Raw genomic sequence first — 55,945 nt, 5'->3', positions numbered from 1 at the left:
GCCGCCGTCGCCGCCGCTCGGGCCGATGCCGCCGCGCAGCGTGGCGATCTGAGCGCGGCCCGGCACATTCTGGAAGACGCCCAGCGCAGCGCGCCCGACAACCCGTGGATTCGTCTGGAACTGGCGCGCTACGATCTCAAACAGGGGCATGCCGACGAAGCGAAGCAACTCGTCGACGGCCTGCTCGTCACGAACCCGGACAATCCCGAAGCGCTCTATGCGAGCGCGCTGCTGGCCATGCAGATGGGCGACTGGACGCGCGCGCAGGACACGATGACGCGCATCTCCACCGCCTCGCGCACGCCGAACATGGTTGCGACGGCGCAGCAGATCGATTTTCAGATGGTCGTGGCGCAAGCCTCGCAAACGGCGCTCGAAGGCAATCTGGAGGATGCGCGCAGTATGCTGGCGCGGCTCGAACCCGCGGCGGGTCAAGACCCGGCCAAGGTGGGCGCGTTGGCGCAGGCGTATGTCGACGCGGGCAATACGCCGCGCGCCATGAGCCTGATGCACGGGCTGATGCCTAACGGTCTGCAGGGCAGCGGACCGGATGTGGAACTGGCTTATCTGGGCCTGTTGCTCAAGACCGGCCAGTATGTCCAGGCCGGGCTCGCGATGCGCGAATTGCACGGCCAGACGCTGACCGCGGACCAGCGCCGGCAACTGGACGAGCTGAACTACCTCTACACGGTGCGACTGGCTGACCAGCAACGTCAGCAAGGTGACCTCGCGCAGGCCTACGACACGCTGGCGCCGATCCTCGCGAAGCGGCCCAACGACAGCCTCGCCACGGCCGCGCTCGCGCGCATGTACGCCGCCGATGACAAGTATGACCAGGCACTGTCGCTTTACCAGAAGGCGCTCGTCAACGACCCCAACAATCCGGGTTTGCAACTGGGCGTCGCGATGGCGGCAGTGCAGGCCGGCAAGAACAGCGTTGCCGATGCGGCATTGAAAGAGGCCGTTGCGAAGGCGCCCAACGATCCCGACGTGCTGGCCGGCGCCGCGCGCATTTACGTCATGCAGGGCAAGACCCGCGAAGCGCAGTCGCTGCTGGAATCCGCCATTGCCGCCAAGGAAAAGCGGCTCGGCGTGCAGGCGCAAGACGTCCACGTGGCGGGCAATCCCTTTGTCCACCACGACGACGCTCACCGTCGTCAGGTCCGCCACAGTCGCCAGCCCGCCGCCGAAACGTTCGCCCCTCAACCCGCGGCGCCGGCCAGCGTGCTGGCGAACCAGAAACCTGGTTTCGGGCCCGCTGCTGCTCCGGCTGCTACCGCGGCGAGCGCGACTGCCTCGACCGTGACATCCACGGCTGCGCGCGAGCGCTCGTCCTCTGCTCCATCCGCTCTGCCAACCGTGGCGGGCACGCCGGTCGGCGGCCTGGCGCCGCAAGACACGGTCGCGGTGAGCGAGCCTCAGGACGGTTCGCCGTCGCTCGAGGAAATGCGTAATGAACTCAGCGACCTCCGTGCGCAGCGTTCACCGGAAGTCAGGGGTGGGCTGTTCGTCTCGTCGAACAACGCAGCACCCGGTACGGGTCAGTTGACGAGCGTGCAGCAAGCTCTGGAAGGGGTGCTGCCGGTCGACAACGGCAAGCTTTCCATTCGCGTGACGCCGGTTGAACTCGAGGGCGGCACGTTGGCTACCGACGTCTTCAGCGCCAGTCAGTTCGGCGGCGGCCCGGCCGCCACCCGGGCGCAGCAGGCCGGCAAGGTCGCCGCACCGGGCAAACAGACCGCCTACGGCGTCGGTCTGGGTCTCGGTTACGAGACTGGGAACTGGATGGCCGACATCGGCACCACGCCTTTGGGTTTCAAGTACACCAATGTCGTTGGCGGCGTGATGTTCAGGAACTCCATCGATGCCGGGCAGGGCAGTTGGTTCAACGTGGGCGTATCGCGCCGCGCCGTGACGGACAGCATCACGTCTTTTGCTGGCTCGACCGATTCGCGATCCGGCTTGAGCTGGGGCGGCGTGACTGCCACCGGCGTGCATGGTGCGATCGGCCTCGACAATCAGGACTACGGCGTCTACGGCTACGGTTCCGCGAAATACCTGGACGGTCATAACGTCCAGTCCAACGTCGGTGCCGAGGTCGGCGCCGGGACGTACTGGTACCTGCTGCGCACGCAGAACAGCATGCTGAGCGCGGGCGTGAACCTGAGCGGCATGATCTACGACCACAACGAAAACAACTTCACCTACGGCAACGGCGGCTACTTCAGCCCGCAGCGGTTCTATGCGTTCAACCTGCCGCTCACGTGGGCGCAGCGTTCGGAGCGCTGGACCTACAAGCTGCAAGCGGCCGTCGGTGTGCAGTACTACCACCAGGCCGGCTCGGCGTATTTCCCGACCGACAGCGGGTTGCAGGCCGCAGCAGTCTCAGCGGCTTCGACGATTGGCCTCGCCGACGGCGCGATCCATCCCGACCAGTCCTCGACCGGCTTCGGCTACAACCTGCTGGCCACGGCCGAATACCGCTTCACCAATCATCTGACTGGCGGAGCCTCGGTGGGCGCCAACAACGCGTCCAGCTACCGGCAGTGGGCGGCGGGCCTGTATCTGCGCTATACCCTTGCGCCGCAGACGAAGGCGCTGGATATGCCGGTCATCCCTTACCAGTCGCATTACAGCGATCAGTAGCCCGCCATACTGATCGATCGGACATTGATTATTTTTCAGGAGTCGAAGAGTCATGCTTGCTTCCGTACTTGCTGGTCTCAGCATTCTCATAGTCGGCGATAGCCATCTGAGCGAACCCGGTTATCTCATCGATACGTTGCAGGATCAGTTGATCGCCGCTGGCGCGCAGGTGCATACCTACAGCGTCTGCGGCAGTATTCCCGGCGATTGGGTGAAGTCCGTGCCCGGCACATGCGGTGGCGCCGAGCGTAACGGCAAGGCGCCCCTGGTCATCGACCACAACGCGAAGACCCAACCCGTCGATCAATTGATCGCCGCGAACAAGGCCAAGCTCGTCATCATCGTCCAGGGCGACACGATCGGCGGATACGGCAAGGACGATTTCCCGAAGGCCTGGGCCTGGCAGCAGGTCACGGCGCTGACGCAAGACCTGGCCGCCAACAAGACGGCTTGCGTCTGGGTAGGGCCGGTCTGGGGCACCGAGGGCGGCAAGTACCAGAAGAGCTTCGCCCGTGTGAAGCAGCTGTCGTCTTTCCTCGCCGCCAATGTCGCGCCGTGTCAGTACATCGACTCGCTCACGTTTTCCAGGCCGGGCGAATGGGCGACGGTCGATGGTCAGCATTTGACGACGACCGGCTACAAGTACTGGGGCACGGACATCATGAAGGCACTGGTCAAGCTGCCTGTCGTTCCGCAGAAATGACGCGCCGGGCTTCGAGCTGCGCCTGTCCAGGTTTCCCGTTTGAGAAAAGAATGAAAAATTTCCTCTCCTCCCTGTTGTTGTCCGGCTTCGCTCTGTCCGGTCTCGGTTTGTCCGTGCAGCCGGCGATGGCCGCAGAAATTCCGCTATACCCGACCGGTCCCGCAGAGGACTCGTCGTTCGTGCGTTTTGTCGATGGCGGTTCGGGTCCGGTCGACGTGAGCGCGGTGGGGTCGAAAGCGCGTCTGACGCTCGACGCCGCGAACCCGGCCACTCACTTCCTTCCGATCGCCGCCGGCAAACCGGTGGCCGGCACACTGAGAGCCGGTAGCGCGCACCAGGACGTATCGGCGACGGTGCAGCCTGGCGAGTTCGTCAGCATCGTTGCGCTCGATGGCGCGGATAAAGCGGGTGGCCTGCATACGGTGACGGTCCGCGAAAAACCCGACGACTTCAATGCGCTCAAAGCTTCGGTGGCTTTCTACAACCTCGACGCTGGCTGCGCGACACCCACGCTGAAAGTGCCGGGTCGCGACATCGTGCTGCTCGACGGCGTGGCTGTGGGACAAGCCAGGCGGCGCCAGGTCAACCCGGTCGCCCTCTCGGTGCAGCTGGTCTGCGGCGGCCAGCCTGTGGGGCAGCCGCTCAGCCTGGGTACGCTCGCGGCGGGGCAGCGTTATACGGTGTTGCTCGTGCCGGGCGGGGCGCATTCGCGCATCTTCATGGCGAACGACGCGATGAGCCACTGATCGCATTTGCGGCTCCTCCTTGAAAGCGACGCCGCTCATCGCCGATTTCCGGCTGTTCCCCGTTTGTCATCTGGTTACGACGGGCAGAGCGGGGTTCGGTGTGTTTCGCGATGGCGCGTCGGTCCAGATATCTTTTTCGATTGAGAACGATGCATGGTTTTCGCGTCCCTCGAATTCCTGACGCTGTTTCTGCCGGCCTTTCTGGCGATCTACGTCGCGTTGCCCGCGCGATGGCGCAATGGCGTGCTGCTGTTTTGCAGCTGGCTTTTCTACGGCTGGTGGAGCCCGGTCTTTCTGCTGCTGTTCATCGCGCTCACCTTCTGGGGCTGGTTCGGCGGCATGGTCATAGACAGGGCGCCGAGCCAGCGTGCACGCGGCGGCTGGCTGGCCGTGTTCATCGTCGTCAACGTCCTGATATTGGGCTGGTACAAGTACGCCAACATCGTGGTCGATAGTCTCGACAGTGTGCTGGGGGCAGGCCATGCAGGGTCCATCCCCTGGCGACACGTCGTGCTGCCCATCGGGCTTTCGTTCATCGTGCTGCAATCCATCTCCTATCTGATCGACGTGCAGCGCGGCACGGTGGCGGCCGATCGCAGCATGATCCGTTACGGCGCCTATCAGGGGATGTTCGTGCATCTGATCGCGGGGCCGATCATTCGCTATGCGTGGGTGAGGCGCGAGCTGGTGTCGCGCGAGATCGACTGGGACGGTTTTGCAGCCGGCGCAAGGCGGCTCATGGTGGGCATGAGCATGAAGGTGCTGGTGGCCGACACACTCTCGCCGATGGTCGACGCGATCTTCTCGTTGCACGCGCCCACGCTGGCCGACGCCTGGCTGGGCTGCGGTTTCTACACGCTGCAGCTGTTCTTCGATTTCGCGGGCTACAGCGCCATGGCAATCGGGTTGGGGCAGATGCTGGGCTTTCGCTTTCCCGAGAACTTCAAGCATCCGTACCTTGCCAGCAGCATTCAGGATTTCTGGCGCCGTTGGCACCTGTCGTTGTCGAGCTGGATACGCGATTACCTGTACATCCCGCTAGGCGGCAACCGCCACGGTGAGTGGCAAGCCTGCCGCAATCTGTTGCTGACCATGGCGATCGCCGGCCTGTGGCACGGCGGCGATAGCTGGAACTTCCTGCTGTGGGGCCTCGTTCATGGCATCGCCCTGATGGTCGCGCGCCTCTGGCGCCGGTTCGACATGCCGACCATGCCGTCCTGGTTATCGCACGTGCTGACGCTGGTTTTCGTCATGCTCGCGTGGACACTGTTTCGCGCGGCGGGTTTCCCTGCCGCGCTCGCCATGTATCGCGGCCAGTTCGGTTTGAATGGCATCGGCCTGAGCGACGCGACGCTCGTGCCGCTGCGGCCCGTGCACGCTCTGGCTGCCGGGTTGGGCATCGTGTGCGTGCTGCTGCCGCTCTGGCAACAGCGTTGGGATAGCCTTCCCGACACGGCGCTGCGGCAGCTATGGCAGGCGGGGTGGCCGCTAGCGGGTTTTCTGTTGTCGTTCGGTCTGATCGTCGCGCGCGGCGCGGTGCCTTTCCTCTACTTCCAGTTCTGACGCCATGGAAGATCCCAAGCCGCTACCTCAATTACCCGCCTCGCGCGCCAGCAAGATCGCTGCCGTCATCCTGATGGTCTTCCTGTTCGCGGGCCTGCTTTCCAATCTCAGGTTCGCGTCGACGACCGAATCGGTGTTGCCTCATGCCGTGACCCGCGCCGGCATTCTGGACGGTGCGGTATCGAAAGAACTCGCCAATCGCATGGCCGATACGCCGATCGCCGCCGACGCGGCGCGCGCGCAGCGTGCGCTGGGCTGGCTGACGCTGCACGATCTGGGGCCGCGCGTGCGGCAGGGCTGCCCGGGCTGGTTGTTCCTGCGCGACGAACTCAGCGTGTACGCCGATAGCGACAGTCATCTCGCCACGCGCGCGGACACGGTGGCCGCCGTGCAGCGCGAGCTGGCGAGGCACGGTATCGCGTTGCTGATCGTCGTGGTGCCCGACAAGTCGCGTATCGAGCCGCAACATCTGTGCAGTCTGTATCGTCCGGTTTCGTTGGGTGCGCGTCTCGCCGACTGGACCTCGCGTCTGACCGCTGACGGCGTGCAGGTGCTGGATCTCAGTGCGGCGCTGCGTGGCGCGCCGGGCGGCGCTTTTTTTCGGACTGACACGCACTGGACCGAGGACGGCGCGGGTGCCGCGGCGCAGGCCGTGGCGCAGCGCATCCGTGCGATGGGGGGCCCGCTGGGTTCGAGTAAGCCCGACTATCGCGTCACGGACAAGCCTCCCGGCCGGCGGCCCGGCGATCTTGTGCGTCTGGCCGGCCTGGATGATTTGCCGCCGTCCTGGCAGCCGAGGCCTGAGATTGCGGCCAGCCGTGACTACATTCCTCAGGCTCAGGCGGCCGCGTCAGCCGACGATCTGTTCGGCGATGCCGATCTGCCTGGCATCGCCGTGATCGGCACTTCTTATTCGACGACGTCCGATTTCGTGCCTCAGCTCGCTTTGGCACTCGGAACAGGCGTGGGTAATTTCGCACGCGAGGGCGGCAAGTTCGGCGGCTCGGCGCGCGCCTATTTCGCGAGTCCGGCTTATGCTCAGACACCGCCCAGGCTCGTCGTTTGGGAATTGGACGAACGGGATCTGCAGTCGCCGCTCGAAGCGGAAGATACGGTCGTCGTGCCGAAATCCAGCGCCATAGACTCACGGACTCCGCATGTCGAAGCCAGCACACTTTAACTGCCATAGCTTGATGGCGATGATGCTAGGGGCGGGCGCGCTGCTATACGCCGATCTGCCCATGGCTGCGCCGCTGCCGGTGATCATTACGGTAGATGCCGCGGCCAACCGGCATCCAATCAGCCCGCTCATCTATGGCTTGAACTTCGGGACGGCGGAAATCCTGCGGGATCTGCGCGTGCCGATCAACCGCTCTGGCGGCAACGCCGCTTCGGCTTACAACTGGCGGGTCGACGCACACAACACGGGCCAGGACTGGTTTTTCGAAAGCCTGCCGACCGATCCAAAAGACATCTACCAATATAACGACCGTTTCGCGGCGCTTACCCGTGACGGACACGCTTTACCGATGCTGACCATCCCGATGATCGGCAGGGTAGCGCGACTCGATAAGGACGGTAAGCCGCTGGTCAGTTTTTCGGTCAACAGGTACGGCAAGCAGCAGAGTGTCGACGCTCACGGTTTGTCTGACGCGGGCAACGGCATCGCACCCGACGGCACCCCTATCAGGAACGACCCGGACGATGCTTCGTTGCTGGACGATCCGCAGAGCCAGCAGGAGCGCGTCAGGCAACTCATGCGTGGATCCGGTAGTGCCGGCTCGGACGGTGTGCATTACTACCTGATGGACAATGAGCCGAGTCTGTGGCAACTCAACCATCGCGACATGCATCCCATCGGCGCCCATGCCAGCGAGGTAGCGAACAAGGTGATCGCCTATTCGCACGCCGTGAAGGCGGCAGACCCGCGCGCGCGGGTCGTGGCACCGGAAGAGTGGGGTTGGACCGGGTATCGCTTTAGCGGCTTCGATCAGCAGTACTTCGCCGCGCACGGTCAGGGCAATCCGCCGGACAGGGAAAACGAAACGCGCGGCATGGATTACGTCCCATGGCTGCTCACGCAATGGAAGCAGGCCGGCCGCCCTGTCGACGTTTTCAGCCTGCACTTTTACCCACAAGGCGGAGAATTCAAGGAAAACCAGAATGCGGCCACGGCTGAAACGCCTGCCATTGAACTCGCCCGTAACCGCTCCACGCGCGACCTGTGGGATACGAGCTACAAGGATCCGACCTGGATCAATAGCGTGGTGGCCCTGATTCCGTTGATGCGGCGGTGGGTCGACAGCTATTACTACGCGGGTACGCCGATCGCGCTGACGGAATACAGTTGGGGCGGCGATACGACCATGAACGGCGCCACGGCCCAGGCCGACGTGCTGGGCATCTTTGGCCGGGAAGGGTTGGACATTGCCACGCGCTGGGGCACATTGAATCGGGACATGCCGGTCTACAAGGCGATCAAGCTCTATCGCAACTACGATGGCCAGGGCTCGGGCTTCGGCACCACCAGCATCGCCGACACGCAGCCCGACCCGGATCGGGTCTCGTCCTTTGCCGCCGTGCGTGATCACGACCGCGTCATGACCATCGTGGTGATCAACAAGCAGCTTGATCAACCGGCTGACGCCACCATTGCGATCAACAACTTTGATGTGACTCAAGGCAAAGCCCAGACCTGGCAACTCATGGACAATGCCTTATCCCGTCTGCACGACACCGACTATGCGAGCGGCCAATTGCACCTTACTCTGCCGCCGAAAACCGTAACCTTGCTGGTTTTGCACGGCGCGGGCCGGCAATGACTCCGTTACTCGCATGCTGGTGCGGGCCAATTCTGCGTGTTCGGCAAACGCTCAATGATCGTCCGCGACGCGGCACGCGTGATCGAGCAGCCCTTCGGCCGTGCCGCTGCCGCCTTCGATGTCGATGCCGCTGTTGACGATCAGCCAGCCATCCCGAGCCGCGGACGGGCCCGCGCCGGTAACCAGGATGGTTTGCGTGGCCATCGTCGCCGGATCAGGATTGTCGCGGGCGACGATCCGGAACGGGTTGTCGGCGCCGCTCAGCGAGTTCACCCGCATGATCCTGTAGCGCTCGCCATCGAGCGTCTGCCAACGCCACTCGCCGGGCGTGTCGTGAGCGTGATCGGCGAGCGCGGCGCTGACTTCACGCCGCATGCAATCGATGTGGATATGCAGCTGGTTTTGCGAGCGACGAGATTCGGAGTTGATTTCGAGGCCGAGCTGATCGTCGGGCAACTCGCGTTTGACCGCTTGCTGCACGTAATGACGCGAATCCCACGCGTCACGCCAGTAGTCCTTCGCATCGGGCGCGACGATCAGCGGACTTTCGATGCCGGTGATGCGATCGGTCGGCATCAGCAGAAACTGCGAGCGGCCGAGAATGTCCTTCAGGACGACGTAGCGTTTGTCGAGATCGACGACCGTGCATTGACCCGGTGTGCCCGTTGCCTGCTGCGACGGCACGCAGCGGATGTCGACGATCTTCCACAGCGCGTTGGAATCGACCGTCGCGAGGCGCGCGCAGGCGCTGGCGGCGAAAGCGACCGCGAGCACGGCGCTCAAGTGAACGACGCGGCGTACGAGGCCGTGAGATGAGAGGGCGGTGGCGGGGTTCGTCATCGTCGCTTAGGGGGAGGTTCGGGCGGGCAAAGCGTCGGAATGCGGGCTGCAACGCGCAGGCATTAAAGCACAAACCTGATAGCGCGCACGTGAAACACGGGCTTCAAAGCACCGGCGCGGGCAACGTTCCCAGTACCTGTTCGAACGCGACACCGATGGCCAGCAGGCGCCTGTCCGAGCCGAGCGGTCCATCGAGTTCGAGGCCGACCGGCAGCCCGCTCGCGCTGATACCCGCCGGCAGCGACAGCCCCGGAATGCCGGATGTGCTGGCCGGGTCGGTATTACGCAGGAACGCTTCCATCGTATCGATTGGTGGACCGCCGTCGATCGTGACCGTCGACGAACCGTTCAGATCGTCGATCGGTACCGCGACGAGCCGCGTCGTCGGAAACAGCAACGCGTCGAGACCGGCATTCGCGAACGTCGCGGCGACGTAGTTCCGCAGCCGCGGTCGCCAGTAGTTGAGCGCCGCCGAGTAGTGCGAGCCGAGCACGTCGGCGAGCACGTCGTCGTAGATCGCGCGCACATCCGGGCTCGCGATGCGCACGGCCAGTGCGGCGACGGTTTGCACCGGCGCCCGATTCGCGACCAACCACGCGAGCACGTCGTCGCGCGCTTCGTGAATGGCGAGCGGAGCGCCGACCATCCCGTTCAGATACTCCAACTCATTCATCGCGACCGGCACGAACGTGACGCCCGCCGCTTCGAGCTTTTGCAGTGCGGCGCGCGCGACGTCCTCGACCTGTCGCTCGAGAGCATCCCACAGCGGCGCGGGCAAGCCGATGCGCAAGCCATCGAGCGCAATCGCAGGCAACGCGCCGTCGCCGGTGATCACGCCGTCGAGCAGCGCCAGGTCGGCGACGCTGCGTGCCATCGGCCCGACGGTGTCGCGCGTATGGCTGATCGGCACCACCGCGTTGGGGTCGTGATAGCGCCGCTCGGCACCGCCATTGCCGACTGATGGACGCAAGCCCGCGGTGCCGGTCAGCGCGGCCGGGATGCGGGTCGAGCCGCCGGTGTCGGTGCCGAGTCCGGCGGGCGCGATGCGCGCGGCGATCGCCACCGCGGTGCCGCCCGACGAGCCGCCCGGTATCAGCGACGGATCGTACGGATTGCGCACCGGCCCCGCGTGCGCGGACAGGTTGGTACTCGTGATGCCGAACGCGAGTTCGTGCATGTTGGCCTTGCCGAGCACGATCGCGCCCGCGTCGAGGAGGCGTTGCACCGATGGGGCGTTGGTGTTCGGCACGAAGCCCGCGAGCGCGGGCGTGCCGGCCGTCGTCGGCAGACCTGCGGTGTTGATGTTGTCCTTGACGACGATCGGCAAACCGGCGAGCGGCAGACGTGCCCGCTCAGTCGGCGGCAATGCGTCGATGCGCTGCGCCGCGGCGAGCGCGCCGTGGAAGTCGAGCGTGGTGAGCGCATTCAGGTGCGTGAGCGCGGCGGCGCGCGCGAGCAGGGTGGCGACGTAGTCGGCGGCTTTGAGGCGGCCCGATTGCAGCGCCTCGACCGCTTGTGTCGCGCTGAGCGCGAGCTGTGCGTCGACGGTCCATGTCATGACCGGCGTCTCCGTATCGATGGGTGCGTCGCGGGCGGCGCGAGTTTCGACTGCATCCGTCGAAGTAGCGGACAGGTCACGCGGGCAGACAGCGAACGCAAGGGTTCACCTATTCTGGCACATCCGCCTGAAACCCGATGCCGGGCGATGCGCAACGCTTGTCGTGCTCGCTGTCATCGACATCGATGCGCTCCGGGATCGCCTTATTGGTGATTATCGATCCACATACGCCCCCAGTCCGACGCGTAGGCGAGCGCATGCTCTTCGTCGAAGAAGTAGTCGAGCGCGTCGAACGAATAAGCCTTGCGCGTATTCTCGTCGCGCTGCTCGATCGTCAGATTGGCGGCGAATAATCCGTTGGGGAGCAGTTGCGTTGCCGCTTCGACCTCGTAGCCCTTGTAGCGGATGTGTGAGTTCATGATCTTGACTTGTCTGTGTGCCCGCGAATGTCGTGCGGAATACCAATGCGTGCGGCGCGGCCCTGTCGTTGCCATAGGTGAGTGAAGCGGCGGGCAGGTCAAGCGTAGGGCGCGCTCTGCAGCGGTTGAACCAATCTTTCGTCGAAAGCAAACCAGCGCGGGGCCGCAGTGGTAATCAGAAGCCCGGATTGGATCGAAGTCGCTGTGTCCGGTGACTCTATTCGCGTGGAGGCGCGGTGTCTGTTATGTGGCGCACGGTCGCTCGGCGCAAAGCGTGGCGCCGCGCGCGATTGCGGCGGCGTCACGGTGCCCGGGGAGTATTCAGACCGCGTGCAGGACGCGCGCGGGACGACCGTCAGCGGCGATGGAGGTGGCGGGGCTCGGTGCGCCGGCCAGGCTCGCAGTCGCATGGCTCGACGCGGCGGGCGTGCCGTGCGCACGCTGTGCGTTGAACGCGAGCGCGAACTGCGCGGCCTGCTGGCCGACGGTCGCGAGTTGCTCGATCACCTTCGGATCGGAGCAGCTGTCCGCGCTATCGAAGCGCGTCTCCAGCGTGTTGATGCCGGCACCGAATGGCGTCGGCCAGCCACGCAGTGCATGCACGATCGAGCGAAGCGACGTCAGCACGGACCCCGCCGCCTGCCAGCCGTAGGCGGTGACGATGCAGCCCACCGCGCGGCCATCCAGATACGGGCGCTCATCGGCGCGCAATTCCTCGAGCGTGTCGAGTGCGTTTTTCACGAGCCCGGACACGCCGCCGTGATAGCCGGGTGTCGCGATGATCACCGCGTCCGCTCGACGCACCGCCTCGATCAGCTCGAGTTGTTCGTCGGTGCGGGCCGGCTGTTCTGGCGCATAGTGTGGCAGGCTATGCAGAAAGGTGCCGCCGAACAGGCGGGTATGGGCGCCCGCGGCTTCGGCGCCGCGCAACGCGAAGGCGAGCGCGCGCTCGGTCGACGAGGCCGCGCGCGTCGTACCGCCAATACCGACGACGAGCGGCGGGCGGAAATGATCGGATCTGCTCAACGAAATGCTCCTTCGATTGCGGTTCACGGTGCGGTTTATGCGGAACTCATGCAGCGCTAGCAACGCACGTGCATGGCCGCGAACGGACCGGCCGGAGCGAACCGGACTTTGAAGCGTCATCTTAATGAGCGGCCGCCGCGCGGCTAAGGACTTTTTGTTCTAACGATATAACCATGCATGAGCAGGTCGCCGAGCCGCTTTGCAATGCACGTGAGCGCGCGGCCGATAAGCATATGGCGAACCGTTGGTTGGGCGCGTGCGGGTCTGACGATAAGATGGGCTCGTCTCCTCCATGACGTCTCCTTAGACATGGGACTCGGTCTCGCTACGCAAGTGGTGGGGCCTTTTTTTCGTGGGCCGTTGGAGAACGATCTGCCGCCGTGCCATCGCGGCAATGCCGGCATGCGCGTGCTTGCGTCGAGGCCGGGTCACGATGACGCCGCTTTTAGCATGCTACGATGCCCGCAGTGATTTTTCGCGAGATCGAGTCCAGCATGGCAACCCTGTATGAGACGCTCGGCGTGCCCGCGCACGCCACCGACGACGAAATCAAGCGGGCCTACCGGAAAGCCGCGATGAAGTGGCATCCGGACCGCAACCACGGTGCCGAGGACGTGGCGCGCGCGGCGTTCCAGGAAATCAAGGACGCGTACGCGATCCTGTCCGATGCCGAGCAGCGCAACGTCTACGACGCGGTCTACACCGAGCAGATGCGCGAGTGGGAGGCGCAGCACACGCGTCGGCAACGCGCGCAGGCGAAGCGCGAGGCAGCGGCGCGCGCGGCCGACGAAGCCGCGTATGCCGAGATGGTGTCGATCGCGATCCGCTTCGCCGACCAGGGCCACAATCGCGACGTGCTGTTCGGCGTGCTGCTCGGGCGGCAATGCGAACCGCAGCGCGCCGCGCAGATCGCCGACAGCGTCGCGGCGTTGCAGGCCGCGCGCCGCGACGAGGCGGACGCCGCGCAAAACGCCCAGCGCGCGGGAAAGACCGCGAAGAGCGCGCAAGCGGCGCAAGCCGAGGCGTCCGAGCCCGAACTGGCGGACCGCGCGCAAGACACCGGCGCGGCCTCGCAAACCGCCCCTCACGACACGCAGCCTTCCAGACGCGAGAACCATGCGAAGCGCGACGAAACCGTCAGCGACATGCATCCGGCCGGCGCGCTCGGCAACCTGTGGTTTCAGTTCCTCAACAGCCTGAAGTTCTGACCCGCCGCCGACGGCGACCGGGCCAGGCCCATCGTGCCGGACCGGCGGGCCGGCGGCAGCGTCGGTTGATCTGGCAAATATTGACAGGGTGCTGAAACAGTGGGCCGGACACTGGTACACTGCCGATCGTTCGCAAAGTTGTGCTCTGTGCCCGTGAGTCGAGATACCTGGTGCGAATCCCGAGGCGCAAATAATAAAGACGCCGTTGTGTCACGGGGGCGCAAGACTGGAGCGGCACAATTCCGCCCAGAGGCCAATAAAAAACATCGGTACGGGGTAAGCGTGTCCAGAAAATATAAGGTGTTGTTTCTCTGCCGCGATAATTCGATCCGCAGCATCATTGCCGAAGCTTTACTGCGCGAACTGGCGGGGCACCGGTTCGACGCGTTCAGCGCGGGCCCTGAACCGGCCGCGCGCCTTCATCCACTCGCGGTCGCGCAATTGCGGCCCGGCATTTCCGGGCGCGCGGTGCTGAGCCCTAAAAGCTGGCTCGAATTCACCGGCGAATGGGCGCCGCGCATGGACATCGTGATCGCGCTCGACGAATTCGTCGGCGGACTGCACGCGCCGGTATTTCCCGGCGCACCGGCGTTCGTCTATTGGACCATTACCGATCCGCTCGTGGGCGGCCACGGGTCCGCTGACGAGCAGGCCTGTCTTTTCGACAAGACCTTCTGGCAGATCGTCCGGCAGGTCAGCGCGCTTATCGAGCTGCCGCAATATGCGCAGCCTGCCTCGAATCACGCGAATCTCGTCGATGCGGCGAATGCCGCCAATGCGGGGAATACGGTGAATGCCGTCAATGTGGCAAGCGGTGGCGCAAAACCGGTGCGTGGCACGGCGGTTCGTTTCGAAGCCGCAGCCATTGTGCCCGCGCCTTCGAGCGCGGCGGCCTGCACCTAGCGGTTATTCGGGCGCCCGAGCCGCGTGCCGGCGAACGGGTCATTCGACCAGTCCACCTGTTTTTTCGGTTGGGGCGCGGGCGCCGGTTTTGTGGCCAATTCGAAATGCTCAATGCTCTGGCCGGCACTAATAGCCTGCTTCAACCATTGCGGCATTTCGCCATTGCCGTCCCAGCTGTCTCCGGTCGCATTGCGATAGCGCTCAGCCTTTTTGGCCAATGACTCGGTCGCCAGCGCTGCGGCAAGGTCTTCTGGTCTGATACCAAACTCTTCCATACGATGGCGGAGATAGGCAATCATGCTATCTCGCTTCCTTTCGTCCATAGGATATTCGTCCTTCTAAAACGTGCAGCGTGCTGTCGAAGACAGATTGCGGGGAAAAAGCTGCGAAGCGTCGAGCCCCACTGAATGGGGCCGCCCCGCGGTGGGGTTGTCGATTGACGGAAATGCCATGTGCCGGGTTAAAAAACGTTGCTCCCTGAATTGCAATACGGCCTCGGACAAAGACGGCCGCTGGAACAACCGACCCTCGAACCGAGAGTCTCGATCAGCAAATATTTCAGCATGTCGCAACGCGACGAACGAGGCCGGTAAGCCTGACGTTCGCTATGAAAAACTCTGTGTCTCGATGCAATGATTGCGAATGGATGGAGTCATTCCACGCTGTCCGTCTTTCACCGGACTTTCGTCGATGTGCGGGTTCGCTTTTTGTGCGTTGTAGCAACATGATAGCGCAATGCGCGAGCAAAGCACGCTTAGTTCACGTTGAATTTGTCGGTGAATGCGGTTTATCGAACGGTGTGGACGATTGGCGACACTGCTGGATGCTCCTGGATTGAATTCCGGGGTGCGCGAACTATAAAAGAAGGACGACAAGCTGCGAATGCAGACTTACAGCCGCCTTGTGCGCGCCGATTCCGCCGACGCTCGGGAACGCGTCGAGTATCGGTTGCAAGCGCGGTAATTCTTCATCTGTTTAGTTCGGTGACCCGTCGCAGCAGTAGCGCATTGGCATCGCTCCGTTCCTCGGCCCGATTGGGCAGGTTGGCTGTTCGCGGATCAATTCTTGTGGAGGACGAACACTGCTGCGCCGGATTCGAGGAGTCCGGAAATGAGAGTACGTATATTGATGATTGCCGCGACCGCCGTTCTGTTTCTCGCGCCGAGAACGGCCATCGCCGAGGAGTTGAGCGGCCAGGCGGAGCACGCCGTGTCGGGTCGCGCGATGATGGAGCACGATGCGGACGAATCGGCGCAGGCGACGACCGACATGTCGTTCGGTCAGAACTGGGACCCGCGTGAGCAGGGCATACGCAACGCGTCGTATGGTGGTGTTCCGGCGGGCGAGTCGCAAGCGGGAGGCCGGCGCAGCCAGTCATGCTCGTTCAGCACGGAGTGCAAGACTTATTTCGGTCAATGACCAGAGTTCGCGAGCGGCAGCGGGGCGCCAGGAACGACCCCGGATCGCGAGGCAACGAACAGGTGCCGAGCGCTGCCGCCGCCGCCTTTCACGCGCTTGATCGCAAGCGCATGCCATTTCACGCGGATGCCAATTCCCGCTGGGCATCAGCGCAGCGCTCGCCGAGGCGAGCGACGATATCGTCGACGCCGCGCGCCGCGTCGTTCTCCGCCGCTTCGTAGTAGCCGCGGAACTCCTCGAGCAGAGCGCGCCATGACCCATGCCAGCGCGTTTCTCTTAGACAGGCGCCGGACGAATCGGCAATACGCAACACGCCGTTGTCCGGATAGAACGTCAGCGTGACGAGGAGGCCGTCGATGACGCAGGCGGCGGTGCAGGGGCGAGTCGTGACCATGTGTGGTGTCCTTCGATAAACAATGTGTGTGCGTTAGACGGTGACGCGAACTTCAGCAAACGCTGTGCCTGTGATGCCCACATGACCGTGGCCATCGGCTCAAACGTCTTTTTCGTTGCCTTGACGGCAAAATTCGCTCGATCAATAACCCGTGTTCGCAGTATTCCAATGATTGACGACAATTTTTTGTATTGTCGCGCAGCGATGCGTAATCGCTTCAGTATCATCCATTAAGGGTTTGTGCGGAGTCGTTCGGCGATTGCCGATCTGCCGCGCGCCCACCGCTTTTCAATGCATATCGAATGCGCCGATTCGACGGTTGTCAGGCAACCGGACAGAGTCAGAGCGAGGACGGCGTCGCCGGGCATCTGAGCTCAGCGAATTGCAGCGATCATATTTTTATGGCAAATGAATCGCCCACCGTCATAAAAGATTTGACGCGGCAAACCCGATTAATCGGGAATGGCGATGCGCAGCCACTTGCCTTGCCATTCCTTTGCGCGTTTGCTAGCATCCCCGAAACCGTTTGAAATAGTCATAACGTTCGGCAATTTCCGGACCCGCTCACGTTGGGTCGCCCGGTAGTCCATCTCGTTGCGAGGAATATGTTATGGCTAGCTCTCTACCCCTGCGCTGACGCTCGTGGGAACGCATGTGCAAAGCCGCGCGGCTCCTTGCGCACGCTCATCCGCCACGACTCCGCATACCGATTGCATCGCATGGAGAAGCACGCGCTTTTCGCGATCAGCTCTCCGGGACAAATCGACGCATTAGAAAGGAACCGCCATTGGTTTCAGAAAGCGTAACCCCGTCCGATAAAAGCGATTAATAGTCCGTTTTTCTTTTTATTCGAAGCGACTGCACTGCCGGTGCTAAGCGTAGTACGCGATCTGCGACAAAACATTTGCCGTAACATCGACGCAATCAAAAGGAGCATTTCATGGCTTGTAATTCAACGGACTCCGGGCTCATGCAGGTGAAGGCGATCGCGGTTGCGTTGGTGGTTTGCGTCGCCGCGGCGGGTCCTGCGCTGGCACAGGACAACGCGGCCGCGTCCGCGCCGGAACAGCGGGCAATTGGCGCCGCCGCGCTGCTGCACGTTCAGGCGCGCGTCGTCGCGATCGATCCCGCGACGAACAGCGTGACGCTGCGCGGCCCGCAAGGCGGCGAGGAAACTTTCGACGTGAATCCGCAAGCCGCCGACGTCAGCAAGCTGCATGTCGGCGACGTCGTGACGATTGCGTACAAGAAGGCGGTGCTGGTCGGCGTCGACAAGCTCGCGCCGAACGGAATCCGCCAGCGCATCGATACCGAAGTCACGCAGCCCGCGGCCAACGGTGTCGTTGCATCGGCGCGGCGCATCGAGGTCGTCGCGACGGTGCGCAAGATCGATCGCAAGAAGCGCACGATCACGCTGCGCGGGCCGTCGCGCACGGAAACGCTCGACGTGGCGCCGGACATTGCGCTCGAGAAACTGAAGGTCGGCGATTCGGTGCGCGCGGTGTTCGTCTCGGCCATCGCGGCGTCGGTGTCGCGCAATGGCGCGGACGTCAAATAACGGCGATCGAGAAGGCTTAAATAAACTACGCTGAAGCGTATAGAGATTGCACGGCGTAGAACCGCAACTGGCGGTTCGATGTCGCGCGCCGGCCATTGCGGCTCAGGTTTCACGATGGTCATCGCGTCGCGCGCGAAGGAGCGGGGAATGGAACAGAGCGAAACGGAAACCACTGCCGAATCGGAGCGCAAACGGCTGGTCCGCAGCAAGATACACGTGGGCCTCGCGGCGCTCGGCACGTTATCGTCGGTGTTCGGGATCGGCATAGCGCTCATCGGCGGGATCAACTTCGACCAGACCAAGGTGCTGCTCGGCGTCGGCATCATCGTCGTGTCGACCATTCTGTATGTCTCGATGCTTTTCGTCGCTGCCGATGATTAGCCGCTTCGCTTCCCTTTAGCGCTCGCTCCCGCTGCCGATCCACTTTTGCTATCGCCCCCTCCAATAGTCGAATTGTTGGCGCATCGCACCGCCCGTATATTGACCGCAGCGATATACAACAACTCGATGGCACGCCGCACGGCGGCCTACAGGAGCACAGCAATGAATCGGATCGATCTGGAGGGGCGCACGGTCGTCATCACCGGCGGCGCGCGTGGCATCGGCTACGCGGTCGCGCAGCGGGCGTTGCGCTCGGGCGCGTCGGTCGCGTTGTGGGACGTCGATAGCGAACGGCTCGCGCGCAGCCAGCGCGAGCTGAGCGAACTCGGCAAGGTCAGCGCCATCACGGTCGAGCTGACCGACGACGCCGCGGTTCAGCAGGCCACCGCGCAAACGGTCGCCGGGCACGGCTCGATCGACGTGCTGATCAACTGCGCGGGCATCACCGGCGGCAACGGCACGACCTGGGAGCTTGCGCCCGACATGTGGCGCCGCGTGATCGACGTGAATCTGATCGGCCCGTACCTGACCTGCCGCGCGGTCGTGCCGCAGATGCTGAAGCAGGGCTACGGCCGCATCGTCAATATCGCGTCGGTGGCCGGAAAGGAGGGCAATCCGAATGCTTCGCACTACAGCGCATCGAAAGCGGGGTTGATCGGGCTCACCAAGTCGCTCGGCAAGGAACTCGCGACCAGAAACATCCTCGTCAATGCGGTCACGCCGGCCGCGGCCAAGACCGAAATCTTCGATTCGATGTCGCAGCAGCACATCGACTACATGCTGTCGAAGATTCCGATGAACCGTTTCCTGCTGCCGGAAGAAGCGGCGTCGCTGATCCTGTGGCTGTCTTCCGAAGACTGCGCGTTCAGCACCGGCTCGGTATTCGACCTGTCGGGCGGCCGCGCCACCTATTGAGCGTGCTGCTCGCGCATTGCTCACGCATTGCTCGCGCATTGCTCACGCAGTGCTCACGCAGTGCTCACGTCCGGCAGCGTATTGCACACGCGTCGAACGCGCGTTGTCGAGCCGCTTCCACGCCTCTCTCACGGAGCCCTTTCATGGCCATGCCTACCATCCGGCACGTGCGTGCCTTCATCGTTCGCGGCGGCGGCGCGGACTATCACGACCAGGCCGGCGGACACTGGATCGACGATCACATCGCGACGCCGATGGCGCGTTATCCCGAGTACCGCCAGAGCCGCCAGTCGTTCGGCATCAATGTGCTCGGCACGCTGGTCGTCGAGATCGAAGCGAGCGACGGCACCGTGGGCTTCGCGGTGACGACCGGCGGCGAGATCGGCGCGTTCATCGTCGAGAAGCATCTCGCGCGTTTTCTCGAAGGGCAACTGGTGACCGACATCGAGAAGATGTGGGATCAGATGTACTTCGCGACGCTGTACTACGGGCGCAAGGGCGTCGTGCTGAACACGATCTCCGGTGTCGATCTCGCGCTGTGGGATCTGCTCGCGAAGGTTCGCAAGGAGCCCGTGTATCAGCTATTGGGCGGCCCGGTGCGCGACGAGCTGGTGTTCTATGCGACCGGCGCGCGGCCCGATCTCGCGAAGGAGATGGGCTTCATCGGCGGCAAGCTGCCGTTGCAGCATGGTCCCGCGGAAGGCGAAGACGGACTCAGGCAAAACCTCGACAAGCTCGCCGACATGCGCTCGCGCGTCGGCGACGACTTCTGGCTGATGTACGACTGCTGGATGAGCCTCGACCTGCGCTACGCGACGCGGCTCGCGCAAGGCGCGCACGAATACGGCCTCAAATGGGTCGAGGAATGTCTTCCTCCCGACGATTACTGGGGTTACGCCGAACTGCGCCGCAACGTGCCACGCGGCATGATGGTGTCGACCGGCGAGCACGAGGCGACGCGCTGGGGCTTCCGGATGCTGCTGGAGATGCAGTGCTGCGATCTGATCCAGCCCGACGTCGGCTGGTGCGGCGGCATCACCGAGCTGATCAAGATTTCCGCGCTCGCCGATGCGCACAACGTGATGGTGGTGCCGCATGGGTCGTCGGTGTACAGCTATCACTTCGTCGTTACGCGCCATAACTCGCCGTTCTCCGAGTTTCTGATGATGGCGCCGAAAGCCGACGAAGTCGTGCCGATGTTCCACCCGCTGCTGCTCGACGAGCCGGTGCCGGTGAACGGGCGCATGAAGGTGCCGGACACGCCGGGCTTTGGCGTGCGGCTCAATCCGGAATGCGCGCTGGTGCGGCCCTATCAGCATTGAACGTGTCGAACGTTTTGAACCTGTGCCGATCGGCGGATCGCCGCAAAGGAGATTAGGGTGCTGCTCAAGGACAAAGTCGTGATCGTCACCGGCGGCTCGCGCGGCATCGGACGCGCGATCGCGGTGGCCTGCGCGCGCGAAGGCGCGGACGTGGCGATCAACTACTGGGGCGACAACGACGCATCGTATGGCCGGCGCTCGGCGGTCGAGGAAGTCGTCGGCGAAATCGAGGCGTTGGGGCGGCGCGTGATCGCGGTGGAAGGCAACGTCGCGGCGCGCGACACCGGCCAGGAGCTGGTGCGACGGACGCTCGACGCGTTCGGCAAGCTCGACGTGCTCGCGAGCAATGCCGGCATCTGCCCGTTTCACGCTTTTCTCGACATGCCGGCGGACGTGCTCGAATCGACGGTCGCGGTCAATCTGAACGGCGCGTTCTTCGTGACACAGGCTGCCGCGCAGCAGATGAAAAAGCAGGGCACCGGCGGCGCGATCGTCGCGACGAGTTCGATCAGCGCGTTGGTGGGCGGCGGCATGCAAACGCATTACACGCCGACCAAGGCCGGCGTGCATTCGCTGATGCAGTCGTGCGCGATCGCGTTGGGGCCGTTCGGCATCCGCTGCAACTCTGTCATGCCGGGCACGATCGCGACCGATCTGAACGCCGAAGATCTCGCCGACGAAGCGAAGAAGGCCTACTTCGAAAAGCGCATTCCGCTCGGCCGCCTCGGGCGTCCCGACGACGTCGCCGATTGCGTCGTGTTTCTCGCCTCGGACCGCGCGCGCTATGTGACGGGCGCCGCGCTGCTCGTCGACGGCGGGCTGTTCGTGAACCTGCAATAGGCGACGCGCGATGCGGGCGTCAATTGACCGTGACGGGCGTAGTCGGCGTGCCGGGTGCGGCGGCCGGATCGTCGCGCGCGAGGTCGCGCGAGAAGCCGCGCAGCAGTTCGATGAAGCGCAGCGCCGGCTCGGCGAGCTGCTCTTCCTTGCGCGTGAGAATGCCGAAACCGGCGAGACTCTTGCCGATTTCGAGTGGCAGCGCGACCAGCAGCCCGCCGCGCACATGATCGCGCACGACCGACTCCGGCAGCATCGCGACCGCATCGTAATTCTCGAGCAATTGCAGCGTCGCGAAGATCGACGCGCATTCGGTCAGATTGACTGGCGTGGCGAGCCCGGCACGCGCGAGTTCTTCCTCGAACAGCACGCGCGCCGGACTCGTGACGGGTTGCGCAACCCACGGCCATGCGACCAGTTCGCGCAACGTGATGCGCGTGCGCCGCGCGAGCGGATGCACGGCGCGCACGACGAGCAGCAGCGTTTCGCGCGCGAGCGGCTCGAAGCTGAAGTCGTTGTGCTGCAGAGGGTTGGTCAGGCGCCCCAGCGCGAGATCGACCTCGCGCCGATGCAGCAATTGCACGACCTGATCGCTTGTTTCACCGAGGATGCGCACGCTGAGCAGCGGGCTTTCGGTCTTCAGCGCGGCGACCGACATCGCCAGCAGATCGGGCGCGGCGCCCATGATCGCGCCGACGGTCAACTGGCCGTGACCGCCGCGGCGTTTGACATCGAGGTCTTCGGCGAAGCGTGTGAGTTCGGCGAGCGCGCGGCGCGCGTATGCGAGCGTGACGACGCCGAGCGGCGTCGGCGTCATGCCGCGCGCGTTGCGCTCGAACAGCAGGAAGCCGAACGCTTCCTCGATGTCGCCGAGCATGCGGCTCGCGCTCGGTTGCGCGACGTTGACGGTCTCGGCGGCCTGATGCAGGTTGCGGGTGTCGTCGAGTGCGACGAGCAGGGCGAGATGCTTGAACTTGAGACGATTGACGAGTGCGACGGCGGCTGAATGTTGGCTCATGGTGCCAGTAGGAGTGCCCGTGCGATTCGGTTTGTGGATCGACCAATCCCAACAACGGATTGAGAGGCTATCGATGCAGGAATTATAGTCGTCCGAAGAGGTCGACAGGAGACAGGCCGCCATGGAGACAATCGCTTTTCGGATGGTGCTGAACCCCGGCATGCGCGAAGAATACGAACGGCGTCATACGCAGATCTGGCCCGAGCTCGTTGACGCGCTGCACAACGCCGGCGTGCGCGACTACCGGATTTTCTTCGACCCCGACACGCATCATCTTTTCGCGGTGCTCTCGCGCACCAGCGATCACACGATGGACCAGTTGCCGCAACTCGACGTGATGCGCAAATGGTGGGATTACATGGCCGACATCATGCAGACCGCGCCCGATCACACGCCGCTGTCGCAGACGCTCGAACCGGTCTTTCGTCTCAGTCATTGAGTCGCGCTGAACCCAGTTGAACCCCGCAACGACGCACGAACCTCGAAACGCTTTTCACCGGACGAAGGTGCCGCATGCAGGTTGTCGATTCGCATATCCATCTGTGGGATCTGAAGACGCATCGCTATCCGTGGCTGGAGAACCCGGGCGTGTCGTTCGTCGGCGATGCGCGCGATCTGAAGCACGACTATCTGCTCGACGATCTGCTCGGTGAAGCGGGCGACGTCGACGTGCTGAAGCTCGTGCACGTCGAAGCGAATCACGATCCGGCCGATCCCGTCGAGGAAACGCGCTGGTTGCAGTCGATCGCGGATCGCGACGCCTCGCGCGGCATGCCGAATGCGATCGTCGCCGCCGTGGACCTGTCCGCGCAAAATGCGCCCGAGTTGCTCGAAGCGCATGCGTCGTTCGCGAATACGCGCGGCATCCGGCAGATTCTCAACGTGCACGACAACAAACTGTTCGATTACGTCGGCCGTCATTACATGCGCGAGCCGCGGTGGCGCGAGCATTTCGCGTTGCTGCGCCGTTACGACCTGTCGTTCGATCTGCAACTGTATCCGTCGCAAATGGAGGAGGCGGCCGCCTTGGCGCGTGCGCATGCGGACACGCTTCTGGTCGTCAATCATGCGGGCATGTTCGTCGATCGCAATAGCGTGGCCGGTTACCGCGCGTGGCGCGAAGGCATGCGCCTGCTGGCAGCGTGTCCGAACGTCGCGGTGAAGATCAGCGGGCTGGCGATGTTCGATCATCACTGGAGCGTCGAAAGCCTGCGGCCTTATGTGCTCGAAACGATCGATACGTTCGGCGTCGAACGTGCGATGTTCGCGTCGAATTTTCCCGTCGACCGGCTATTTGGTTCGTATACGGATTTGTGGCGCGCGTATGCGGCGATCGTTGGCGATGCGAGCGAGGCTGAGAAGGACGCGCTGTTTCGACGCAACGCGCAACGGTACTACCGGATTTGACGCGCGGCGCGTCGAAGAGAAGACAGCCGCAAAAAAGGAGACACGCAGTGCAGCCATCCCCTTCCACGGTGCCGCGACTCGAATTGCGGCACGCGAGCAAATCCTTCGGCCGGGTGCGCGCGCTGTCCGACGGCGACCTCGTGCTGTGGCCCGGCGAGGTGCATGCGCTGCTCGGCGAGAACGGCGCGGGCAAATCGACGCTCGTGAAAATTCTCGCCGGGGTGCATCAGCCCGACGCCGGCGAGCTTCTGGTGAACGGCGAGCCACGTCGCTTCGCGACGCCGGCCGAAGCGCGCGACGCCGGGCTCGCGGTCATCTATCAGGAGCCGACGCTGTTCTTCGATCTGTCGATCGCGGAGAACATCTTCATGGGCCGGCAGCCGGTCGACCGCTTCGGCCGCATCCAGTACGACGCGATGCATCGCGAAGTGGACGGACTGCTCGCGTCGCTCGGCGTCGAGTTGCGCGCGGATCAACTGGTGCGTGGTCTGTCGATCGCGGATCAGCAGGTGATCGAAATCGCGAAGGCGTTGTCGCTGAACGCGAGCGTGCTGATCATGGATGAACCGACGGCCGCATTGTCGCTGCCCGAAGTCGAGCGGCTCTTCGCGATCGTGCGCAAGCTGCGCGAACGCGACGTCGCGATTTTGTTCATCACGCACCGGCTCGACGAAGTATTCGCGCTGACGCAGCGCGTGACGATCATGCGCGACGGCGCGACAGTCTTCGACGCGCTGACCGCCGATCTGAGCACCGACGCGATCGTCGCCAAGATGGTCGGCCGCGATCTGCAAACGTTCTATCCGAAGGCCGATTGCACACCGGGCGACGTGCGTCTGTCGGTGCGCGGCTTGACGCGCATCGGCGTGTTCAAGGATGTCTCGTTCGACGTGCGCGCCGGCGAGATCGTCGCGCTCGCGGGCCTCGTCGGCGCGGGACGCAGCGAAGTCGCGCGGGCGATCTTCGGTATCGATCCGCTCGATTCGGGCGAAGTGTGGCTGACCGGTAAGCGGCTCGACACCGGCAAGCCCGCGGCCGCGGTGCGCGCCGGGCTCGCGCTGGTGCCGGAGGATCGCCGCCAGCAAGGGCTCGCGCTCGAACTGAGCATCGCGCGCAATGCGTCGATGACGGTGCTCGGACGGCTCGTCCGGCATGGGCTCATTTCGACGCGCAGCGAAACGCAGCTCGCCAACAAGTGGGGCACGCGTCTGCGCCTGAAGGCGAGCGACCCGGGGGCGCCGGTCGGTACGCTGTCGGGCGGCAACCAGCAGAAGGTGGTGCTCGGCAAGTGGCTCGCGACCGGCCCGAAAGTGCTGATCATCGACGAACCGACGCGCGGCATCGACGTTGGCGCGAAAGCCGAGGTGTATGGCGCGCTCGCCGAACTCGTGCGCGATGGCATGGCCGTGCTGATGATTTCGAGCGAGCTGCCCGAGGTGCTCGGTATGGCCGATCGTGTGCTCGTGATGCACGAAGGCCGCATCAGCGCGGAGCTCGCGCGCGCCGACGCGAACGAGGAGCGCATCATGGGCGCCGCGCTCGGTCAGGGACTTTCACCATTGGGACGTGCAGCATGATGCGCCATTCGACCCATCCCGCGCCGGTGCGGCAGTCGCTGCCGAAGCGTTCCGCCGCTTCATCGGGCAGCCTCGTCGCGAGCGTCGCGAAGAGCCGCGAAACCACGTTGTTCGTCGTGCTGATCCTGCTGATCGCGGGGACCGGGCTTGCGAAGCCGCAGTTCCTGAATCTGCAGAACCTGCGCGACGTGCTGCTGAACGTGTCGATCATCGGTCTGCTGACGGCCGGCATGACCGTCGTGATCCTGATGCGGCATATCGATCTGTCGGTCGGCTCGACGGTGGGTATCAGCGCGTACGCGGTGGGCAGCCTGTACGTTGCGTTCCCGCATATGCCGGTGCTCGTCGCGCTGGCCTCGGGGCTCGCGATCGGGCTCGTCGCGGGCGGCATCAATGCGCTGCTCGTCGCGGTGGGGCGCGTGCCTTCGCTCGTGGCGACGCTGTCGACGCTGTACATCTTTCGCGGCGCCGATTACGCATGGGTGCACGGCGGCCAGATCAACGCGACCAGTCTGCCCGACGCGTACTCGCGGCTCGCGACCGGCACGCTGCTCGGCATCCCGACGCTCGCGCTGATCGCGATCGTCGTACTCGCCGGCCTGTCGGTGTATCTGAAGCAGTTTCGCGGCGGTCGCGAGCACTATGCGATCGGCTCGAATCCGGAAGCCGCGCGGCTCGCGGGCGTGAACGTCGAGCGTCGCGTGATGTCGGGCTTTTTGTTGTCCGGTGCGATTGCGGGCTTTGCGGGCGCGTTGTGGCTCGCGCGCTTCGGCACCGTCGATGCCAGCACCGCGAAGGGCATCGAATTGCAGGTCGTCGCGGCGGCGGTGGTCGGCAGTGTCGCGATTACGGGCGGCGTCGGCACGATCCTCGGCGCGACGCTCGGTGCGCTCGTGCTCGGCGTGATCAGCATCGCGCTCGTCGTGCTGCACGTGTCGCCATTCTGGGAGCAGGCGATCCAGGGCGCGCTGATCGTCGCCGCGATCGCCGCCGATACGCTGCTGGCCCGCTCCGTCGCCAAACGCATGATGAGGAAACGCGATCATGGCTAAACCCGATTCCGCGCTGCTCACGCGCAAGCGCGAAACGCCGCTGCAATGGGAAGTGTTGCTGGTGATCGTGCTGATCGTGTCGCTGGTGTTGGGCCGCTGGCTGTCGCCGGTGTTTCTGACCGGCGCGAACCTGAGCAACGTATTCGCCGATCTGACCGAGATCGCGCTAATGGCGCTGCCGATGACGCTGATCATCGTCGCCGCCGAAATCGATCTGTCGGTCGCGTCGGTGCTGGGCGCGTCAAGCGCGCTGATGGGCGTGCTGTGGCACATGGGTCTGCCGATGCCGGTCGTGATCGTTGTGGTGCTGATCGGCGGCGCGCTGGCGGGCCTGCTGAACGGCCTCGTGATCGTCAAGCTGAACCTGCCGTCGCTCGCGGTCACGATCGGTACGCTCGCGCTGTTTCGCGGTCTCGCGTATGTGCTGCTCGGCGATCGGGCGGTCGCGGATTTTCCGGCCGCGTATACGGCGTTCGGCATGAACACGCTTGGCCCCACGTTCATTCCGTTGCCGTTCGTGATCGTGATCGCCGCCGCCGTGCTGTTCACGGTTCTGCTGCAAGCCACCGCGTTCGGCCGCAGTCTCTATGCGATCGGCGCGAATCCGACCGCCGCCGCGTTCTCCGGCATCGAGGTCGCGAAGATCCGCTTGCGCCTGTTCGTGTTGTCGGGTCTCGTCAGCGCGCTCGCGGGCATCGTCTATACGCTGCGCTTCACGAGCGCGCGCGGCGATAACGGCGAGGGCTTCGAGCTGTCGGTGATCGCCGCGGTGTTGTTCGGCGGCGTCAGCATTTTCGGCGGACGCGGCTCGATGGTCGGCGTGCTGCTGTCGCTGCTGATCATCGGCGTGCTCAAGAACGCGCTGACGCTCGACGACGTATCGAGCGAAACGCTGACCATCGTGACCGGCGTGCTGCTGCTCGCGTCGGTGCTGATTCCGAACCTCGTCGCGCGCTGGCGGGCGGCGCGCGACCGGCGTTTCATCGCGAAGTCCGCAGCCACGTCTTCTTCATCCGCAACCTAGCTTCCCCTCTCTGTCCAACAACAACGCAGGAGACACTTCATGTTCAAACCTCTACGTCACACCGGCATGGCCGCGCTCTGCGCCGCGTTGCTCGCGATCAGTTGCGGCGGCGCGTTCGCCGCGGAACTGAAAAGCGGGCTGAAGATCGCGTTCGTGCCGAAGCAGATCAACAACCCGTACGAAGTGATCGCCGACGACGGCGGCCTCGCCGCGATCAAGGAATTCGGCGGCGTGGGCAAGGCGGTCGGGCCGTCGGATGCGGGCGCGTCGTCGCAGGTGTCGTACATCAACACGCTGATCACGCAGCGCCAGGACGCGATCGTGATTGCCGCCAACGATGCGAACGCGGTCGTGCCGTATCTGAAGAAGGCGATGGGTCAGGGCATCAAGGTCGTCACGTTCGACTCCGATACCGCGCCCGAGGGCCGCCAGCTGTTCGTCAATCAGGCGAACGCCGAAGGCATCGGCCGCGGCCAGGTGCAACTGGTCGCGAAGCTGATGGGCGGCGAGGGCGAATTCGCGATTCTGTCGGCGACGCCGAACGCGACGAACCAGAACACCTGGATCAAGTGGATGCAGGAGGAACTGAAGAAACCGGAGTACTCGAAGATCAAGCTCGTCAAGATCGCGTACGGCAACGACGACGATCAGAAGTCCTTCGTCGAAACGCAGGGCTTGCTGCAGGCGTATCCGAACCTGAAGGCGATCGTCGCGCCGACGACGGTCGGCATCGCGGCGGCGGCGCGCTATATCTCGACGTCGTCGAGCAAGGGCAAGGTGGCGGTGACGGGCCTCGGCACGCCGAACCAGATGCGCGCGTTCGTGAAGAACGGCACCGTGACCGCGTTCCAGTTGTGGGATCCGAGCGAGCTTGGCTATCTGGCCGCGTACGCGGCGGCGTCGCTCGCGTCGGGCACGATCACGGGTAAGGAGGGCGAAACGTTCGACGCCGGCAAGCTCGGCAAGCGCACGATTGGCGCGCACGGCGAAATCATTCTTGGGCCGCCGACCACGTTCGATGCGAGCAACATCGACAAGTACAACTTCTGAGCTTCGGCAACGCCGCCTGTCCACCTGATCGCCGTTGGCGGTTCGTGGGCAGTCGGCGCAGCGGATCTCGGGGCTTTCGCGTGCGGTCCGCTCAGCGGCGGATCGCAAAACGCCGCGCATAAGCGGCGGATGGTGAGCCGCTTCCCCACACCGCGCCATCGATCAGTTCCCTTGTGACGTCCTCGCCGGGCACCGGCACGTTCACGCGTGCGGCGGCCTCGCGATACAACTGCGTCTGGTTGATGCGCGCGGCGACCGCGTCGTAGTCGTTGTGCGCATCGATGATCCCCCAGCGCTCGAACTGCGTGAGGAACCACGCGCCTTCGAATGGATGCGGATAGTTGACCGCGCCGTCGTCGAAGAAACGCATCGGCAGGCGGCGCGGGTTCGCCGTGTCGAGGTGGTCGCCGAGCCGCGCCGCGATCAGCGTCTCGTCGATACCGATGTAATCGGGCCGCGCGAGCCAGCGGGCGATCTCGTCGCGATGCCCGGCGCCGTCGAGCCAGCGGCACGCTTCGAGCACGGTCTGCACAAGCGCGCGGGTCGTGCGCGGATGCGCATCGACGAAATCGCGTCGGCAGGCGAGCACTTTCTCGGGATGCTCGGGCCACACCTCGCTCGAATAAGCGATCGTTTTGCCGACATCATGCGCCTCGGCCATTTCATTCCACGGCTCGCCGACGCACAGACCGTCGAGCCGGTCTTCGGCAAGCGCGGCGACCATTTGCGGCGGCGGAATCGCGACACTGTCGATGTCGCGCAACGGATCGACGCCTTGCGCCGCGAGCCAGTAGTACAGCCACATCGCGTGCGTGCCGGTCGGGAAGGTGTGCGCGAAGACCGGCTTGCGGCCGAGCGTGGCGAGCGCCTCGCGCAAGGTCCCATGCTTCGCGAGCGCATCGGCGAGCCGATTCGAGAGCGTGATCGCCTGGCCGTTGCGGTTCAGCACCATCAGCACGGCCATGTCGGTGCGCGGGCCGCCGAGGCCGAGCTGCACGCCATACACGAGCCCGTAAAGCGCGTGCGCGGCGTCGAGATCGCCGGCTAGCAGCTTGTCGCGCACGGCGGCCCACGACGGCTGGCGGCACAGTTCGAGCGTGAGCCCGTGCGCATGGCCGAACTCGAGCAGCTTCGCCGCGATCAGCGGCGCCGCGTCGGACAACGCGACGAAACCGAGCCGCAGATGGGTCTTTTCAGGCGGCTCCGCAAAGGCCGCGGCGGTGACGGAAGTGGCTGGATTCATGAGCGCATCATTTGAGCGAGCCGGCCGACGCGACGACCTCGCGCGCCACCTCGGCGAGTTTGACGCCCTGGTTCATCGCGCGTTTGCGCAGACTCGCGTAGGCGGCCGGTTCGGTGAGTTTCTGCTGATCCATGAGCAGGCGTTTCGCGCGATCGATCAGCTTGCGCTCGGCCAGTTCGTTTTCGGCCTGCGCGAGCCGCTCGCGCAATTGCGACTCCTGTGCGAAACGCGCGAGCGCGACTTCGAGAATCGGCGCGAGCCGCTCGGTCGCGAGGCCTTCGACCAGATACGCGGTGACGCCCGCGTTGACCGCTTGGCGGATCAGTTGCTGGTTCGCGTCGTGGCTGAACATCAGCACGGGGCGCGGGGCGGTCGCGTGCATCACGGCGAGCTGTTCGAGCGTATCGCGCGACGGCGACTCCGTATCGATGATGATGACGTCGGGCCGCTCGTCCTGAACCGCGCGATGCAGCGCCTGCGGCGTCGCGGTGCCGGAGAGCATTTCGCAGCCGAGACAGGCGAGCGCGTCGCGCAGATCGCCGATCGGTTTGTCGGTGTCGGTGACAAGGAGAACACGCAGCATGGAGTCGGGGGAAGGGACATCTGACTATCAGTAAAGCAATGGATATGCCAGTCTTCGCGCGACGGGGCTTGGCGAGGTGTGTGGAGCGCATTCGCGCGAATGGCGGGGATCGATTGGGGTTTTTGCGGGCGATCGCTGCGAATCGTCCGCGAAAGAGGTGACGCGGCCACGCCGGTCGCGCTGCACCGGCGAGGGGCATGCAGGACAGCGGACGCCCGATGCACCGAAGCGGCGCATCGCGTTCGTCGCGGCCACCGGCAGACTGGTCAGCAATGACGCGCCGTAGAAGCTCAAGCCGGTCGCGTCCGCGAATCGTCGTCATCAACGGGCTGATCGAGGTCAGCAGCGGGCGCAGATGGAGCTGGAGGAGCGGGTGGTCGAGCAGGTGCGCAAAAGCGCGGGTGGGGAGGATTTGGGGGCGGTGTTTGGAGTTTAGCGAGACGCGCTGCGACGTGCGTGGTCGCCGAAGCGGCGTGCCGCCAGATTCCAATCAAGACGCCGCGCGTGTTGCGGCGTACGACGTTCGCGCATGCGCTGGAGAGCACCCCGAATGTCAGGGAAGACGTCTATTTCACGCGCTTGGGCGGCGAGGCTGACGTAGCGCGTTCAAGCAGAACGCGGAGTCGGAAGGTATGGCGCGAGTCTGTCGGGCCTCGCGCTTTCGCATGGGTTCGGGCGGGCTGCCCGCATCGCCTGCACAACATCACAGGTACGCAGGGCGGCGCCGTGACCCCTGCTTACCTCCGCCGCGCCGCGTGCCGTGGCGCACCGCCGCCACTCGCACGCTCGTCCTTGTGGCGGAAATTGATCCGCCCCTTGGTCAGGTCGTAGACCGACAATTCGAGCGTCACGCGATCGCCCGCGAGAATACGGATATGGTTCTTGCGCATGCGCCCGGACGCATAGGCGCCGACCACGACGCCGTTGTCGAGCGTCACGCGGTAGCGGCTATCCGGAAGCACTTCGTCGACGATACCGTCAAGTTCAAGCAGTTCTTCTTTCGCCATGCATAACTCCTGGTCGATGGGATAAAGGGGAAATAGGGGAAACCGGCCGCAGGCATTGCGAGCGGCGCGACTGTGGATTCGTTTGAAAAGCAGCGGCGTCCGAAAGCACGCTGGGCGACATGAGTGACGCGCCGATGACGCCGCTCAAAGATCGGTGACCGACTGACCGCTCACCTGGCCGTCGATCAGCCGTTCCGCATGCGCCATGCACGCGATGCGCGCCTTGCCCATGCCGTCGAACGGAAACAGATACTGCAGGCGAAATACCCGGCCGTCGGCCGCCGCATTGGCGCCGACGCGGCAGATGCGCACCGAAGCGTCGTAACCGGCGCCCGGATTGCGGGTCGCTTGCGCGCCCGCGGGGCGGCGCGGATAAACGAGCGGGTGGATTTCGTAACCCTTGTAGGTCCTGACAGCTGAATTCATGAGAAACATGTCCTGTATTGCGTGGTCCACGCGCCGCGTGCGGGGCGCTGCTTCCGGCAACGCTCCTTTGACGCGTCACGGCGCGGACCGGCGGCGCAGCACCGATGGGCGCGCCGCGTTAAAAATGGTTGGCACAGGCCTGGTGGACCCGGCGGGCTCAATGACAATGGCTCGAGCGGTCGCGCGAAAACGCGGATTCGACCGAAAAAACGCTGAAGCGGCGCGTCAATTCGGGCGCCGGACGCATGATGCTGAACCGCTCGGTGTACTTCTCGCGACGGCGAATACGGGCGGCGCATTGCCGGAGTGACGGGATCGCAGATAAGGGCGGTCGAACAGTCGGGGGTGGTGCGGAGATGCCGGGTTGAGACTGCCTGGTGCTGCCAGTGCTATATGGGTGCGAGGTGCAACAATTGCAACATGATGCCTGAAATAGGCCTGATTGGATAGTGCAAACTTCAGCGCACGACCGGAACGCCCGACTGGCGGGGCTTCGCGGGCAGTTGGCGAAGTCGTGTCGGATGCGGGACCGATGACGGGCTCGCGAATCGCGCGAGTGGCGCGCGCGAGGCTCCTATTCGAACGCGTGCGTCAGCGCGACGTCTCGGCGACGCGCTTCCGCAATTCGCGCGCGGCCGCCAGCGGCAGGCGCGCATCGTCCCAGCCGGTCAACCATTCGACTTCCTTGGCCGTGAAGACCTGACCATGGTTGCGCAGCGCGTACTGCAGCGAATCGATGATGTGGTTGCGAATGATCTCCGGCGTGCGCTTGTCGTCGAGCACGGCGCGAAGCGCTTCGAGTGTGGCCATCGGTTGGTTCCGTTCGGTTGGGTGTCGGTGGATCAGTGTTTATCGCACGAAAAAAATGCGCTCGCGAGGTAGACAAAATTGCCGTCCGGCGTCGAGTCGCGGCGCCAGCGCGAGGCCGCTACAATGGCGGCTTCCTGAATTGCGGACCGAGCGGGCGCGCCGGCGTCCACGGCGGGCATCTGGCTTCGTCGTCATCCGCTATCGCGCGCCGCCTCCTTCGAACCTCGCGTTTTTTCCATGCGCAACCCGAACGTGTCTCCTGTCAAAGACCTGCTGCTGAAGCGCTACGCGCCGATCGCCGACGGCATCGCCGCGCTGCTCTATCCGTGCGCCGAGGTGGTGATTCACGATCTGCGCGATCAGACCATCGCGTATCTGGTGAACAATCTGTCGCGGCTCGAGGTGGGCGCGCCGTCGGTGCTCGACGACGCGCACTTCGCGGCGCGCGGCCAGACCATCGGCCCCTACGAGAAGCTGAACTGGGACGGCCGCCGCATGCGCTGCGTGAGCAACATCCTGTTCGACGACGACGGCAAGCCCGCCGGCATCCTGTGCGTGAACTTCAACATCGCGGTGTTCGAGGATGTGCGCTCGACGCTCGATCTGTTCATCAAGGGCGGCGCGATGACGGACGCGCCTGCCGACGATCTGTTCCGCGACGACTGGCAGGACCGCATCAACACGTATCTGCACACGTGGCTGCGTGACCGGCAGATCGGCATCAATGCGCTGACGCGCGAGCACAAGCGTGAAATCGTCGAGGCGCTGCACGCGCAGGGCGCGTTTCGCGGCCGCAGCTCGGCGAATTACGTGGCCGCGGTGCTGACGATGGGCCGCGCGACCGTCTACAAGATCCTGAAGCAGATGAAAGAGGGCGGCTAAGCTCAGGCGCGCCGTGCTTGAAAATGCTTCGACGACGCCCAAAATAAGGTCAAACACCATGCGCTACCGACACTACAAAGGCGGCATTTACGAGCTGGTCTGCGAGGCCACGCTCGAATCGGATCCGACGGTCACGATGATCGTCTACAAGGCGGCCAATGGAACGATCTGGACCCGTCCAGCGACGGTGTTTTCCGAGCTGGTAGAGCAGGAAGGCGTCAAGGTGCCGCGTTTTGCGCCGCTCGATGAGTTCAACAACTAGGCAGATGCGTCCCCCGCGGACTCACCCATGCTGCCGTAATCACAGGAACAGGAAAACCGAATGCGTCTTTTGCTTGCCATCATTCTGCCGTGGCTGCAGTTTTTCACGATCGGCCGTCCGTTTGCGGGCATCATCTGTCTGATTCTGCAAATCACGCTGATCGGCTGGGTGCCGGCGGCCATCTGGTCGGTGTATTCGCTGAGCCAGTACAACACGGACAAGAAAATCGCCCGCGCAATGGGCAACGGGCGCTAAGACACAGCGCGTGAACGCGCCGGCGAGCGGGGCGCCAGGCGCCCACGCTCGCGCTCACCGTGCCGGTATCGCGACCGCATCCGGCACTTCGATCACCACGTCGGTTTCCGCGACCGCCACGCACGGCAGGATATAACCGTCCGCCTTTTCCTCGCGGCTCACGCCGGGCCAGTCAATCGAGTAGCGCACACGCCCAGACGTCATCCGGCACAAGCATGTTCGGCACGTGCCGTTGCGGCACGAACGCGGCAAACGCAGATTGGCGAAAGCGGCGGCTTCGAGAATCGTCAGCGAATCGGGCGCTTCGAAGCTCTGGCCGAGCGGTTCGACGCGAACCACAGGCGGGCGGGTGGGGACGGACATCGTGCAGGTCAATGACTAGGTGCGCGACACTTTACACGGGATCGGACACCGCTTTATGCCGCGCCGCAACATCGGCGCGTCAGTCGCGCCTTCAAGAAAAAATCGGGGAAACCTTGCACCTGGCCCGAACTCGTCTAAAGTGAATCAATTCACCTCCGCGTGGCGCGAACTGACGATGCCGCGTCGAGGCGACGGCCCGCGCCGGCTGCATGGGACAAGGAGGAACGAGCGGCGGACGCGGTAGCAAGCAATCAGCGCGTGCATTACCCGAGCGCATCGTGCGCGCACTCTTCCAGGTGACTCCCATGCAGATCCAATTCCCGAACGAAGCCCCTGAATATTCAGGTCGCGAACTTACTTTGGCGTTTCCGGCAATGGTCGATGGGCAGAGGGTGGAGTGCATGATCACTGCGGAAGCGCTCGAAGATCACTTCGGCGCCGCGTCCCCCCGGCTGGAGGACATGATCGTCGCGTTCGACGCGCACCGGCCGCGCATCGAGGCCGCCACGCGCCGGCTGTTGTCGGAAACGCGCGCGCAGTGTCTCGTGCTCAGAAGCGGTTACGTGCGGTTTTACGAGGCGAACTGGCGTAACTGACCAATCTGAAATTATCGGCTGGCTACCGGTACCGAAGCTTCGGCAAGCGCGACTGCTGCCGAAGCGCGAAGTTCGGATTCACCCGTGCCGCTACCGCTGGCTGGCCTGCGCGCAAGCCGCGACCGCGTGCAATGCATCGGCGGCACGCAGCCAACTCCATTACTTTCAAATGATCCGCCGCAGCGCCCGATCCTTGAACACCACATGGTGCGCGATCGCCGCGAGCGCGTGCAGTCCGATCACCCAATAGAACACGTTGCCGAGCCACTCGTGCGCGTCCTTCAACAGCGGCCGCGCGATCGCATCCGCACGCACCAGCGTGAAGCTGATGTCCGTCCATGCGAGCGACACCGGCCGCCCGCCCGCATTGACCATCAGCATGCCGAGCAGCGGCTGGGCGAAGATGAACACATAGAGCGCGAGGTGCGCGGAGCGCCCGAGAAAAGCGAGCAGCCGATTGCTTTCGAGCTCCTCCGGCGCGCCGGCCCACAATCTCCACAGCAGCCGCAACACGGCCAGCCCGAGCACCAGCGTGCCGGCCCAAAAATGCACGCCGGTCCAGAACGCGCGGCTGTCGGAGCCGCGCGGGCCGCGGATTTCGATGGCCAGATAGGCCAGCGCGACCAGCAGAAAAATCATCCAGTGAAAGAAAATCGCGGGCTTCGTGTAGCGGTCCGTCGTGCGGTTATATGAGGACATCGAGGCTCCTGGGGTGGCGACCCGTGCCGCAGCGACCCGGTCGATCGCGACCCGGTCGATCGCGACCCGGTCGATCGCGACCCGGTCGATCGCGACCCGGTCGATCGCGACCCGGTCGATCGCGACCCGGTCGATCATCATTCGAAACATCGGATGATAAACGGTCCCCGAAGCCGACGACACATTCGACCCCCCGGCCGCGCGACCTCCTCATTCGCTGCCGAGATAGAAATACCGGAACAGGAAAATCGCCGCGATGATCCACACGACCAGCTTCACCTGGCGCGCCTGGCCCGTCAGCAGCTTGAGTCCCGCGTACGAGATGAAGCCGAACGCGACGCCGTTCGCGATCGAGTAGGTGAACGGCATCAGCAGCGCGGTCAGCGCGGCCGGCACGACTTCGGTCGCGTCGTCCCACGGCAGGTCGACCAGTTCGCGCAGCATCAGGCACGACACGTACAGCAGCGCGGGCGCGGTCGCATACGGCGGCACCACTTCGGCGAGCGGCGCGAAAAACAGCGCCGCGACGAACAGCACGGCGACCGTGATCGCGGTCATGCCGGTACGGCCGCCGGCCTGCACGCCCGATGCGCTTTCGATATACGCCGTCGTCGACGAAGTACCGAGCATCGAGCCGGCGAGAATCGCGGTGCTGTCCGCGAGCAGCGCGCGGTTGAGCCGATGCATCTTGCCTTCCACCAGCAGCCCCGCGCGGTTCGCGACGCCCATCAGCGTGCCGGTCGCATCGAACAGCTCGACGAGGAAGAACACCAGCACCACGTTCAGCACGCCACTCGACAGCGCGCTGCGGATATCGAGCTGGAACAGCGTCGGCGCGATCGACGGCGGCGCGGACACGATGCCGTGAAACTGGTTGCCGCCAAAGAAAAAGCTCAGGATCGTCACGCCGACGATACCGATCAGGATCGAACCGCGCACACGCATATGATCCAGCGTGACGATGCCGAAGAAGCCGACCGCCGCGAGCACGACGTGCGGGTCATGCAGATTGCCGAGCGTGACGAGCGTGGCCGGATTGCCGACCACCACGCCGGCCGACTTCAGCGAAATGATCGCGAGAAAGAGACCGATGCCGCCGGTGATCGCGATGCGGATCGAATGCGGAATGCCCTTGACGATCACCTCGCGCACGCGGAACAGCGTGACGATCAGGAACAGGCACCCGGAGATGAACACCGCGCCGAGCGCGGCCTGCCACGTGTAGCCCATGCCCTTGACGACCGTGTACGCGAAGTACGCGTTCAGGCCCATGCCGGGCGCGAGCGCGATCGGGTAGTTCGCGTACAGACCCATGATCAGCGACGCGAGCGCGGCCACGAGGCAGGTCGCGACGAACACTGCGCTCTTCGGCATGCCGGCGTCACCGAGAATCGCCGGGTTCACGAAGATGATGTAGGCCATCGTCAGGAAAGTGGTCACGCCGGCTAGCACTTCGGTGCGCAGGTTGGTGTCGACGGCGTCGAAGCCGAAGTAGCGTTTGATCGAGTCCATGTGGCGGGTTTCCTCTCTTTCGTCGTTCAGACAGTGTTTTTGTCATCGAGGCGGTGACAGAGCGGCGCAGCAAGGCAGGCCGCGCGGCGGCGTTACGACGGAATTGTAATCACGCATGGCAGCGCCCCGGCGCCTGTGGCGGCGCCAGCAGGCCGCCCGGGCCCGTCAGGCGGGCGGCTTGCCGTGCGACTGTGGCGCCTGCGCATCACCGCGAGGCGCCTGACGCGCGAGCCAGCGATCGAGTTCGCCAGCAAACGCCTTGCCATCGCGCGCGCTGAAGGCGGCCGGTCCGCCCGTGTCGACGCCGCTCGAGCGCAACTGGTCGAGCATCGAGCGCATGCGCAGCCGTTCTTCGATCGTTCCGGGCGTGTACCAGTTGCCGCGCGGATCGAGCGCGTGGGCATTTTTTGCCAGCACGGCGGCGGCGAGCGGGATGTCGGCGGTGATCACGAGGTCGCCCGCGACGACGCGCTCGACGATCAATTGATCGGCGGCGTCGAAGCCGGCCGGCACCTGGATCGCGCGGATCAGCGGCGATGGCGGCACGCGCAGGAACGAATTGGCGACCAGCGTCAGCGGCATGCCGGTCCGGCGCGCCGCGCGATAAAGCATGTCCTTGACGACGGCCGGGCAGGCGTCGGCATCGACCCAGATTGGCATGGTGCGGGTTCCGGCTGTGTGCGGCTGGTTTGCTGCGTGGGGGATGGAGGGACCGGATGATACCTTGGCGCGACGCAAGCCTTGCCATGCCGCTCGCGGCGGGCGGCATTCAGGCTGCTGCGACTACGCCAGCCGCGACCGCTTTACTGCACGGCCGTCCGGGCGTTGCCTTGCTGCTGCTCGCGGTGTTGCGCGACGATGCGGCTCGCGCGCTGCGCGTTCTCCGGATAGTCGATCCAGTCGAACGGATCGTAGCCGGCGGCGAGCCATTCCGCGAGGTCAGCGCGGACCTGGGCGCGCGTTTTCGGCGCCGACGGGTCGGCGGGCTGCGTCACCGCTTGCGCGTAGACGGTGCTGATACCCACGGCGGCCAACAGCGCGCCGAGTCCAATGCGGGAAGACAGTTTCATGGCGGGCTCCTGCGGAGCGGAAAAACAGCCGGACCTGGTGGTTTTTCGGTGCGCCGGGTAAGGCGGTACAAGCAACGCACCACTTCTGCCGGCAAATCGAACCCGCCGCGAGCCTCGTTCGCCACGTCAGCGCAAGCAACGCGCAAGCGGGCGGGTATGCCGAAACGTCGACGCTAATCCGCGCCGAATGGATGTCCTGACAAATATCGTCCTATCACGCCGATGGCTTGTTGAAGCGTTCCAGCCCCGCACTCACGAGGTCGATCGGCAGCGGAAACACGATCGTCGAGTTCTTGTCGGCGGCGATCGTCACCAGCGTCTGCAGATAGCGCAACTGCATCGCCTGCGGTTGCCGCGCGAGCGTCTGGGCCGCCTCCAGCAACTGCTTCGATGCCTGCAACTCGCCTTCCGCGTGAATCACCTTCGCGCGCCGTTCGCGCTCGGCTTCGGCCTGACGCGCAATCGCGCGGATCATCGTTTCATTGATATCGACGTGCTTGATCTCGACAATCGATACCTTGATGCCCCACGCGTCGGTTTGCGAGTCGAGCACTTTCTGGATGTCGGTGTTCAACTGCTCGCGCTCCGACAGCAGCTGGTCGAGGTCGTGCTTGCCGAGCACCGCGCGCAGCGTCGTCTGCGCCAGCTGGCTGGTCGCCTCGAAGTAGCGCGCGACCTGGATCACCGCCTTCTCCGGATCGACGACGCGGAAATACACGACCGCGTTGACCTTGACCGATACGTTGTCGCGCGTGATCACGTCTTGCGTCGGCACGTCGAACACGATGGTGCGCAAATCCATGCGCACCGCCTGCTGCACGATCGGAATGATCAATACGAGCCCGGGCCCCTTGACCTTCCAGAAGCGGCCGAGCATGAACACGACGCCGCGTTCGTACTCGCGAAAAATCCGCACCGACGACGCAATCAGCACGACCACGAGCAGGATCAGGATGCTGCCGAAGCCGAATGTGAAGCCGATCATGAGCGTTCTCCTTGTAAGGCGTCGACCGACGTGACGGGCACCACGGTCAGTGTGAGGCCGTTGCGCGCCGTCACGCGCACGCTCTGACCCGGTGCTGCCGGCGTGGTGCTCGAGACGCGCCAGCGCTCGCCGTGCACGCGCGCCCAGCCGGCCAGCGGGCCGCCCGCCGCGTGTTCGGGTTCAGGCAGCAAGCCGCCGTCCAGCACCACGCCGAGGCAGCCGATCAGCGCCTCCGAGCCCGTCACCACGGGCCGCCGCCGCGCGCGCAGCGCGAGCCGCGACACGCCGAGCACGAACGCGACGCTGAACACGACGACCGCGGCGATCAGCGGCAGCGGGATGCCATAGCCGGGCACGCCGGTATCCATCAGCATCGTTGCGCCGACCACGAACGCGACTACGCCGCCGAAGCCGAGCGAGCCGAAGGTCGGCAGGAACGCTTCGCCGATCAGGAAGGCAATGCCGAGAAAGATCAGCCCGAGGCCGACGTAGCTGATGGGCAGCATCTGCATCGCGAACAGGCCGAGCAGCAGGCTGATCGCGCCGACTACGCCGGGCAGCACGAAGCCCGGATTGGCGAATTCGAAGAAAAGGCCATACATGCCGAGCATCAGCAGAATCAGCGCGACGCTCGGATCGGTGATCACGGCGAGAAAGCGGCTGCGCCAGTCGGGTTCGAGCGTGATCAGCGGCGCATGCGCGGTGTGCAGCGTGACGCTGCCCGCGCTCGTGACGTACGTGCGGCCGTCCACCTGGCGCAGCAGGTCCGGCACGTCGCGCGCGACGATATCGACGACGTGCTGCGCGAGCGCTTCCTCATCGGACAGGCTCACCGCTTCGCGGACCGCGCGCTCGGCCCACTCGGCGTTGCGGCCGCGCATCTGCGCGAGGCCGCGGATGTAGGCGGCGGCATCGTGAACCTGCTTGCGCAGTTCGGTCGATTGGGTGTCGAGCGGCAGAGCGCTGGCGGCTTCGGATGATGCGCCGGGTGACGCAGGCGCGGACGCGCCGCCAGGCAGCGTGCGCATGTGCGGCAGTCCCGGCGTGCCAGGGGTGGCTGGCGTTGCCGGCGGGCCGCCGGCGGGCGGCTCGTTGCCGCCGATGCCCATCTGGATCGGCGTCGCGGCGCCGAGATTGGTGCCCGGCGCCATCGCCGCGATATGGCTCGCGTAGACGATGTAGGTGCCGGCGCTGGCCGCGCGCGCGCCGCTCGGCGCGACGAAGGTCGCGACCGGCACCGGCGAGGCGAGGATCGCCTTGATGATCTGCCGCATCGACGTATCGAGGCCGCCGGGCGTGTCGAGTTGCAGGACCGCGAGCTGTGCACGCTGGCTGGCCGCGCGCTGCAAGCCCCGCACGATGAAATCGGCGGTGGCCGGTCCGATCGCGCCATTCACCGGAATCACGACGACGCTGTTGGCGGTCGCGGCGGCGACGTTCGCCGCGCTCGCCGCATTGGCCGCTTGCAGCGGCGCCAGCGCTTCGCGCGTCGCGAAGCCGAACGCGCATAGCACGCCGAGCACGGCGATGCCGCGCATCAAACGGCCCACGATGCCGCCGCGGATAAGCGGCCTGCGCGGACCGGACTGCCGGAGCGGGAGACGCGGAGTCGTGTTCATCGCTGACGGCCGTCGCGCCAGCCGGTGCGAACCGGCGGCGCGGGCCCATACCCTCGATCAAGGCTGGCCTGTTGCCGCTTAAAGCTTAGTCCGATTCGGCGCGTCGCGTGAGATCGAGCCCCGCGGCCCGGGCCGGCCGGTAGTCGGTCGGGCGCATGCCGGTCCATTTGCGGAACGCGCGATGAAACGCGCTCGGCTCCGCGAAGCCGACGGCGTTGGCGATATCGGCGATGGTGCGCTGCGTGCGCTGCAGTTCGGCGATCGCGATGTCGCGCCGCAGCGCGTCCTTGATCGACTGATACGTGTGGCCCTCCTGCTTCAGGTGCCGCCGCATCGTCGCCTCGGCGACGTGCAGGCGCGCGGCCATCTGATCGGCCGCGGGCCAGCCCGACATCGGCAGCGCGCGCAGCGTCTTGCGCACGCGCCCGGCGAGCGAACCCGGATTGCGGTACTTGACGATGAAGCTGCCCGGCGCATCGCGCAGAAACGGCCGCGCCGAGCGCGAAGTCTGGATCACCGGCAGTTCCAGAAACGCAGGGTCGAGATCGACGGACGACTCCGGCTCGTCGAAATACATGTCTTCGCAGAACATCAGCCGGTATTCGTGCGCGGCCGGCGGCGCGGCGCAGCGAAAGCGCGCTTCGAGCAACGGAATGCGCCGGCCGACGAGCCAGCACACGAGCCCGTACACGAGGATGAAATACGTCGCGTAAGCGAACATCGCCGGCTTGCGCGTGCCCGCGCGCTCGACGAACTTCAGGCGCACGCGCTGCGCGTCGGTGTCGATCGTCGCGCCGAGATCGTCGAGCACGAGCCGCATGAAGCCGACCGCGCGCGCAAGCGCCTGCGCGCCGTTGCGCGCGCCCAGCGCCGTCTGCGTCATCGCGATGAAGCTGCCGCTTTTCATCGGATGCGAGTCCTGGCCGAAGAATTCGTCGTCGAGCCCGCGTGCGATGCCGGCCCACAGCGCGCCGTATTGCGCCGACGATACCCGGCTTTTCGGCGACGCGAGCATCGCCGCGGCAATGCCGGCCGCTTCGGCGAGCGCTCGCGCGTCGAGGCCGCGCGCCGTCGCGAGCGCGAGCGTTTCCTCGACGAGACTGACGGAGATCGTGCCTTTGTCGCTTTTCATCGGGATTCGGCTTTTCTGGCAAAAGCGCTCAGCATAGGCTGGGTCGTGGTTCATGAAGCCCCCTGAAATGGCGAGGCTCCATGCACGTGCATGGTAGCAGTATGGCAAAAGCGCTCAGCAAGAATGAGCGGAGCGAGCATCGAACGGCGCGGGCCGCTTGCCTACACTTGCCGCATCACAGCGATCGCCAGCACGGCCGTCAGCACCAACGAGGACGCAGTCATGGACAGCTTCTACACCGACGAACAACGGATGATCCGCGACGCCGCGCGCGACTTCGCGACCGAATGCCTCGCGCCGCACGCGGCGCAATGGGATCGCGACGCGCAACTGCCGGCGGGGGTCGTCGCGCAGCTGGGCGAACTCGGCTTTCTGGGCATGATGGTGCCGGCCGAGTGGGGCGGCTCCTACACCGATTACGTCGCCTATGCGCTCGCGCTGGAAGAGATCGCGGCCGGTTGCGCCGCCTGCGCGACGCTGATGAGCGTGCACAACTCGGTCGGCTGCGCGCCGATCCTGAACTTCGGCAGCGCCGCGCAGAAAGACCGCTATCTGCGCGAGCTCGCCATCGGTCGGACGATCGGCGCGTTTTGCCTGACCGAGCCGCAGGCGGGCTCCGAGGCGAACAATCTGCGCACCCGCGCTGAGCGGCGCGACGGGCAGTGGATTCTGAACGGCAGCAAGCAGTTCGTGACCAACGGCGCGCGTGCCGGTCTCGCAATCGTGTTCGCGGTCACCGATCCCGAGCGCGGTAAGCGCGGCCTGTCCGCCTTCATCGTGCCGACCTCGACGCCGGGTTTCGACGTCGGCCGGCCGGAGCGCAAGCTCGGCATTCGCGCGTCCGACACCTGTCCGATCTCGCTCGATCAGTGCGCGGTGCCCGAGGCCAATCTGCTCGGCGAGCCGGGCGAGGGTCTGCGCATCGCGCTGTCGAATCTCGAAGGCGGACGCATCGGCATCGCCGCGCAGGCAGTCGGCATTGCGCGCGCCGCGTTCGACGCCGCGCGCCGCTACGCGAACGAGCGCGAACAGTTCGGCAAGCCGCTGAAAGACCACCAGACGATCGCGAACATGCTTGCCGACATGGCGACGCGCCTGAATGCCGCGCGCCTGCTCGTACATCACGCGGCACGGCTGCGCTCGGCGGGGCGGCCGTGTCTGTCGGAGGCGTCGCAGGCGAAGCTTTTCGCGTCGGAGCTTGCGGAGGAGATCTGTTCGAACGCGATCCAGATTCATGGCGGCTACGGCTATCTGGAGGACTATGCGGTCGAACGCCACTATCGGGATGCACGGATCACGCAGATTTACGAAGGGACGAGCGAAGTGCAGCGGATGGTGATCGCGCGCCATGTTTGAGGGCGGCGTTTGAGCGCACAATAGCCTGGCCGTGGATGCTCGCCTGGATCACCGCGGCGAAAATAACCGAGCGCGCCCCGCGCCACTACGTTGCATGAGACCGAAGTAAGCGCTAAAGCGCTAACTCTGGTCGACAGGAGACGACGATGACAGCAGCGAAAGCCTTTCTCGAAGCGCGCGATCTGCTAGTGCGCCATCGCACCGACTACGAGCGCGCGTACCGCGAATTCGCGTGGCCCGCGCTCGGCGAGTTCAACTGGGCGCTCGACTACTTCGATGCGATCGCGCATGACAACGACAACCCCGCGCTGTGGATCGTCGACGATCCTTCCAGCGACGGCCTGCGTCTGTCGTACGCGCAGATGTCGGAGCGCTCGTCGCGGATGGCGAACTTTCTGCGCGGCGCGGGCGTCGGCCGCGGCGACCGTGTGCTGCTGATGCTGCCGAACCGCGTCGAGCTATGGGACGTCATGCTCGCCGCGATGAAGCTCGGCGCGATCGTGCTGCCCGCCACCACGCAGCTATCCGCCGAGGACGTGCGCGACCGCGTGCAGATCGGCGGCGCGAAGTTCGTCGTGGTCGACAGCGCGGAGCTGGGCAAATTCGATGCGCTCGACGTGCCGCTCACCCGCCTGTCGGTCGGTGCGCCGCGCGACGGCTGGATCGATGTTGCCGCCGCGTACGAGGCTTCGCCGCATTTCACGCCGGACGGTGTCACCCACGCCAGCGATCCGCTGTTGCTGTACTTCACGTCCGGCACCACCTCGAAGCCGAAGCTGGTCGAGCATACGCACCAGAGCTATCCGGTCGGGCATCTGTCGACGATGTACTGGATCGGCCTGCAACCCGGCGACATCCATTGGAACATCAGCTCGCCGGGCTGGGCCAAGCACGCGTGGAGCTGCTTCTTCGCGCCGTGGAACGCGCAGGCCTGCGTGTTCGTGTTCAACGTCTCGCGCTTCGTGCCGAAAGACACACTCGCCGCGCTCGTGCGCTTCAACGTCACCACGCTGTGCGCGCCGCCGACCGTCTGGCGCATGCTCGTGCAGGAGCCGCTCGGCGACTATCCGGTGAAGCTGCGCGAAATCGTCGGCGCCGGCGAGCCGCTGAATCCGGAGGTCATCGAGCGCGTCAGGCACGCGTGGGGCATTACGATTCGCGATGGCTACGGCCAGACCGAAACGACCTGCCAGATCGGCAATTCGCCGGGCCAGCCGGTCGTGGCCGGCTCGATGGGGCGTCCGTTGCCGGGCTACCGGGTCGAACTGCTCGACGCCGACGACCAACCGGTCGGCGAAGGCGAAATCGCGCTGCCGCTTGCCGAAAGGCCGCTCGGCCTGATGACGGGTTACGCGAACAACGCCAACGCGACCGCGCAGTCGATGCGCAACGGCCTCTATCGCACCTCGGATGTCGCGCTGCGTCGCGACGACGGCTACTACGTGTACGTCGGCCGCTCGGACGACGTGTTCAAGTCGTCCGACTATCGCCTGAGTCCGTTCGAACTCGAAAGCGTGCTGATCGAACACGAGGCGATCGGCGAGGCGGCCGTCGTGCCGAGCGCGGACGCGTTGCGTCTGGCGGTGCCGAAGGCGTTCGTCACCGTGCGTCACGGCTACGAAGCCGGTCCCGAACTCGCGCGCGCGGTGTTCGCGTTCTCGCGTGAAAAACTCGCGCCGTACAAGCGGATTCGCCGTCTGCAATTCAGTGAACTGCCGAAGACGATCTCCGGCAAGATCCGCCGCGTCGAATTGCGGCGCCGCGAAATGGAGCGCGCAGCCGAGCCCGCGCGTCTGCCGGACGAGTATTGGGAAGAGGATTTTCCCGACTTGCGGTGACTGTCTTTATTCCTCGCCATTGCTGGTTTGCCGCCCCGGTTTGAATCGCACGCGTTGAATTCGAGCTTCGGATTCGACGCGGTGGGGCACTGTTTTCTAAATCACAGGAGTTTCAGCATGAGCACCCTTGCTTCGAACGAGACCGGCCGCGACGTTGCCGGCGCCGTGGCCGCCGTCAAACTGCTGATCAACGGCGAGTTCGTCGAATCGAAGACGACCGAGTGGCGCGACATCGTGAACCCGGCCACGCAGGCGGTCCTCGCGCGCGTGCCGTTCGCGACCGTCGCGGAGGTCGACGCGGCGGTGCGCAGCGCGCACGCCGCGTTCAAAACGTGGAAGGACACGCCGATCGGCGCGCGCATGCGCATCATGCTGAAGTACCAGGCGCTGATTCGCGAGCATATGCCGCGCATCGCGAAGACGCTGTCGGCCGAGCAGGGCAAGACGATTCCCGATGCCGAGGGCGACATCTTCCGCGGTCTGGAAGTCGTCGAGCACGCGTGTTCGATCGGCACGTTGCAGCAGGGGGAGTTCGCCGAGAACGTCGCCGGTGGTGTGGACACTTACACGCTGCGCCAGCCGCTCGGCGTATGCGTCGGCATCACGCCGTTCAATTTCCCCGCGATGATCCCGCTGTGGATGTTCCCGATGGCGCTCGTGTGCGGCAATACCTTCGTGTTGAAGCCATCCGAGCAGGACCCGCTGTCGACGATGCAGCTCGTCGAACTGGCGCTCGAAGCCGGCGTGCCGAAGGGCGTGCTGAACGTCGTGCACGGCGGCAAGGAAGTCGTCGATGCGCTGTGCACGCATGAACTGGTGAAGGCGATTTCGTTCGTCGGCTCGACGGCGGTCGGCACGCACGTGTATCGCCTCGGCAGCGAACACGGCAAGCGAGTGCAGTCGATGATGGGCGCGAAGAACCACGCGGTCGTGCTGCCCGACGCGAATCGCGAACAGACCCTCAACGCGCTCGCCGGCGCCGCGTTCGGCGCGGCCGGTCAGCGCTGCATGGCGAGTTCGGTGGCGGTGCTGGTCGGTGCCGCGCGCGAGTGGCTGCCCGAACTCGTCGCGAAGGCGAAGACGCTGAAGGTCAACGCGGGTCACGAGCCGGGCACCGATGTCGGGCCGGTCGTGTCGCGCGCCGCGAAGCAGCGCATTCTCGGTCTGATCGACGCGGGCGTGAAAGAGGGCGCGACGCTCGTGCTCGACGGCCGCGATGTGAACGTGCACGGCTACGAGCAGGGCAACTTCATCGGCCCGACGGTGTTCACCGAAGTGACGGCCGACATGGAAATCTACCGCACCGAAATTTTCGGGCCGGTGCTCGCGGTGCTGAACGTGGCGACGCTCGACGATGCGATCGCGCTCGTCAACGCGAACCCGTTCGGCAACGGCGTCGGCCTCTTCACCCAAAGCGGCGCGGCGGCGCGCAAGTTCCAGAGCGAGATCGATATCGGCCAGGTCGGCATCAACATTCCGATCCCGGTGCCGGTGCCGTTTTTCAGCTTCACCGGTTCGCGCGGCTCGAAGCTTGGCGATCTCGGTCCCTACGGCAAGCAGGTCGTGCAGTTTTACACGCAGACCAAGACGGTCACCGCGCGCTGGTTCGACGACGACACCGTCAACGATGGCGTCAACACGACGATCCGCCTGCGTTGAAGGCACTGAGGGCACACCCGGAGACGACACCATGAAAATAGGCTTTATCGGACTCGGCAATATGGGCGCGCCGATGGCGCTGAACCTGCTGAAGGCGGGCCACGCGCTCAACGTGTTCGACCTCAGTGCGCAAGCTGTGCGCACGCTCGTCGACGCGGGCGCGCAGCCGGTTCGCTCACCGCAAGCCGCCGCGAGCGACGTCGAATGCGTGATCACGATGCTGCCCGCCGCGGCTCACGTGCGCAGCGTGCTCGTCGCGGACGATGGCGTTCTCGCCGGCATCGCGCCGGGCGTGCCGATCATCGATTCGAGCACGATCGATCCCGCCAGCGTGAAAGCGTTTGCCGAACTCGCCGCGGCTCATGGCAACAGCTTCGTCGACGCACCAGTCTCGGGCGGCACGGGCGGCGCGGCGGCGGCCACGCTGACCTTCATGGTCGGCGGCAGTGCGAGCGCGTACGAGCAGGTCAAGCCAGTGTTGTCGGCGATGGGAAAAAACATCGTGCATTGCGGCGACACCGGCACGGGCCAGGTCGCGAAGATCTGCAACAACCTCGTGCTCGGCATCTCGATGGCGGGCGTCGCCGAGGCGATGTCGCTCGGCGAGGCGCTCGGTATCGACACGAAGGTGCTCGGTAGCATCATCAATACGTCGACCGGGCGCTGCTGGAGTTCGGACACGTATAACCCGATGCCGGGCGTGATCGAGACCGCGCCGTCCTCGCGCGGCTATACCGGCGGCTTCGGCACCGACCTGATGCTGAAAGATCTCGGCCTCGCCACCGATGCCGCGCGCGGCGTGCGTCAACCGGTCTATCTCGGCGCGCTCGCGCAGCAGCTTTATCAAACGATGAGCGCGAACGGCGCGGGGCGCCTGGACTTTTCGGCGGTGATCAAGCTGTATCGCTCGCGTGAGCGCGGCGGTAACGGCCAGGGAGGCACGCAATGATCGACCTCGATTACGCACATGACGGCGCCGTTGCTTTGATCACGTTGAAACGGCCCCCCGCGAACGCTTTCACGCCCGACGGTCTGCTGCAATTGCAACGCACCGTCGCGCAGTTGAACGCCGATGCGCGCGTGCGCGCGCTCGTGATCACCGGCGACGGTCCGAAGTTTTTCAGCGCGGGCGCCGATCTGAACACGTTCGCCGACGGCAATCGCGAAGTCGCGCGCACCGCGGCCGCGCGTTTCGGCGCGGCCTTCGAATCGCTGCAGAACGCGCGGCCCGTCGTCATCGCGGCGCTCAACGGCTTTGCGATGGGCGGCGGTCTCGAATGCGCGCTCGCCTGCGATATCCGCATCGCCGAGCAGCATGCGGTGCTGGCGCTCCCCGAGACGGCGGTCGGTCTGCTGCCATGCGGCTGCGGCACGCAGACGCTGCCGTGGCTCGTCGGCGAAGGCTGGGCCAAGCGGATGATGCTGACCGGCGAGCGCGTCGATGCGGCGACCGCGCTCAGCATCGGTCTCGTCGAAGAAGTGGTGGAGCGCGGCGCCGTGCGTGAAGCCGCGTTGAACATGGCGCAGCGCGTCACCGGTTTGAGCCCGCAGGCGGTCAGCTTCAGCAAGGAGCTGATCCATCAGGCGCGGCATGGCGTGCCGCGGGCCGCCGCGCTCGCGCTTGAACGCGAGCGCTTCGTCGATCTGTTCGATGGCGTCGATCAGCGCGAGGGCGTCAACGCGTTCCTCGAAAAACGCGCGCCGCGCTGGCAGACGAGCCGTGCATCGCGGGAGACGCAGCGATGAGCACTTTGCGCGGCTTTGCGGTCGAAATGCGCGCCGCGACGAACCCGCAAGCCGAACCCGACGTGCTGTTTCGCGTCGTCAACCGCGTGGCGATCATCACGCTGAACCGGCCTGCCGCGCTCAACGCGCTGTCGCACGCGATGGTGCGCGAACTCGCGGTGCTGGTCGAGCATTGCCGCACCGATGCCGGGATCGTCGCGCTGGTGCTGAAGGGCGCTGGCGACAAGGGCTTTTGCGCGGGCGGCGACGTGCGTGAGGTACATCGGCTCGCGACGCAGGGCGACCCACGCTGGCTCGCGTTCTTCGTCGACGAATACCGGCTCGATTACGCGTTGCACACGTTTCCGAAGCCGGTGGTCGCGCTGCTCGACGGCATCGCGATGGGCGGCGGCATGGGCCTCGGCCAGGCGGCGCGGCTGCGCATCGTGACCGAACGCAGCCGCATCGCGATGCCGGAGACGCGCATCGGCTTCGTGCCCGACGTCGGCGCGAGCCGCTTTCTGAGCGTGATGCCGGCCGAGCTTGCGCTGTATGTCGGGCTGACCGGCGCGACACTAGCGGGCGCCGACGCGATGCGCCTGCAACTGGCCGACCTGTGCGTGCCGGCCGACTGGCTCGCGAGCTTCGAGGAACGTTTGCAGCGCATGTCGCACGACGGCGAGCGCATCGACGCGCTGCGCGCCGTGTTCGAGCCGCCGTGCAATATCGTGCCGCACGCGCCGCTCGGGGCGCTGACGCAACTGATCCTGCGCCACTTCGACCGGCGTTCGGGCGTCGAGCGCATCGTCGCGACGCTGCGTCAGGATCTCGAACGCGAACCGCCGCGCGAGGTGCGGCAATGGCTGCAAGCGACCTACGACGCACTGACCGCCCATTCGCCGACGATGCTGCAGGTGACGCGCGAAGCGCTGCTGCGCGGCCGGCAGATGACGCTTGCCGATTGCTTCCGGATGGAGCTCGGCATCGTGAAGCGCTCGATCGAGGAAGGCGATTTCCGCGAGGGCGTGCGCGCGCAACTGATCGACAAGGACCGTCGGCCGCGCTGGTCACCGGCGACGCTCGCCGATGTGCAACCCGAGCGCGTGCGGCATTTCCTGAGTTCGCCGTGGCATGGCGACGCGCATCCACTGGCGGCGCTGGGCGCGGAGCATGGCGACTGACTTGCGCGGCGTATCGCATGCCGCGCGGGGCGCTCGGCCCGGCGCACCCGCGCCCGCCCTTAGGTCTGCTTGGCATGTCCCGCCCATCAGCCGCCGGTGCCAATTGTGGTCTGGCGGACACAGACTACGCGCGCCAATTGACATCTTTCCGGGCGCAATCTTAGATAGATAGTTCAGCCCCGTCCCGACCGGCAAAGCCTGCTCGCAGCCCTCATCACGGCGCTCGTCCGACCTACGGTGCGTTTATACGTCACCGCTTCCCGCATTCCCGTGCTCTTGATCGATCAGGAGGCAATGCGTATGGAAAAGCCGTCAGATGAGAATCGCCGCTCCAAACCCTTCGGCGACAAACCCGCTTCCCACCTCGAGCAGGGCCCTCATGCAAAAAAGCTCGTTCTCACCGCGCTAGGCGGCATTGCGGTTCTGGTGGGCAGCGGTATCTACTGGGTGGTGACCTTTTCGCATCGCGTGCCGGATGCGGATTGCTTTCCTCCCGGCATCGAGTGCGTTAAAAAGATCGCCGCGGTGATGAAGGAAGTCAGCGACGCGGATCGCGCAACCAGCATGGGCGAGAGCTGGCTGCTTGCGTTGCTGGTCACGGCCTTCACGTTCCTCGTGTTCTATGTCCACATTTGCCGTGGAGAAGAAGAACGGGCGCGGACCATCGCGGAACGCGAGTTCGAGGAGAAGAAGCGTATCGCGGAAGAGGAAGGCGAGGCCGCTCCCGACCTCGACTCCCGCTCGAAGGGTGTAGTCGGCATCCTGCGAAGCTGGTTCGCGTCGCGCTGGTGCATTCCGGTGTTCTGCTACGTCCCGGCGGTATTGCTGTTCGGCGGAGAGATATGGGAGGGCTATACCGATGCGGTCGTACTCGCATTGGCGCTCGCCGCCATTTACGTGGCCGCCGAACACTATTGCGCGCTCGAGCAGCAACGCAAGCTCGTCGACGAGCAGGAAGCGGTGCTCGAGACCATCCGCAAGGAACTCAGCGACAAGGTGGCCAGCATCGATAACGCGATGGGAACCCGCTATGGTCTTCGCGTGATTTACGACGCCTATCGCGACCCGAACCACGACCAGTCCCGCGCAGAGGAGAGGAAGCGCTTGCAGCCGGGCGCGGCGCACCAGGCTCACGGCGGCGCGGCGAACGTTCAGGAGTCTGAAAAAGGCATTTTTTCGATCTATCGTTTCTTCGATATCGACAAGCAATGGTGGGCGCGCGAGTCCTGGGACGGCTATCGCAGCAGCCCCGCGGCGACGCTCTATCGGACCTTGAAGGAAGGCGCGCGCACGAAGATGACGCTGGTGACGCCTCTCGAATATCCCGAGTTCGACGACGGCTCGATGCAGGACAAGGCACTCTTCTTCGGCAAGTTCATTGGACTCGTATGGCATTACGTCGTGCTGTGGCACGTACGGCGCGCGCTCGAGGCCGACTCGAAAGACGTCGTGTGCGAACACAAGATCCGCATTGCGCAGACTTCGCTGTGGCTGCATGTGGTCGACCGGACCGTCTATCAGATTCTCGGCGACGATCGCGGCAAGGACGTCAAGGTGCGCAACCTGACGCACGACATGGATGAGATCTCGGTATCGCTCGCCCGCTGGGCCAAGCGTGAAATTCAAACGCTGGCGGCGCGTGGCCCGACCGTCGAGGAGTACATCTGCACCTGCCTGACCGATGCCCATCAGGCCATACCCGCGGACGGCGCGGCCACCTTCGGACAGAACGAGGATCACGTACTCGAAAGACTCGGATTCAAGGAATGGGCGAACGAAGGAGACGCGCCATCGGGAATTCGCAAGCGAGTGTTGGCCGCGCGCTGCAAGGGATTGATCCGGGATGCCGTGGCGATCATCGCCACGTCCGAGCCGGGGCAGACGGCGACCATCGACGGCCAATACGATCCGTCGATCGAAGAGATAGCAGCGGAGGTCGAGTGATGACTACTTCCATCGATGCGATGCTGGCCGACCTGGAGATCATCAGCGACCTGGTGATGTCCATCGTGGTGCCGACGAAAAACACGGACCGCTCGAACTTTACGACGCCGATCTCGCTGATGGTCAGACACCACCTGGTCGGCGGGCAGTCGCCGCTTGCCGGTCGCGACGTGCGCGGTCTCGTCGACCGGCTCAAGCACTGCGCCGGCGCGCTGTGCAAGGTCGGATCGGGCAAGAAGCTGCTCGCCGATTCGCAGTTGATGCGGGGCATTCCTGCGGCGCCATATCAGGCGAATCAGTTCTACGTCGAGTTGCTGACGGCGGTGTCGCTCGGTCTTTACTTTCTCGGCGTGCCGATTGGCGAGCCGTGGGACCTGGTGCAGACCTGGGCCGACGAGGAGGGGGGCGGGCTACCAAACGGCATCTGCGTGGCGAAGGCGATCGGCGATATCGTGCGCTCGTCGCGCAAGTGGCATCCCACGCTGCCGGTGGAAGCCGATGCGAACGAGCGCGCCAAACGCAGGGCGTCGACGGATCTGATCGTCCATTCGTTCCTGCCGATGATCCTGTTTCGCGATCTGATCCTGTGGGGCGGCGGACAGCCGGAACCGGAGAATTCCGGGCTGCCGGAACATCCGTCGATCCGCAGTCAGACGGCGACCGGACCCACCGAAGGCGACGAGTCGGATGAACGGTCTTTGCTCGTGCCGTCGATCCATGCGTTGGGCCGCTGTTACGAAGTGTTGCAACTGCAACTTTACCTGAGGGCCGGTTATCCGATTTACTATGCCGTGCCAGAGGCCATTCTGAAGACCGAAATTTTGCGGTCCTGCGCGGCGGGAAAATCCACCGAGGAGTGCTGGGAAGAAATGTGCACGTTCCTGCGTGACAAGATCTTCCGCGGCAAGCTGCCCGACGCCGGCAATCTGCAGAAGCAGTGCGTCTACGTGATCGACCGGACCAAGTCTCCCGCGTGCTTCATCAATCACGATGCGGGGCTGCTGACCTTCGAAGGCATCGATCTCGACGTGGGCAGCCGCGAACTGCCGCTACCGGCGAGTTACATGCTCGATGAACGCAGGGAGCGCTACCGCAAGAGAGTGCTTTCGTTCAAGCCGGCCGATGACGAAGCCGCGCTGCGAAACCTCTTGAATGGCGAAAAGAACAAGGAACTTTTCAAGCATATCTTTCATGGCGCGAAAGATGATCATCCTGATCCGGCTCACGGCAAGGATGCCGCCAACGACGCCGCGAAGGACACCGTCACGGTGAGGTGACGATGCGCGGCGCACTGGGTATCGGGAACGCCGGATGCTAGGAATTTTAAGGTTGCTCCGACGCGGATCGCCTCTGGCGAAGCGATCCGCGCCATAACGAGGCGCGTCGCGCCGTACGTTGGCTGTTTCGTTGCAACGCCAGCAGGCAACTCCACAGTCAAACCTAGCAGGAAGGCACCATGGACAGGAATCGTGTAGAAGGTACAGCGAAGGAGCTCAAGGGCTCGGTCAAGGAAGCGATTGGCAAGGTCACCGGCAATCGCGCGAAACAGGCCGAAGGAGCGGCCGAAAAAATAGCCGGCAGGATACAGGCGAGAATCGGCGAAGAAACCGAAGAGGTACGAGAGCGTGTGAAGAGTTAGCGAGCCGAAACTTCACGTATCCGCAGCTTCATTTATCCCGCCCCCCGGTTTCGGGCGCATCAAGTCAGGCACGCAAGCCGTGCAATGACGCACCGCGTGCGTAGCGCCTCGCACGCTGCCGGTGTTCGCCGCGTCGCGCCCTCGCGGCGCGGCGTTCGACACCCGGAACGTGTAAATTTCTGTTACGGTCCAGAGTCAGCCGGCGCACTCGTCGCGCCGGCGCCGCATCGCCCATTCGAGGACGCTTCATGCTGGGATTCGACGTCGGCGCGGCCAGGAAAGTCTGGACCGCGTCTCTGCTCGCGCTGCTATTTTTCCTCATCTATATCGCGTCGACGACGGTGCTCGTCGTCGTGTTCGCGGTGTTTTTCAGCTATCTGATCTACCCGATGGTGGTGCTGGTCGAACGCGTGAGGCCGCGCCGCATGCCGCGCGTCGTGTCGATCGCGGTCGTGTTCGTCGTCGTGGTCGCGCTGCTCGCGGTGGTTGGCTCACTGTTCGGCGTGGAATTGCAGGATCAGGCGACGCGCCTCTTCACGCAACTGCCCGCGCTGCTGCGCACCGATGTGCCGAACCGTTTTCCGCTGCCGCATTTTCTCGAACCGCTGCGCGAGCGGATCGTCGATTTCGTGCGCAGCCAGATCGAGACCGGCTCGGACAACGCCGTGCCGTTGGCGCGCAGCCTCGGGCTCGGTGTCGTCCACGCGGCGAGCAACCTGATCTACCTGGTGCTGATTCCAATCCTGAGCTTCCTGCTGATCAAGGACGGCGAACGGATGCGCGACGCGTTTCTGGGTTTGCTGAACAGCCGGCATCGCGTGCTGTGGAACGAGATCGTCGTCGATCTAAACGTGCTGCTGTCGAAGTACGTGCGCGCGCTGCTGTTTCTGTCGCTCGCCACGCTATTTAGCTACGGCGTCGTGTTCTCGCTGCTCGGCGTGCCGTACGCGTTTCTGCTCGCGGTCAGCGCGGGGCTGCTCGAATTCGTGCCGTTCGCGGGGCCGCTTGCCGCGGTCGCGATCACGCTCGTGGTCGCCGTGTTCAGCGGCTATCCGCACCTGTTGTGGCTCGTGATTTTTATCGGGCTGTACCGGCTGTTCCAGGACTACGTGCTCAATCCGTATCTGATGAGCGAAGGCGTCGAGGTCAGTCCGTTTCTGGTGATCGTCGGACTGCTCGCGGGCGATCAGCTGGGCGGCGTCGCTGGGATTTTTCTCGCGGTGCCCGTGATCGCGACGCTGAAAATCGTGATCGGCCGGGCGCGCGTGTTTTACTCGGCGTCGCACGGGCAGGGCGAGGCCGCGCGGCGCGCGCTGACGGGCAGCACCGACGATGAGGCGTAGCGCGCGGCTCGCAGTTGGCGCAGCGACACCGCGCGCTGCCTGGCATCGCTAACCTTCTCCAGCGATGTTAGCTTCGATGCCGGCGCGAGGCATCGTCGCGCCAGCGGCGCTGGCCGCCGCCACTTCGCGCGGCACGCCCTTCACGCGCGAGACCCACAGCACCGCCGCGCATGCGACCGCCACCGCCGCCCAGCCGACGGTTCCATACCCGGCGATGCGGCCATCAGCCGACGTGCTCAGCATCAAGCCGCCGAGCCACGCGCCAGTGCCGGTGCCGAGCGCCTGCAGCGCGCTGTTCGCGCTCAGGAATGCACCGCGTCGCGCGGGCTCGGGGACCGTGGTCAGCAGTGCCTGCATCGGCACCATGCGGCCGTTCATCAACACGAGGAAGCACGGGAAGAACAGCACGAGCGCGTAGAACGGCAGGTTCGGCAGATGCGTGATGAACAGCACCGGCACGAACGACAGCAGCGCCGCGCAGCGAAACACGCGCTGCGTGCCGAAGCGGTCGGCGAATCTGCCGACGAGGCGCGACGTGAAGAAGGTCGCCGCACCGCCGGCCATGTACAGCCACGACAGCTGTCGCGGCGCGACGCCGTGATTGGTGACCAGCATCGGCGCAATGAACGGGATCACCAGCATGTGCGCGATCATCATCATGAACGTCAGCGCGAACGCGTTCAGATGGCTTCGGTTGCTCAGCAGGCGCCACAGCTCGGGCAGTACTTCCGCGAGCGGCGGCTGCCGGCGGCTCAGATGCGCGGCCAGCGACGGCACCTGTTGCGAGGCCGCCAACCACACCAGCAGCGACAACGCGACCAGCAGGAAGAACGGCGCCGCCCAGCCGAACTGCGCGCCGAGCATCACGCCGGCCGGCACGCCGGCGATCGCCGCGAGCGAGAACGCGGTCATGATCGTGCCGGTCGCGGCGCCGCGCCGTTGCAGCGGGATCACGTCGCCGACGATCGCCATGATCACGGAGCCGAGCACGCCGCCCGTGATGCCCGCGAACGCACGCGCGGCGAGCAGCAGCGCGAAGCTCGACGCGAGCGCGCACGCGAGGTTCGACAGCGCGAACAGCGCGTAAATGGTGAGCAGCAGACGGCGCCGGTCGAAGCGGTCGATATAGGTCGCCGCGAATAGGCCCGAGAGCCCCGAGCACCACGAATACGCGGATACGGCCGTCGCGAACGCGGCCGGCGCTGGTCCGGGAACCATTAAACATTAACTTGGGAAGGAGTTAAGGCAACGCTGATTAAGTCCACCGATTGTGCGCCTCAAGCGTTATAGAGCGCACAGGAAACGACAAACGCAAAACACGATGAAGCAACAAACGCTCGCGATGGCCGCAGATCAAGGTTCAGGATTCGAGACCCGACGCAAACGCACGCGTCGCGACGAGTTTCTCGACACGATGAATTCGATCAT

Annotated in this window: 55 protein-coding genes and 1 pseudogene (1 of these 56 cut by a window edge); 35 read left to right on the top strand and 21 right to left on the bottom strand. The window is 64.9% G+C overall.

Translation table 11 applies throughout. The annotated features are described in order from the left end of the window. The 6 genes from HWY30_RS24410 to HWY30_RS24385 form a co-directional block, all read left to right on the top strand. Positions 1-2,646 carry the 3' portion of a cellulose biosynthesis protein BcsC gene (locus tag HWY30_RS24410; RefSeq protein ID WP_176078938.1) on the top strand. It extends 1,101 nt beyond the left edge of the window, so 2,646 of the gene's 3,747 nt are visible here — the last part of the coding sequence; its start codon lies off the left edge, out of view; it ends in the stop codon at positions 2,644-2,646. Positions 2,647-2,698: 52 nt separating this feature from the next. Next, positions 2,699-3,349, top strand: coding sequence for an SGNH/GDSL hydrolase family protein (locus HWY30_RS24405; RefSeq protein ID WP_090806600.1), 651 nt, complete (start codon positions 2,699-2,701; stop codon positions 3,347-3,349). Positions 3,350-3,399: 50 nt separating this feature from the next. Then, positions 3,400-4,095, top strand: coding sequence for an alginate O-acetyltransferase AlgF (locus tag HWY30_RS24400; protein ID WP_090806598.1), 696 nt, complete (start codon positions 3,400-3,402; stop codon positions 4,093-4,095). A gap of 153 nt (positions 4,096-4,248) precedes the next feature. Next, a complete protein-coding gene (locus HWY30_RS24395) occupies positions 4,249-5,658 on the top strand; it encodes an MBOAT family O-acyltransferase (protein ID WP_090806596.1) in 1,410 nt (469 codons plus the stop codon). A gap of 4 nt (positions 5,659-5,662) precedes the next feature. After that, entirely contained in the window at positions 5,663-6,838 is a 1,176-nt protein-coding gene (locus HWY30_RS24390) for an alginate O-acetyltransferase AlgX-related protein (protein ID WP_090806594.1), read from the top strand. Further along, on the top strand, positions 6,816-8,480 hold the full coding sequence (locus tag HWY30_RS24385) for a glycoside hydrolase family 44 protein (protein WP_090806592.1): 1,665 nt from the start codon (positions 6,816-6,818) through the stop codon (positions 8,478-8,480). Before HWY30_RS24390 ends, HWY30_RS24385 begins: the two co-directional genes overlap by 23 nt. Before the next feature lie 51 nt (positions 8,481-8,531). On the opposite strand, the gene HWY30_RS24380 is transcribed toward HWY30_RS24385, so the two are convergent. The 4 genes from HWY30_RS24380 to HWY30_RS24365 all read right to left on the bottom strand — a co-directional run bounded on the left by HWY30_RS24380 (position 8,532) and on the right by HWY30_RS24365 (position 12,443). Beyond that, positions 8,532-9,320: a CDP-diacylglycerol diphosphatase gene (locus tag HWY30_RS24380; RefSeq protein ID WP_090806590.1), complete on the bottom strand. Its 789-nt coding sequence runs from the start codon at positions 9,318-9,320 to the stop codon at positions 8,532-8,534. A 103-nt stretch (positions 9,321-9,423) separates the two neighbouring features. Beyond that, positions 9,424-10,878 carry an indoleacetamide hydrolase gene (gene iaaH / locus HWY30_RS24375; RefSeq protein ID WP_090806588.1) on the bottom strand — a complete coding sequence of 485 codons (1,455 nt, stop codon included), beginning with the start codon at positions 10,876-10,878 and terminating at the stop codon, positions 9,424-9,426. A 203-nt stretch (positions 10,879-11,081) separates the two neighbouring features. Then, a complete protein-coding gene (locus HWY30_RS24370; RefSeq protein WP_008917353.1) occupies positions 11,082-11,297 on the bottom strand; it encodes a hypothetical protein in 216 nt (71 codons plus the stop codon). Positions 11,298-11,618: 321 nt separating this feature from the next. Further along, positions 11,619-12,443, bottom strand: a complete 825-nt coding sequence (locus HWY30_RS24365; RefSeq protein WP_425199397.1) for an NADPH-dependent FMN reductase — start codon at positions 12,441-12,443, stop codon at positions 11,619-11,621. 374 nt (positions 12,444-12,817) lie between these two features. On the opposite strand from HWY30_RS24365, the gene HWY30_RS24360 reads away from it, so the two are divergent. After that, positions 12,818-13,531 (top strand): J domain-containing protein, encoded by a 714-nt coding sequence (locus HWY30_RS24360; RefSeq protein WP_176078937.1) that lies wholly within the window; start codon positions 12,818-12,820, stop codon positions 13,529-13,531. A gap of 99 nt (positions 13,532-13,630) precedes the next feature. Then, positions 13,631-14,434: an arsenate reductase/protein-tyrosine-phosphatase family protein gene (locus tag HWY30_RS24355; protein WP_244144981.1), complete on the top strand. Its 804-nt coding sequence runs from the start codon at positions 13,631-13,633 to the stop codon at positions 14,432-14,434. Here the strand turns inward: HWY30_RS24355 and HWY30_RS24350 are convergent. Further along, the gene (locus tag HWY30_RS24350) at positions 14,431-14,757 is read right to left on the bottom strand and encodes an H-NS histone family protein (protein ID WP_090806580.1); all 327 of its coding nucleotides are present in this window, start codon (positions 14,755-14,757) and stop codon (positions 14,431-14,433) included. The genes HWY30_RS24355 and HWY30_RS24350 overlap by 4 nt on opposite strands. 787 nt (positions 14,758-15,544) lie before the next feature. Here HWY30_RS24350 and HWY30_RS24345 point away from each other — a divergent pair. Further along, entirely contained in the window at positions 15,545-15,853 is a 309-nt protein-coding gene (locus tag HWY30_RS24345; RefSeq protein ID WP_167368698.1) for a hypothetical protein, read from the top strand. A gap of 118 nt (positions 15,854-15,971) precedes the next feature. Here the strand turns inward: HWY30_RS24345 and HWY30_RS24340 are convergent, their stop codons facing one another. After that, positions 15,972-16,247, bottom strand: a complete 276-nt coding sequence (locus HWY30_RS24340) for a hypothetical protein (protein WP_090806576.1) — start codon at positions 16,245-16,247, stop codon at positions 15,972-15,974. Between the two features lie 940 nt (positions 16,248-17,187). Here HWY30_RS24340 and HWY30_RS24335 point away from each other — a divergent pair. The 5 genes from HWY30_RS24335 (at position 17,188) to HWY30_RS24315 (ending at position 21,263) form a co-directional block, all read left to right on the top strand. Then, the gene (locus HWY30_RS24335) at positions 17,188-17,805 is read left to right on the top strand and encodes a copper-binding protein (RefSeq protein WP_090806574.1); all 618 of its coding nucleotides are present in this window, start codon (positions 17,188-17,190) and stop codon (positions 17,803-17,805) included. Positions 17,806-17,952: 147 nt separating this feature from the next. Next, a complete protein-coding gene (locus tag HWY30_RS24330) occupies positions 17,953-18,186 on the top strand; it encodes a hypothetical protein (protein ID WP_090810146.1) in 234 nt (77 codons plus the stop codon). 162 nt (positions 18,187-18,348) lie between these two features. Continuing rightward, entirely contained in the window at positions 18,349-19,101 is a 753-nt protein-coding gene (locus tag HWY30_RS24325; protein ID WP_090810144.1) for an SDR family NAD(P)-dependent oxidoreductase, read from the top strand. Between the two features lie 143 nt (positions 19,102-19,244). Next, positions 19,245-20,423: an L-rhamnonate dehydratase gene (gene rhmD, locus HWY30_RS24320; protein ID WP_090806572.1), complete on the top strand. Its 1,179-nt coding sequence runs from the start codon at positions 19,245-19,247 to the stop codon at positions 20,421-20,423. 57 nt (positions 20,424-20,480) lie between these two features. Continuing rightward, positions 20,481-21,263 carry an L-rhamnose 1-dehydrogenase Lra1 gene (locus tag HWY30_RS24315; RefSeq protein ID WP_090806570.1) on the top strand — a complete coding sequence of 261 codons (783 nt, stop codon included), beginning with the start codon at positions 20,481-20,483 and terminating at the stop codon, positions 21,261-21,263. Between the two features lie 19 nt (positions 21,264-21,282). Here the strand turns inward: HWY30_RS24315 and HWY30_RS24310 are convergent, their stop codons facing one another. Then, a complete protein-coding gene (locus HWY30_RS24310) occupies positions 21,283-22,278 on the bottom strand; it encodes a LysR family transcriptional regulator (RefSeq protein ID WP_090806568.1) in 996 nt (331 codons plus the stop codon). Between the two features lie 121 nt (positions 22,279-22,399). On the opposite strand from HWY30_RS24310, the gene rhaM reads away from it, so the two are divergent. From rhaM to rhaS, 6 genes are all read left to right on the top strand, one after another. Next, entirely contained in the window at positions 22,400-22,717 is a 318-nt protein-coding gene (gene rhaM, locus HWY30_RS24305; protein ID WP_090806566.1) for an L-rhamnose mutarotase, read from the top strand. A gap of 74 nt (positions 22,718-22,791) precedes the next feature. Next, on the top strand, positions 22,792-23,685 hold the full coding sequence (locus HWY30_RS24300; protein WP_090806564.1) for an amidohydrolase family protein: 894 nt from the start codon (positions 22,792-22,794) through the stop codon (positions 23,683-23,685). 47 nt (positions 23,686-23,732) lie between these two features. After that, positions 23,733-25,262 carry a sugar ABC transporter ATP-binding protein gene (locus HWY30_RS24295; protein ID WP_090806562.1) on the top strand — a complete coding sequence of 510 codons (1,530 nt, stop codon included), beginning with the start codon at positions 23,733-23,735 and terminating at the stop codon, positions 25,260-25,262. Beyond that, positions 25,259-26,314, top strand: a complete 1,056-nt coding sequence (locus HWY30_RS24290; protein ID WP_090806560.1) for an ABC transporter permease — start codon at positions 25,259-25,261, stop codon at positions 26,312-26,314. The genes HWY30_RS24295 and HWY30_RS24290 overlap by 4 nt, the downstream gene beginning before the upstream one ends. Further along, on the top strand, positions 26,307-27,338 hold the full coding sequence (locus tag HWY30_RS24285; RefSeq protein WP_090806558.1) for an ABC transporter permease: 1,032 nt from the start codon (positions 26,307-26,309) through the stop codon (positions 27,336-27,338). Before HWY30_RS24290 ends, HWY30_RS24285 begins: the two co-directional genes overlap by 8 nt. A 39-nt stretch (positions 27,339-27,377) precedes the next feature. After that, positions 27,378-28,388 (top strand): rhamnose ABC transporter substrate-binding protein, encoded by a 1,011-nt coding sequence (rhaS, locus tag HWY30_RS24280; RefSeq protein ID WP_090806556.1) that lies wholly within the window; start codon positions 27,378-27,380, stop codon positions 28,386-28,388. Positions 28,389-28,479: 91 nt separating this feature from the next. Here rhaS and HWY30_RS24275 read toward each other — a convergent pair whose 3' ends face one another. The 5 genes from HWY30_RS24275 to HWY30_RS24255 all read right to left on the bottom strand — a co-directional run bounded on the left by HWY30_RS24275 (position 28,480) and on the right by HWY30_RS24255 (position 32,457). Next, a complete protein-coding gene (locus HWY30_RS24275) occupies positions 28,480-29,631 on the bottom strand; it encodes a CmpA/NrtA family ABC transporter substrate-binding protein (RefSeq protein WP_090806553.1) in 1,152 nt (383 codons plus the stop codon). Positions 29,632-29,638: 7 nt separating this feature from the next. After that, on the bottom strand, positions 29,639-30,214 hold the full coding sequence (locus tag HWY30_RS24270) for an ANTAR domain-containing response regulator (protein ID WP_090806551.1): 576 nt from the start codon (positions 30,212-30,214) through the stop codon (positions 29,639-29,641). Between the two features lie 737 nt (positions 30,215-30,951). Beyond that, the gene (gene infA, locus HWY30_RS24265; RefSeq protein WP_090806547.1) at positions 30,952-31,221 is read right to left on the bottom strand and encodes a translation initiation factor IF-1; all 270 of its coding nucleotides are present in this window, start codon (positions 31,219-31,221) and stop codon (positions 30,952-30,954) included. Between the two features lie 144 nt (positions 31,222-31,365). After that, the gene (locus HWY30_RS24260; RefSeq protein ID WP_090810142.1) at positions 31,366-31,647 is read right to left on the bottom strand and encodes a hypothetical protein; all 282 of its coding nucleotides are present in this window, start codon (positions 31,645-31,647) and stop codon (positions 31,366-31,368) included. A 591-nt stretch (positions 31,648-32,238) separates the two neighbouring features. After that, positions 32,239-32,457, bottom strand: coding sequence for a hypothetical protein (locus tag HWY30_RS24255; RefSeq protein WP_090806545.1), 219 nt, complete (start codon positions 32,455-32,457; stop codon positions 32,239-32,241). Between the two features lie 237 nt (positions 32,458-32,694). Between HWY30_RS24255 and HWY30_RS24250 the strand changes: the two genes are divergently transcribed. The 3 genes from HWY30_RS24250 to HWY30_RS24240 are packed head-to-tail and all read left to right on the top strand — an operon-like array spanning position 32,695 to position 33,856. Next, on the top strand, positions 32,695-33,339 hold the full coding sequence (locus HWY30_RS24250) for a helix-turn-helix transcriptional regulator (RefSeq protein ID WP_018425410.1): 645 nt from the start codon (positions 32,695-32,697) through the stop codon (positions 33,337-33,339). Positions 33,340-33,397: 58 nt separating this feature from the next. Then, the gene (locus tag HWY30_RS24245) at positions 33,398-33,601 is read left to right on the top strand and encodes a DUF1653 domain-containing protein (protein WP_090806543.1); all 204 of its coding nucleotides are present in this window, start codon (positions 33,398-33,400) and stop codon (positions 33,599-33,601) included. A 60-nt stretch (positions 33,602-33,661) separates the two neighbouring features. Next, entirely contained in the window at positions 33,662-33,856 is a 195-nt protein-coding gene (locus HWY30_RS24240) for a YqaE/Pmp3 family membrane protein (protein ID WP_090806541.1), read from the top strand. A gap of 54 nt (positions 33,857-33,910) precedes the next feature. Here HWY30_RS24240 and HWY30_RS24235 read toward each other — a convergent pair whose 3' ends face one another. After that, a complete protein-coding gene (locus HWY30_RS24235) occupies positions 33,911-34,219 on the bottom strand; it encodes a 2Fe-2S iron-sulfur cluster-binding protein (protein ID WP_090806538.1) in 309 nt (102 codons plus the stop codon). A 305-nt stretch (positions 34,220-34,524) separates the two neighbouring features. On the opposite strand from HWY30_RS24235, the gene HWY30_RS24230 reads away from it, so the two are divergent. Further along, positions 34,525-34,815, top strand: a complete 291-nt coding sequence (locus HWY30_RS24230; protein ID WP_026226687.1) for a DUF1488 family protein — start codon at positions 34,525-34,527, stop codon at positions 34,813-34,815. A gap of 165 nt (positions 34,816-34,980) precedes the next feature. Here the strand turns inward: HWY30_RS24230 and HWY30_RS24225 are convergent, their stop codons facing one another. The 7 genes from HWY30_RS24225 to HWY30_RS24195 all read right to left on the bottom strand — a co-directional run bounded on the left by HWY30_RS24225 (position 34,981) and on the right by HWY30_RS24195 (position 41,832). Beyond that, the gene (locus HWY30_RS24225) at positions 34,981-35,514 is read right to left on the bottom strand and encodes a cytochrome b (RefSeq protein WP_090810140.1); all 534 of its coding nucleotides are present in this window, start codon (positions 35,512-35,514) and stop codon (positions 34,981-34,983) included. Between the two features lie 210 nt (positions 35,515-35,724). Continuing rightward, positions 35,725-37,026: an NCS2 family permease gene (locus HWY30_RS24220; RefSeq protein ID WP_090806536.1), complete on the bottom strand. Its 1,302-nt coding sequence runs from the start codon at positions 37,024-37,026 to the stop codon at positions 35,725-35,727. Between the two features lie 165 nt (positions 37,027-37,191). Next, on the bottom strand, positions 37,192-37,686 hold the full coding sequence (locus HWY30_RS24215) for a YaiI/YqxD family protein (protein WP_090806534.1): 495 nt from the start codon (positions 37,684-37,686) through the stop codon (positions 37,192-37,194). Positions 37,687-37,829: 143 nt separating this feature from the next. Beyond that, the gene (locus HWY30_RS24210) at positions 37,830-38,096 is read right to left on the bottom strand and encodes a DUF4148 domain-containing protein (protein ID WP_090806533.1); all 267 of its coding nucleotides are present in this window, start codon (positions 38,094-38,096) and stop codon (positions 37,830-37,832) included. 214 nt (positions 38,097-38,310) lie between these two features. Then, on the bottom strand, positions 38,311-39,081 hold the full coding sequence (locus tag HWY30_RS24205) for a slipin family protein (RefSeq protein WP_090806531.1): 771 nt from the start codon (positions 39,079-39,081) through the stop codon (positions 38,311-38,313). Then, positions 39,078-40,700, bottom strand: a complete 1,623-nt coding sequence (locus HWY30_RS24200) for an NfeD family protein (RefSeq protein ID WP_090806529.1) — start codon at positions 40,698-40,700, stop codon at positions 39,078-39,080. The genes HWY30_RS24205 and HWY30_RS24200 overlap by 4 nt, the downstream gene beginning before the upstream one ends. A gap of 85 nt (positions 40,701-40,785) precedes the next feature. Further along, the gene (locus HWY30_RS24195; RefSeq protein ID WP_090806526.1) at positions 40,786-41,832 is read right to left on the bottom strand and encodes an AraC family transcriptional regulator; all 1,047 of its coding nucleotides are present in this window, start codon (positions 41,830-41,832) and stop codon (positions 40,786-40,788) included. A gap of 222 nt (positions 41,833-42,054) precedes the next feature. Between HWY30_RS24195 and HWY30_RS24190 the strand changes: the two genes are divergently transcribed. The 10 genes from HWY30_RS24190 (at position 42,055) to HWY30_RS24145 (ending at position 54,517) form a co-directional block, all read left to right on the top strand. Next, complete coding sequence (locus HWY30_RS24190; protein WP_090810138.1) at positions 42,055-43,188, top strand: acyl-CoA dehydrogenase family protein; 1,134 nt, start codon at positions 42,055-42,057, stop codon at positions 43,186-43,188. 146 nt (positions 43,189-43,334) lie between these two features. Then, positions 43,335-45,026 carry an AMP-binding protein gene (locus tag HWY30_RS24185; RefSeq protein WP_090806524.1) on the top strand — a complete coding sequence of 564 codons (1,692 nt, stop codon included), beginning with the start codon at positions 43,335-43,337 and terminating at the stop codon, positions 45,024-45,026. Positions 45,027-45,143: 117 nt separating this feature from the next. Next, entirely contained in the window at positions 45,144-46,685 is a 1,542-nt protein-coding gene (locus HWY30_RS24180) for a CoA-acylating methylmalonate-semialdehyde dehydrogenase (protein WP_090806523.1), read from the top strand. Between the two features lie 31 nt (positions 46,686-46,716). Further along, on the top strand, positions 46,717-47,634 hold the full coding sequence (gene mmsB / locus HWY30_RS24175) for a 3-hydroxyisobutyrate dehydrogenase (protein WP_090806521.1): 918 nt from the start codon (positions 46,717-46,719) through the stop codon (positions 47,632-47,634). Continuing rightward, entirely contained in the window at positions 47,631-48,431 is an 801-nt protein-coding gene (locus tag HWY30_RS24170; protein WP_090806519.1) for an enoyl-CoA hydratase, read from the top strand. Before mmsB ends, HWY30_RS24170 begins: the two co-directional genes overlap by 4 nt. Further along, positions 48,428-49,591 carry an enoyl-CoA hydratase/isomerase family protein gene (locus HWY30_RS24165; protein WP_090806517.1) on the top strand — a complete coding sequence of 388 codons (1,164 nt, stop codon included), beginning with the start codon at positions 48,428-48,430 and terminating at the stop codon, positions 49,589-49,591. Before HWY30_RS24170 ends, HWY30_RS24165 begins: the two co-directional genes overlap by 4 nt. Positions 49,592-49,891: 300 nt before the next feature. Beyond that, the gene (locus HWY30_RS24160; RefSeq protein ID WP_090806513.1) at positions 49,892-51,535 is read left to right on the top strand and encodes a hypothetical protein; all 1,644 of its coding nucleotides are present in this window, start codon (positions 49,892-49,894) and stop codon (positions 51,533-51,535) included. Continuing rightward, complete coding sequence (locus HWY30_RS24155) at positions 51,535-52,812, top strand: hypothetical protein (RefSeq protein ID WP_244144980.1); 1,278 nt, start codon at positions 51,535-51,537, stop codon at positions 52,810-52,812. The genes HWY30_RS24160 and HWY30_RS24155 overlap by 1 nt, the downstream gene beginning before the upstream one ends. A gap of 179 nt (positions 52,813-52,991) precedes the next feature. Then, entirely contained in the window at positions 52,992-53,174 is a 183-nt protein-coding gene (locus tag HWY30_RS24150; RefSeq protein ID WP_018425391.1) for a CsbD family protein, read from the top strand. A gap of 248 nt (positions 53,175-53,422) precedes the next feature. Then, positions 53,423-54,517 carry an AI-2E family transporter gene (locus HWY30_RS24145; RefSeq protein WP_090806509.1) on the top strand — a complete coding sequence of 365 codons (1,095 nt, stop codon included), beginning with the start codon at positions 53,423-53,425 and terminating at the stop codon, positions 54,515-54,517. A gap of 48 nt (positions 54,518-54,565) precedes the next feature. Here the strand turns inward: HWY30_RS24145 and HWY30_RS24140 are convergent, their stop codons facing one another. Beyond that, positions 54,566-55,735: an MFS transporter gene (locus HWY30_RS24140; protein WP_244144979.1), complete on the bottom strand. Its 1,170-nt coding sequence runs from the start codon at positions 55,733-55,735 to the stop codon at positions 54,566-54,568. A gap of 103 nt (positions 55,736-55,838) precedes the next feature. Here HWY30_RS24140 and HWY30_RS41800 point away from each other — a divergent pair. Further along, positions 55,839-55,945 (top strand): annotated as a pseudogene (locus HWY30_RS41800) (IS5/IS1182 family transposase); the annotation flags it as partial.

This window comes from Paraburkholderia tuberum STM678, assembly GCF_902833905.1.
Classification (GTDB): Bacteria; Pseudomonadota; Gammaproteobacteria; order Burkholderiales; family Burkholderiaceae; genus Paraburkholderia; species Paraburkholderia tuberum.
Note: the sequence above shows the minus strand (reverse complement) of the source record. Positions and strands in the feature narration are given on the sequence as shown.

Excerpts from the sequence above, each read along its gene's own strand:
- HWY30_RS24165 (WP_090806517.1), top strand. The coding sequence starts at position 48,428 with ATGAGCACTTTGCGCGGCTTTGCGGTCGAAATGCGCGCCGCGACGAAC.
- HWY30_RS24185 (WP_090806524.1), top strand. The coding sequence starts at position 43,335 with ATGACAGCAGCGAAAGCCTTTCTCGAAGCGCGCGATCTGCTAGTGCGC.
- HWY30_RS24365 (WP_425199397.1), bottom strand. The coding sequence starts at position 12,443 with ATGACGCTTCAAAGTCCGGTTCGCTCCGGCCGGTCCGTTCGCGGCCAT.
- HWY30_RS24240 (WP_090806541.1), top strand. The coding sequence starts at position 33,662 with ATGCGTCTTTTGCTTGCCATCATTCTGCCGTGGCTGCAGTTTTTCACG.
- HWY30_RS24235 (WP_090806538.1), bottom strand. The coding sequence starts at position 34,219 with ATGTCCGTCCCCACCCGCCCGCCTGTGGTTCGCGTCGAACCGCTCGGC.
- HWY30_RS24145 (WP_090806509.1), top strand. The coding sequence starts at position 53,423 with ATGCTGGGATTCGACGTCGGCGCGGCCAGGAAAGTCTGGACCGCGTCT.
- HWY30_RS24255 (WP_090806545.1), bottom strand. The coding sequence starts at position 32,457 with ATGGCCACACTCGAAGCGCTTCGCGCCGTGCTCGACGACAAGCGCACG.
- HWY30_RS24395 (WP_090806596.1), top strand. The coding sequence starts at position 4,249 with ATGGTTTTCGCGTCCCTCGAATTCCTGACGCTGTTTCTGCCGGCCTTT.
- HWY30_RS24400 (WP_090806598.1), top strand. The coding sequence starts at position 3,400 with ATGAAAAATTTCCTCTCCTCCCTGTTGTTGTCCGGCTTCGCTCTGTCC.
- infA (WP_090806547.1), bottom strand. The coding sequence starts at position 31,221 with ATGGCGAAAGAAGAACTGCTTGAACTTGACGGTATCGTCGACGAAGTG.
- HWY30_RS24140 (WP_244144979.1), bottom strand. The coding sequence starts at position 55,735 with ATGGTTCCCGGACCAGCGCCGGCCGCGTTCGCGACGGCCGTATCCGCG.
- HWY30_RS24190 (WP_090810138.1), top strand. The coding sequence starts at position 42,055 with ATGGACAGCTTCTACACCGACGAACAACGGATGATCCGCGACGCCGCG.
- HWY30_RS24300 (WP_090806564.1), top strand. The coding sequence starts at position 22,792 with ATGCAGGTTGTCGATTCGCATATCCATCTGTGGGATCTGAAGACGCAT.
- HWY30_RS24370 (WP_008917353.1), bottom strand. The coding sequence starts at position 11,297 with ATGAACTCACACATCCGCTACAAGGGCTACGAGGTCGAAGCGGCAACG.
- HWY30_RS24260 (WP_090810142.1), bottom strand. The coding sequence starts at position 31,647 with ATGAATTCAGCTGTCAGGACCTACAAGGGTTACGAAATCCACCCGCTC.
- HWY30_RS24160 (WP_090806513.1), top strand. The coding sequence starts at position 49,892 with ATGGAAAAGCCGTCAGATGAGAATCGCCGCTCCAAACCCTTCGGCGAC.
- HWY30_RS24200 (WP_090806529.1), bottom strand. The coding sequence starts at position 40,700 with ATGAACACGACTCCGCGTCTCCCGCTCCGGCAGTCCGGTCCGCGCAGG.
- mmsB (WP_090806521.1), top strand. The coding sequence starts at position 46,717 with ATGAAAATAGGCTTTATCGGACTCGGCAATATGGGCGCGCCGATGGCG.
- HWY30_RS24310 (WP_090806568.1), bottom strand. The coding sequence starts at position 22,278 with ATGAGCCAACATTCAGCCGCCGTCGCACTCGTCAATCGTCTCAAGTTC.
- iaaH (WP_090806588.1), bottom strand. The coding sequence starts at position 10,878 with ATGACATGGACCGTCGACGCACAGCTCGCGCTCAGCGCGACACAAGCG.
- HWY30_RS24360 (WP_176078937.1), top strand. The coding sequence starts at position 12,818 with ATGGCAACCCTGTATGAGACGCTCGGCGTGCCCGCGCACGCCACCGAC.
- HWY30_RS24350 (WP_090806580.1), bottom strand. The coding sequence starts at position 14,757 with ATGGACGAAAGGAAGCGAGATAGCATGATTGCCTATCTCCGCCATCGT.
- HWY30_RS24325 (WP_090810144.1), top strand. The coding sequence starts at position 18,349 with ATGAATCGGATCGATCTGGAGGGGCGCACGGTCGTCATCACCGGCGGC.
- HWY30_RS24335 (WP_090806574.1), top strand. The coding sequence starts at position 17,188 with ATGGCTTGTAATTCAACGGACTCCGGGCTCATGCAGGTGAAGGCGATC.
- HWY30_RS24345 (WP_167368698.1), top strand. The coding sequence starts at position 15,545 with ATGAGAGTACGTATATTGATGATTGCCGCGACCGCCGTTCTGTTTCTC.
- HWY30_RS24150 (WP_018425391.1), top strand. The coding sequence starts at position 52,992 with ATGGACAGGAATCGTGTAGAAGGTACAGCGAAGGAGCTCAAGGGCTCG.
- HWY30_RS24195 (WP_090806526.1), bottom strand. The coding sequence starts at position 41,832 with ATGAAAAGCGACAAAGGCACGATCTCCGTCAGTCTCGTCGAGGAAACG.
- HWY30_RS24245 (WP_090806543.1), top strand. The coding sequence starts at position 33,398 with ATGCGCTACCGACACTACAAAGGCGGCATTTACGAGCTGGTCTGCGAG.
- HWY30_RS24285 (WP_090806558.1), top strand. The coding sequence starts at position 26,307 with ATGGCTAAACCCGATTCCGCGCTGCTCACGCGCAAGCGCGAAACGCCG.
- HWY30_RS24210 (WP_090806533.1), bottom strand. The coding sequence starts at position 38,096 with ATGAAACTGTCTTCCCGCATTGGACTCGGCGCGCTGTTGGCCGCCGTG.
- HWY30_RS24180 (WP_090806523.1), top strand. The coding sequence starts at position 45,144 with ATGAGCACCCTTGCTTCGAACGAGACCGGCCGCGACGTTGCCGGCGCC.
- rhaS (WP_090806556.1), top strand. The coding sequence starts at position 27,378 with ATGTTCAAACCTCTACGTCACACCGGCATGGCCGCGCTCTGCGCCGCG.
- HWY30_RS24405 (WP_090806600.1), top strand. The coding sequence starts at position 2,699 with ATGCTTGCTTCCGTACTTGCTGGTCTCAGCATTCTCATAGTCGGCGAT.
- HWY30_RS24155 (WP_244144980.1), top strand. The coding sequence starts at position 51,535 with ATGACTACTTCCATCGATGCGATGCTGGCCGACCTGGAGATCATCAGC.
- HWY30_RS24215 (WP_090806534.1), bottom strand. The coding sequence starts at position 37,686 with ATGCCAATCTGGGTCGATGCCGACGCCTGCCCGGCCGTCGTCAAGGAC.
- HWY30_RS24290 (WP_090806560.1), top strand. The coding sequence starts at position 25,259 with ATGATGCGCCATTCGACCCATCCCGCGCCGGTGCGGCAGTCGCTGCCG.
- HWY30_RS24380 (WP_090806590.1), bottom strand. The coding sequence starts at position 9,320 with ATGACGAACCCCGCCACCGCCCTCTCATCTCACGGCCTCGTACGCCGC.
- HWY30_RS24170 (WP_090806519.1), top strand. The coding sequence starts at position 47,631 with ATGATCGACCTCGATTACGCACATGACGGCGCCGTTGCTTTGATCACG.
- HWY30_RS24275 (WP_090806553.1), bottom strand. The coding sequence starts at position 29,631 with ATGAATCCAGCCACTTCCGTCACCGCCGCGGCCTTTGCGGAGCCGCCT.
- HWY30_RS24220 (WP_090806536.1), bottom strand. The coding sequence starts at position 37,026 with ATGGACTCGATCAAACGCTACTTCGGCTTCGACGCCGTCGACACCAAC.
- HWY30_RS24230 (WP_026226687.1), top strand. The coding sequence starts at position 34,525 with ATGCAGATCCAATTCCCGAACGAAGCCCCTGAATATTCAGGTCGCGAA.
- HWY30_RS24270 (WP_090806551.1), bottom strand. The coding sequence starts at position 30,214 with ATGCTGCGTGTTCTCCTTGTCACCGACACCGACAAACCGATCGGCGAT.
- HWY30_RS24390 (WP_090806594.1), top strand. The coding sequence starts at position 5,663 with ATGGAAGATCCCAAGCCGCTACCTCAATTACCCGCCTCGCGCGCCAGC.
- HWY30_RS24225 (WP_090810140.1), bottom strand. The coding sequence starts at position 35,514 with ATGTCCTCATATAACCGCACGACGGACCGCTACACGAAGCCCGCGATT.
- HWY30_RS24205 (WP_090806531.1), bottom strand. The coding sequence starts at position 39,081 with ATGATCGGCTTCACATTCGGCTTCGGCAGCATCCTGATCCTGCTCGTG.
- rhmD (WP_090806572.1), top strand. The coding sequence starts at position 19,245 with ATGGCCATGCCTACCATCCGGCACGTGCGTGCCTTCATCGTTCGCGGC.
- HWY30_RS24340 (WP_090806576.1), bottom strand. The coding sequence starts at position 16,247 with ATGGTCACGACTCGCCCCTGCACCGCCGCCTGCGTCATCGACGGCCTC.
- rhaM (WP_090806566.1), top strand. The coding sequence starts at position 22,400 with ATGGAGACAATCGCTTTTCGGATGGTGCTGAACCCCGGCATGCGCGAA.
- HWY30_RS24330 (WP_090810146.1), top strand. The coding sequence starts at position 17,953 with ATGGAACAGAGCGAAACGGAAACCACTGCCGAATCGGAGCGCAAACGG.
- HWY30_RS24250 (WP_018425410.1), top strand. The coding sequence starts at position 32,695 with ATGCGCAACCCGAACGTGTCTCCTGTCAAAGACCTGCTGCTGAAGCGC.
- HWY30_RS24385 (WP_090806592.1), top strand. The coding sequence starts at position 6,816 with ATGTCGAAGCCAGCACACTTTAACTGCCATAGCTTGATGGCGATGATG.